Origin of the sequence: Pseudomonas sp. NPDC089554 (genome assembly GCF_050280645.1) — a bacterium.
GTDB lineage: Bacteria > Pseudomonadota > Gammaproteobacteria > Pseudomonadales > Pseudomonadaceae > Aquipseudomonas.
The window spans coordinates 1-44,498 of the sequence record NZ_JBNNVR010000037.1 but is presented as its reverse complement, the minus strand read 5'-3'; the positions used below and the strand labels follow the sequence as shown (position 1 = coordinate 44,498).

Annotated in this window: 30 protein-coding genes and 1 pseudogene; 19 read left to right on the top strand and 12 right to left on the bottom strand. The window is 65.5% G+C overall.

What is annotated here, in order from left to right; all coding sequences use genetic code 11:
• On the bottom strand, positions 1–913 hold a 913-nt coding region (locus ACQKPE_RS13360), incomplete at its 3' end, for a cbb3-type cytochrome c oxidase subunit I (RefSeq protein WP_427666478.1).
• Between the two features lie 49 nt (positions 914–962).
• Here ACQKPE_RS13360 and ACQKPE_RS13355 point away from each other — a divergent pair.
• A complete protein-coding gene (locus tag ACQKPE_RS13355; protein WP_427666477.1) occupies positions 963–1,649 on the top strand; it encodes an alpha/beta family hydrolase in 687 nt (228 codons plus the stop codon).
• Positions 1,650–1,694: 45 nt separating this feature from the next.
• Here the strand turns inward: ACQKPE_RS13355 and ACQKPE_RS13350 are convergent, their stop codons facing one another.
• Both ACQKPE_RS13350 and ACQKPE_RS13345 read right to left on the bottom strand, forming a co-directional pair.
• Positions 1,695–1,979, bottom strand: coding sequence for a pyrimidine/purine nucleoside phosphorylase (locus tag ACQKPE_RS13350; RefSeq protein ID WP_427666475.1), 285 nt, complete (start codon positions 1,977–1,979; stop codon positions 1,695–1,697).
• 71 nt (positions 1,980–2,050) lie between these two features.
• Positions 2,051–2,602 carry an exonuclease domain-containing protein gene (locus ACQKPE_RS13345; protein ID WP_427666473.1) on the bottom strand — a complete coding sequence of 184 codons (552 nt, stop codon included), beginning with the start codon at positions 2,600–2,602 and terminating at the stop codon, positions 2,051–2,053.
• A 177-nt stretch (positions 2,603–2,779) separates the two neighbouring features.
• On the opposite strand from ACQKPE_RS13345, the gene ACQKPE_RS13340 reads away from it, so the two are divergent.
• The gene (locus tag ACQKPE_RS13340) at positions 2,780–3,583 is read left to right on the top strand and encodes a substrate-binding periplasmic protein (protein ID WP_427666471.1); all 804 of its coding nucleotides are present in this window, start codon (positions 2,780–2,782) and stop codon (positions 3,581–3,583) included.
• Positions 3,584–3,647: 64 nt separating this feature from the next.
• Positions 3,648–4,661 (top strand): GNAT family N-acetyltransferase, encoded by a 1,014-nt coding sequence (locus ACQKPE_RS13335; protein ID WP_427666469.1) that lies wholly within the window; start codon positions 3,648–3,650, stop codon positions 4,659–4,661.
• 69 nt (positions 4,662–4,730) lie between these two features.
• On the opposite strand, the gene ACQKPE_RS13330 is transcribed toward ACQKPE_RS13335, so the two are convergent.
• Positions 4,731–5,258: an RNA polymerase factor sigma-70 gene (locus ACQKPE_RS13330; protein ID WP_427666468.1), complete on the bottom strand. Its 528-nt coding sequence runs from the start codon at positions 5,256–5,258 to the stop codon at positions 4,731–4,733.
• Between the two features lie 359 nt (positions 5,259–5,617).
• Here ACQKPE_RS13330 and ACQKPE_RS13325 point away from each other — a divergent pair, with 359 nt between their 5' ends.
• The gene (locus tag ACQKPE_RS13325; protein WP_427666466.1) at positions 5,618–18,568 is read left to right on the top strand and encodes a non-ribosomal peptide synthetase; all 12,951 of its coding nucleotides are present in this window, start codon (positions 5,618–5,620) and stop codon (positions 18,566–18,568) included.
• A 62-nt stretch (positions 18,569–18,630) separates the two neighbouring features.
• Here ACQKPE_RS13325 and dsbG read toward each other — a convergent pair whose 3' ends face one another.
• Genes dsbG through dsbD form a run of 3 tightly spaced genes read right to left on the bottom strand, consistent with a single transcriptional unit; the run spans position 18,631 to position 21,951 of the window.
• A complete protein-coding gene (gene dsbG, locus ACQKPE_RS13320; RefSeq protein ID WP_427666464.1) occupies positions 18,631–19,389 on the bottom strand; it encodes a thiol:disulfide interchange protein DsbG in 759 nt (252 codons plus the stop codon).
• A 1-nt stretch (position 19,390) separates the two neighbouring features.
• On the bottom strand, positions 19,391–20,227 hold the full coding sequence (locus ACQKPE_RS13315) for a prolipoprotein diacylglyceryl transferase family protein (protein ID WP_427666462.1): 837 nt from the start codon (positions 20,225–20,227) through the stop codon (positions 19,391–19,393).
• On the bottom strand, positions 20,227–21,951 hold the full coding sequence (dsbD, locus tag ACQKPE_RS13310) for a protein-disulfide reductase DsbD (protein ID WP_427666461.1): 1,725 nt from the start codon (positions 21,949–21,951) through the stop codon (positions 20,227–20,229). Before dsbD ends, ACQKPE_RS13315 begins: the two co-directional genes overlap by 1 nt.
• A 190-nt stretch (positions 21,952–22,141) precedes the next feature.
• Here dsbD and ACQKPE_RS13305 point away from each other — a divergent pair, with 190 nt between their 5' ends.
• The 4 genes from ACQKPE_RS13305 to ACQKPE_RS13290 all read left to right on the top strand — a co-directional run bounded on the left by ACQKPE_RS13305 (position 22,142) and on the right by ACQKPE_RS13290 (position 27,470).
• Positions 22,142–22,825, top strand: coding sequence for a response regulator (locus ACQKPE_RS13305; protein ID WP_427666460.1), 684 nt, complete (start codon positions 22,142–22,144; stop codon positions 22,823–22,825).
• Entirely contained in the window at positions 22,822–24,138 is a 1,317-nt protein-coding gene (locus ACQKPE_RS13300) for an ATP-binding protein (protein WP_427666458.1), read from the top strand. Before ACQKPE_RS13305 ends, ACQKPE_RS13300 begins: the two co-directional genes overlap by 4 nt.
• A gap of 179 nt (positions 24,139–24,317) precedes the next feature.
• The gene (locus tag ACQKPE_RS13295) at positions 24,318–25,718 is read left to right on the top strand and encodes an aspartate aminotransferase family protein (protein ID WP_427666456.1); all 1,401 of its coding nucleotides are present in this window, start codon (positions 24,318–24,320) and stop codon (positions 25,716–25,718) included.
• Between the two features lie 129 nt (positions 25,719–25,847).
• Positions 25,848–27,470: a twin-arginine translocation signal domain-containing protein gene (locus ACQKPE_RS13290; RefSeq protein ID WP_427666454.1), complete on the top strand. Its 1,623-nt coding sequence runs from the start codon at positions 25,848–25,850 to the stop codon at positions 27,468–27,470.
• A gap of 141 nt (positions 27,471–27,611) precedes the next feature.
• Here ACQKPE_RS13290 and ACQKPE_RS13285 read toward each other — a convergent pair whose 3' ends face one another.
• The 3 genes from ACQKPE_RS13285 to ACQKPE_RS13275 are packed head-to-tail and all read right to left on the bottom strand — an operon-like array spanning position 27,612 to position 32,162.
• Positions 27,612–29,015 carry an efflux transporter outer membrane subunit gene (locus ACQKPE_RS13285; RefSeq protein ID WP_427666453.1) on the bottom strand — a complete coding sequence of 468 codons (1,404 nt, stop codon included), beginning with the start codon at positions 29,013–29,015 and terminating at the stop codon, positions 27,612–27,614.
• A gap of 3 nt (positions 29,016–29,018) precedes the next feature.
• Positions 29,019–30,983, bottom strand: a complete 1,965-nt coding sequence (locus tag ACQKPE_RS13280; protein WP_427666451.1) for a MacB family efflux pump subunit — start codon at positions 30,981–30,983, stop codon at positions 29,019–29,021.
• Positions 30,984–32,162, bottom strand: a complete 1,179-nt coding sequence (locus ACQKPE_RS13275) for an efflux RND transporter periplasmic adaptor subunit (protein WP_427666450.1) — start codon at positions 32,160–32,162, stop codon at positions 30,984–30,986. It abuts the gene before it with no gap.
• Between the two features lie 283 nt (positions 32,163–32,445).
• Here ACQKPE_RS13275 and ACQKPE_RS13270 point away from each other — a divergent pair, with 283 nt between their 5' ends.
• On the top strand, positions 32,446–32,931 hold the full coding sequence (locus ACQKPE_RS13270; protein ID WP_427666448.1) for a histidine kinase: 486 nt from the start codon (positions 32,446–32,448) through the stop codon (positions 32,929–32,931).
• 66 nt (positions 32,932–32,997) lie between these two features.
• On the top strand, positions 32,998–34,308 hold the full coding sequence (locus tag ACQKPE_RS13265; RefSeq protein ID WP_427666447.1) for an MFS transporter: 1,311 nt from the start codon (positions 32,998–33,000) through the stop codon (positions 34,306–34,308).
• A gap of 141 nt (positions 34,309–34,449) precedes the next feature.
• Here the strand turns inward: ACQKPE_RS13265 and ACQKPE_RS13260 are convergent, their stop codons facing one another.
• Entirely contained in the window at positions 34,450–36,114 is a 1,665-nt protein-coding gene (locus tag ACQKPE_RS13260; protein WP_427666445.1) for an electron transfer flavoprotein-ubiquinone oxidoreductase, read from the bottom strand.
• Between the two features lie 531 nt (positions 36,115–36,645).
• Here ACQKPE_RS13260 and ACQKPE_RS13255 point away from each other — a divergent pair.
• The 9 genes from ACQKPE_RS13255 (at position 36,646) to ACQKPE_RS13215 (ending at position 43,715) form a co-directional block, all read left to right on the top strand.
• The gene (locus ACQKPE_RS13255) at positions 36,646–37,395 is read left to right on the top strand and encodes an electron transfer flavoprotein subunit beta/FixA family protein (protein WP_427666443.1); all 750 of its coding nucleotides are present in this window, start codon (positions 36,646–36,648) and stop codon (positions 37,393–37,395) included.
• Complete coding sequence (locus ACQKPE_RS13250; RefSeq protein WP_427666442.1) at positions 37,396–38,325, top strand: electron transfer flavoprotein subunit alpha/FixB family protein; 930 nt, start codon at positions 37,396–37,398, stop codon at positions 38,323–38,325.
• A gap of 92 nt (positions 38,326–38,417) precedes the next feature.
• A complete protein-coding gene (locus tag ACQKPE_RS13245; protein ID WP_427666440.1) occupies positions 38,418–39,239 on the top strand; it encodes a substrate-binding periplasmic protein in 822 nt (273 codons plus the stop codon).
• A gap of 9 nt (positions 39,240–39,248) precedes the next feature.
• Complete coding sequence (locus ACQKPE_RS13240; protein ID WP_427666438.1) at positions 39,249–39,602, top strand: DUF4398 domain-containing protein; 354 nt, start codon at positions 39,249–39,251, stop codon at positions 39,600–39,602.
• Positions 39,599–40,408, top strand: a complete 810-nt coding sequence (locus ACQKPE_RS13235) for an OmpA family protein (protein ID WP_427666436.1) — start codon at positions 39,599–39,601, stop codon at positions 40,406–40,408. The genes ACQKPE_RS13240 and ACQKPE_RS13235 overlap by 4 nt, the downstream gene beginning before the upstream one ends.
• 216 nt (positions 40,409–40,624) lie before the next feature.
• The gene (locus tag ACQKPE_RS13230) at positions 40,625–42,067 is read left to right on the top strand and encodes a PLP-dependent aminotransferase family protein (RefSeq protein ID WP_427666434.1); all 1,443 of its coding nucleotides are present in this window, start codon (positions 40,625–40,627) and stop codon (positions 42,065–42,067) included.
• A gap of 167 nt (positions 42,068–42,234) precedes the next feature.
• Positions 42,235–42,717, top strand: coding sequence for a hypothetical protein (locus tag ACQKPE_RS13225; RefSeq protein WP_427666433.1), 483 nt, complete (start codon positions 42,235–42,237; stop codon positions 42,715–42,717).
• A gap of 105 nt (positions 42,718–42,822) precedes the next feature.
• Positions 42,823–43,077: a YkgJ family cysteine cluster protein gene (locus ACQKPE_RS13220; protein ID WP_427666431.1), complete on the top strand. Its 255-nt coding sequence runs from the start codon at positions 42,823–42,825 to the stop codon at positions 43,075–43,077.
• A 32-nt stretch (positions 43,078–43,109) separates the two neighbouring features.
• On the top strand, positions 43,110–43,715 hold the full coding sequence (locus tag ACQKPE_RS13215; RefSeq protein WP_427666430.1) for an START domain-containing protein: 606 nt from the start codon (positions 43,110–43,112) through the stop codon (positions 43,713–43,715).
• Positions 43,716–43,780: 65 nt separating this feature from the next.
• Here ACQKPE_RS13215 and ACQKPE_RS13210 read toward each other — a convergent pair.
• Positions 43,781–44,400: pseudogene (locus ACQKPE_RS13210) on the bottom strand (citrate/2-methylcitrate synthase); the annotation flags it as partial.
• Positions 44,401–44,498 lie beyond the last annotated feature (98 nt).

Here is a 44,498-nt window from a genome sequence, read left to right as displayed (position 1 = left end):
TGCAGCTGGACAAGAAGGTCGACAACCTGCCGACCGACTCCACTGCCTCGATCATGCCGCCCCAGCTCGGGGCCAGGAGAATCAGCGACATCACCATGCCCAGCGACTGCGCCCAGTCGGGCAGGGCGGTGTAGTGCAAATGGTGCGGGCCTGCCCAGATGTACAGGGTGATCAGCGCCCAGAAGTGCACGATCGACAGCCGATACGAATACACCGGGCGCTCGGCCTGCTTGGGCACGTAGTAGTACATCATCCCCAGGAAGCCTGCGGTGAGGAAGAAGCCCACCGCGTTGTGGCCGTACCACCACTGCACCATGGCGTCGGTGGCACCGGCATACACCGAATAGGACTTGGTCAGGCTGACCGGCATTTCCAGGTTGTTGACGATATGCAGGATCGCCACGGTGAGGATGAACGCGCCGAAGAACCAGTTGCCCACGTAGATGTGCTTGGTGTTGCGCTTCATCAAGGTGCCGAAGAACACCACGGCGTAGGCCACCCAGACGATGGTGATAAGGATGTCGATCGGCCATTCCAGCTCGGCGTATTCCTTGGAGCTGGTGTAGCCCAGCGGCAGGCTGATGGCCGCCAGGAGGATCACCAGTTGCCAACCCCAGAAAGTGAACGCGGCCAGGCGTGGCGCGAAGAGGGTGGTCTGGCAGGTGCGCTGCACCGAATAATAGGAGGTGGCGAACAAGGCGCAGCCGCCGAACGCGAAGATCACCGCATTGGTATGCAGTGGACGCAGGCGGCCGAAGCTGGTCCAGGGTAGGTCGAAGTTCAGTGATGGCCAGACGAGTTGTGCGGCGATGAATACGCCGAGCCCCATCCCGACGATTCCCCACACCACCGTCATGATGGCGAATTGGCGGACCACCTGGTAGTTGTAGGCGGTACTGCTGGTTGTGTTCATGTATGGGTTCCCATCCACGGTTATAGGCAGGCTAAACAGCGAGGCAAGCATGAGTAATGGGCAAGTGGCCGGTATTGACGGGGATCAATGGGCGCAGGTGGGAAATATCCCAGGCTTGCGCGTCGATCCCCCGCGAACCGAGGGGGAGCAGGGCTATCGCGGTGCCCTGATCCTGGCCCACGGCGCCGGCGCGCCGATGGACAGCGCGTTCATGGACGACATCGCGCAAAGGCTGGCAGGCCTTGGGGTAGGGGTGATCCGCTTCGAATTTCCCTACATGGCCGAGCGGCGTCTAAACGGCGGCAAGCGCCCGCCCAACCCGCAGAAGGTGCTGCTCGAGTGCTGGCGCGAGGTGTACCTGCAGGTGCGACCTTTGGTCGCGGGAACCCTGGCCATTGGCGGTAAGTCCATGGGCGGGCGTATGGCCAGCTTGCTGGCCGATGAACTGGGGGCCGATGCCCTGGTGTGCCTGGGGTATCCGTTCTATGCCGTGGGCAAACCGGAAAAACCTCGGGTCGAGCATTTGGCGGGGTTGCGTACGCGCACGCTGATCGTGCAAGGCGAGCGCGATGCCCTGGGCAATCGCGAGGCGGTGGCGGGGTATGCACTGTCGCCAGCGATCGAGCTGTGCTGGCTGGTGGCAGGGGACCATGACCTCAAGCCGCTGAAGGCTTCAGGGTTCAGTCATGCGCAGCATCTACAGGCGGCGGCGCAGCGGGTGGCGGGGTTTCTGTAGAACGATTACCGGCCTCTTCGCAAAGAGGCCGGTAGCGTCAACCGATCAGTCGACGTACTCGCACAGGTAGGCGGTATCGACCTTCACTTGCAGCTGGAACTTGCTGTCGGCCGGTACATTGAACTGGCTGCCCGCCGCGAAGGTTTCCCAGCTGTCGCTGCCTGGCAGCTTCACGGTCAGGGCGCCCGCGACCACGTGCATGATCTCGCGCTTGGCGGTGCCGAACTCGTATTCGCCTGGGGCCATCACGCCGACGGTGGCCGGGCCATTCTCGCCGCTGAAGCCGATCGACTTGACGGTGCCATCGAAGTATTCGTTGACCTTGAACATGGGGCGACTCCTGAACGGGCTGAAAAAAGGCTGGCCAGTATGCCCAAGGCCCCCGCCTTCGTCATCTGCTTTCAGGCGCTGCCCGCCGGCAGGCTCGACGGTAGCAATCGCGCGGTATTGCGGGCATCGATCAGGGCCCGGTGCTGCTGCCCGGTGAACTGTAACCCGGCCAGTTGCAGGGCGCTGTTCAGCCCGGCCGGACGTTGCAGGTGGCGGGCCTTGGCGAAGCGCTGCTTGAGGTTGATGTGCGGCAGCGTCTCCAGCAGGCTGCGCACCTTGTAGTGCTGCCACTCCTGGAGCAATTGCCTGCGGTCGTAGTCGCCCCAGCTGATCCAGGCCTGCAACTGCTCGCGGTGCTGGCCCAGCCATGGCTCGAATTGCGCCCAGACCTCGGTAAAGGTTGCGGCGCTGTCGACATCGTCCTGGTCGATATGCGTGAGTTCGCGGCAGAACGGCGTCAGTTGTGGCCGCCGCCTTGGCCGCACGAAACGCTGGAAGTGGTCTACCTCGTGGCCCTCGCGGGTCACCAGGCTTGCGCCGATTTCAATGATTTCCATTTCCGTGACAGGCCAGCCGCCTTCATCGGTCGTGGCTTCCAGGTCGATCACCAGCCAATGGCCCATACCAGGCTCCCTTGCAAGACACAGTCACGACAAAGGTAGAGGTTAGCGAATACCTGGCCTGGCGACACCCCCTGGCATTTTGCCTTTATTTTGGCATAACCGGCGGTTGTGCCCTGGCGGGAAAACGCCTAGCTTAGGGTGTTCCAGGTCCGTCCCACCCCGTGACGAGTGTTTGTCTTGACTCCACTGCCCGGCCTCAAGGCCTTTTTCTCCCCGATGCTGCTCGCCGCACTGTGGCTGGCTTCCCCCACCCAGGCCGCTGCGGTGCAGGAAGTCAGGATCGGTGCCGCACATTTTCCGCCCTACACCGTGCGCCCCGAGCAAGGCGCCGACAGCGGCCTGCTGCCACAACTGGCCGAGGCGCTGAACCGCGTGCAGGGCGAGTACCGTTTCGTGCTGGTGCCCACCTCGATTCCTAGGCGTTTCGGCGACTTCCAGCAAGGGCGCACCGACATGGCGATCTTCGAGAACCCGCAGTGGGGCTGGCAGCAGATTCCCCACGTGGCGGTGGACATGGGGCTGGAGGACGCCGAGGTGTTCGTCGCCCACCAGCAGCCGGGGCGTGACCAGCGCTATTTCGACGAGCTGCGCGGCAAGCGCCTGGCGCTGTTCAACGGTTACCACTACGCGTTCGCCAACTTCAATGCCGACCCCCGCTACCTGGCCGAAACCTACCGCGCCACGCTGACCTACTCCCATGACAGCAACCTGTTCATGGTCCAGCGCGGCCGCGCCGACATCGCCCTGGTAACGCGTTCGTACTTGAGCGATTTCCTCCAGCGCAACCCGCAGAGCTCCTCGTTGCTGATGGCCTCCGAGCGTGTCGACCAGGTCTACCACCACTACGCGTTGTTGCGTCCCAACGCGCCGATCAGCGGCCAGGCCTTCGCCACGCTGATGCGCAAGTTGCACGACAACGGCGAGCTGCTGCGGATCTTCCAGCCTTACCAGATCACGGTAGATCCACCCGGCGATGACTAAATTCCCAGGGGCCGGCGACGTTTTTCGAAGTGAGCCATTCCTTCAAATTTCGTGAGCCAAGACCATGCCGTTCGACGTCGCTTCACCGCCCAAGGCCCTGCCACGCTGGCCTAACCTCAGCGCCGACGAGGGCGACCGCCGGCTGACCCTGAGCCTGGATGGCCGCCTGCTGATCCAGGTACTCCTGGTGCCGGCGCAGCCGCTTGAAGTGCACCTGGAGCAACTGTGCCCCGAACGCGGCCCGCAAGGCCTGTGGGCGGCGTGCTACTGGTTGCTGTCCCGCGACCCGGCGCTACAGCGCCTGGCCTGGCACCTGCCGCAAGCGCTGGCGCCCAGCCTTGCCAGCGGCTTGTTGCTGGCCGGCGAGCAGCCCGGCGTATACCTGTGCGAGCGCACCTTGTTCTGGCAACTGCCGCAACCCTGGCTGGGCCAGTCGCCCAGCGGCGCCTACCCGCAGCAGATGCAGATCAGCAACGGCAAGCGCCATCCGCGCCGCGCGCCGAAACCGCGGGGCGAGGTCTACCGGCGTTTCGATGCGCGCCTGGGCGCCTGGGTGTCGTTGCGTACCCTGGAGATCGAGCAGGACCTGGCGCGTTTCAACCGTTGGCAGAACAACCCACGGGTATCGCAGTTCTGGCAGGAGGATGGCAGCCTGGAAAAGCACCGTGAGTACCTGAGTACGCTGGAGGCCGACCCGCACACCCTGACCTTGATCGGCTGCTTCGACGATGAGCCGTTCGCCTACTTCGAGGCCTACTGGGCCAAGGAGGATCGCATCGCGCCGTTCTATCCGGCCGATGACTACGACCGTGGCATTCACATGCTGGTGGGGGAGGAGGGGCATCGCGGCGCGCACAAGGTGGCCAGCTGGCTATCGGCGCTGGTGCACTACCTGTTTCTCGACGACCCGCGCACCCAGCGCGTGGTGGCCGAGCCGCGTGCCGACAACGGCAAGATGATTGGCTACATGCAGGACCAGTGTTTCCACTGCGAGAAGGAATTCGATTTCCCGCACAAGCGCGCGGCATTGATGATTCTGGGGCGGGAGCGGTTCTTCGACCGCTGCAAGCTGGTCTGATACGGCGGCAGCCTTCTGGCTGCGGTGCCTTTGCAGGAGCGGCCTTGTGTCGCTCCCACAGGGGGGGCTTCAGGCGTGCTTGCTCGACTTACGGCAATGAACCAACGCATCCCGAATCATGAAATTGACCAAGGTCGGCGACACCCCCAGCTCCTTGGCAATATCCTTCTGCGGCACACCATGCAACCGATACATCTCGAAGGCATAGCGGGTGCGCGGGGGCAGTTCGTTGAGCGCGTCGGCGATGTGCTCAAGGGTGGCGAGGTTGATATGGGTGGCTTCGGGCGAGGCGTTCTGAATCACCACGTTCATGCCTTCCTCTTCACTACCGGAGTACTTCAGCTCCATGGCTTGCTTGCGGTAGTGGTCGATGGCCAGGTTACGGACGATCTGGAACAGATAGCTGAGCTGGGCCTTGAACGACGAGGTGATCTGCGGCGCGGAACTGAGCCGGAAGTAAGCATCCTGCACCACGTCCTCGGCACGCGAACGGCAGCCGGTGATGCGTGCGGCGATCTTCACCAAAATGCTGCGATTGTCGACGAACGCCTGGAGCAAGGGTGAATCGCACTTACTTGTGGATAGTTGTTCCGCCATGGAAATCACCTTGTGTCTGTGAGGAAAGGAGCATTCCAACCTAGGATGCGTCCTGTGCCGTGCGACAAACTATTCAGAATGATAATGATTGTCAAATACGAAAGTGAGTGAGTCTCTATTCGGGTGAGTTCTAAGCCACCTCGGCAGGCGCTTACATGTCGATACGCTTTTTCTTTGAAGCCTTGAGAAATTTCTGTAGGAGGCGGCACCAAGCATGCCGCCCTCCGACCGCCGGAGGTTTCTAATTATTTCCTCCGCCCATCCGTTCCCCTGTGTACATCCGGCCACCGAGCATCGCCCGCCCCTTGCGCGAGGCCAAGCCCCGGCCCGGCTTCACCAGACACTGGCAGGAACACCCCATGACGGACGCCTTCGAACTCCCGCTCACGCTGGTCCAGGCCCTGGCGCAACGCGCCGCAAGCACCCCGGACCAGGTCGCCCTGCGCTTCCTGGCCGACGACCCTCGCGACCAGGCGGTGCTCAGCTACCGCGAGCTGGACCTGCGTGCCCGCACCATCGCCGCCGCCTTGCAGGCGCGCGCCGATTTCGGCGACCGCGCGGTGCTGTTGTTCCCCAGTGGCCCGGACTACGTCGCGGCGTTCTTCGGCTGCCTGTATGCCGGGGTGATCGCCGTGCCGGCCTACCCGCCGGAGTCTTCGCGCCAGCACCACCAGGAGCGCCTGCTGTCGATCATTGACGATGCCGAACCGCGTTTGCTGCTGACAGTAGAAGCGCTTCGTGACAGTTTGCAGGGCCTCGATGCACTGGCCAGCGAGCACGGCCCGCAGTTGCTCGCTGTCGACGGCCTGGCCGCCAGCCTGGCCGAGGCCTGGCGCGCGCCTGCGCTCGAGGGCCAGCATATTGCGTTCCTGCAATACACCTCCGGCTCCACGGCATTGCCCAAGGGCGTGCAGGTCAGCCATGGCAACCTTGTCGCCAATGAACAGCTGATTCGCCAGGGCTTTGGCATCGACCTGAACCCGGATGACGTGATCGTCAGCTGGCTGCCGCTGTACCACGACATGGGCCTGATCGGCGGCCTGCTGCAACCGATCTTCAGCGGCGTGCCCTGCGTGCTGATGTCGCCAAGCTACTTCCTCGCCCGTCCGCTGCGCTGGTTGCAGGCGATCAGCGAATACGGCGGCACCATCAGCGGCGGCCCGGACTTCGCCTACCGGCTGTGCAGCGAACGGGTCAGCGAGGCGGCCCTGGCTGGGCTCGACCTGAGCCGCTGGCGCGTGGCGTATTCCGGTTCCGAGCCGATCCGCCAGGACAGCCTGGCCAGCTTCGCCGAGAAGTTCGCCGCCGCAGGCTTCCAGGCCAGCAGCTTCTTCGCCAGCTACGGCCTGGCCGAGGCCACCTTGTTCGTCAGCGGCAGCCGCCGTGGCCAGGGCATCGGCGCCCTTGAACTGGACGCCGAGGCCTTCGCCGCCAACCGCGCGCAACCCGGCAAGGGCAGCGTACTGATGAGCTGCGGCTACCCACAGCCCGGCCACGCGGTGCGTATCGTCGAGCCGCAGCGCCTGGAGGTGCTGGGCGACAACCGGGTCGGCGAGATTTGGGCCGGTGGCCCGAGCATCGCCCTGGGCTACTGGCGCAACCCCGAGGCCAGCGCCCGCACCTTCGTCGAGCAGGATGGCCAGACCTGGCTGCGCACCGGTGACCTGGGCTTCATGCGCGAGGGCGAGGTGTTCGTCACCGGGCGCCTGAAGGACATGCTTATCGTGCGCGGGCAGAACCTCTACCCGCAGGACCTGGAGAAAACCCTGGAGCGCGAGGTCGACCTGCTGCGCAAGGGCCGGGTGGCGGTGTTCACCGTGGACGACCAGGGCGAGGAAGGCATCGGCGTGGCGGTGGAGATCAGCCGCAACGTGCAAAAGGCCGTGAAGCCGCAGGAGTTGATCAAGACCCTGCGCCAGGTCATCGCCGACGCTTGCCGCCAGGCCCCGGCGGTGGTGCTGTTGCTCAACCCCGGCGCCTTGCCCAAGACCTCCAGCGGCAAGCTGCAACGCTCGGCCTGCCGCCTGCGCATGAACGACGGCAGCCTGGACTGCTACGCACGCTTCCCCGATGCCCAGGCCAAGACCGCCGAGGCTGTCGCCGATGGCTTGCAAGCACGTATCGCGGCGCTCTGGCGCGAGCTGCTCAAGGTCGAGTCGGTGGCCCCGGACGACCACTTCCTGCTGCTGGGTGGCAACTCCATCGCCGCCACCCAGGTGACCGCGCGGCTGTCCGATGAGCTGGGCGTCAGCTTGAGCCTGCGCACATTGTTCGAATCGCCAACGCTTGCCGACTACAGCGCTGCCGTAGCCACTGCCCTGGCCGAAGGCGGCAGCGGCGCGGGCGTCATCACCGGCCTGGAGCGCGGCCACGCACTGCCCCAGTCGCTGGCGCAGAACCGCCTGTGGCTGCTGTGGCAACTGGAGCCGCAGTCGGCGGCCTACAACATTCCTGCTGGCCTGCACCTGCGTGGCGAGCTGGACGAAACCGCGCTCGAGGCCAGCTTCCAGGCCCTGGTGGCACGTCATGAGTTGCTGCGCACGGTGTTCAGCGAAGTCGATGGCCAAGCCATGCAGCAGGTGTTGCCATCCCAGCCCTTCACCCTGCAACGCATCGACGTGGAAGGCCTGGACGTGGCCGAAGTCGGCGCCCGCCGTGAGTACGAGGCGCAAAAACCGTTCGACCTGCGCGAAGGCCCGCTGCTGCGGGTGACCCTGGCGCGCCTGGACGACGAAGAGCATCAGCTGTGGGTGACCCTGCACCATATCGTCGCCGACGGCTGGTCGCTGAACATCCTGCTCGATGAATTCGCGCGCCTCTATGCCGCCCATTGCCAGGGCCAGCAGGCCAACCTGGCGCCGCTGACCCTGGGCTATGCCGACTATGGCGTCTGGCAGCGCCAGTGGCTGGCCGAAGGCGAAGCCACCCGCCAACTCGACTATTGGAAAGCCCAGCTGGGCAATGAACGGCCTGTGCTCGACCTGCACACCGACCAGCCGCGCTCTGCCCAGCACGAAAAACGTGCTGCACGCCTGCACCTGAAGGTGCCGAGCAAGCTGTCCGAGGCCCTGCGCGGCCTTGCCCACGAGCAGCAGGCCAGCCTGTTCATGGTACTGCTGGCCGGCTGGCAAGGCCTGCTGCATCGCTACACAGGCCAGGCCGAGATCCGCGTCGGCGTGCCCAACGCCAACCGCCCGCGCCTGGAAACCCAAGGGCTGGTCGGTTTCTTCATCAACACCCAGGTGCTGCGCGCCGAGCTTCATGGGCGCCTGCCGTTCGACCAACTGCTGGCCCAGGTGCGCAGCGCCACCCTCGGCGCCCAGGCGCACCAGGACCTGCCCTTCGAACAACTGCTCGAAGCGCTGCCCGAGGCCCGCGAGCAGGGCCTGTTCCAAGTCATGTTCAACCACCAGCAGCGCGACTTGTCTGCCCTGCGGCGCCTGCCGGGCCTGCTCGCCGAAGAGCTGCCGTGGCACAGCCGCGAAGCCAAGTTCGACCTGCAACTGCATAGTGAAGAGGACCACCAGGGCCGCCTGAGCCTGGCCTTCGACTACGCCGCCGAGCTGTTCGAGGCAGCAACCGTCAAGCGCCTGGCCAACCACTTGCTGGCACTGCTCGAACAGGTGTGCGCCGCGCCGCAGCTTATGCTGGGTGATGTGCAACTGCTCGACGCCCAAGGCCGTGAGCAGCTGCTGGCCTGGGGCCAGGCCCCTGCACCCGCTGCACCACGGCTGCTGGTCGAGCAACTGAACGAACAGGCCCGCCGCACGCCCGAGCGGACTGCGCTGATGTGGGAAGGCGGCCAGTACGACTACGCCACCCTGCACCAGCAGGCCAACCGACTGGCCCACTACCTGCGTGACAAGGGCGTCGGCCCGGACACCTGCGTGGCCATCGCCGTGGAGCGTTCGCCACAGCTGCTGGTTGGCCTGCTGGCCATTCTCAAGGCCGGTGGCGCCTATGTGCCGCTGGACGTCGACTACCCGGCCGAGCGCCTGGCCTTCATGCTCGCCGATTGCGGCGCCAGCCTGCTGCTCAGCCACAGCACGCTGCTCGAGCGCCTGCCGCAGGTGCCGGGCATCAGCAGCATCGCCCTCGACCAACTGCACCTGGACAGCTGGCCGAGCCAGCCCCCCGGCTTGCACCTCGATGGCGACAACCTGGCCTACGTGATCTACACCTCCGGCTCCACCGGCCAGCCCAAGGGCGTGGGCAACACCCACGCGGCCCTGGCCGAGCGCCTGCAATGGATGCAGGCCAGCTATGCGCTGGAGGCCAGCGATGTGCTGATGCAGAAGGCGCCGATCAGCTTCGACGTGTCGGTGTGGGAGTGCTTCTGGCCGCTGGTCACCGGCTGCCAGCTGGTGCTGGCCGGCCCCGGCGAGCACCGCGACCCCAAGCGTATCGCCGAGCTGGTACAGCAATACCAGGTGACCACGCTGCACTTCGTGCCGCCGCTGTTGCAGGTGTTCGTCGACGAGCCCCTGGCGGCTGGTTGCACCAGCCTGCGCCGCTTGTTCTCTGGCGGCGAGGCGCTGCCGGCCAGCCTGCGTGAGCGCACCTTGCAACTGCTGCCACAGGTTCAACTGCATAACCGCTATGGCCCGACCGAAACCGCCATCAACGTCACCCATTGGCATTGCCGCAGCGAAGACGGCGAGCGCTCGCCGATCGGCCGTCCGCTGGGCAACGTGCTGTGCCGGGTGCTGGATGACGAATTCGAACTGAGCGTGCCTGGCGTACCGGGCGAGCTGTGCCTGGGTGGCGCGGGCCTGGCCCGTGGCTACCTGGGCCGACCAGGGCTGACTGCCGAACGCTTCGTGCCCCAGCCCGATGGCAATGGCCAGCGCCTGTACCGCAGCGGCGACCGCGCACGCTGGCTGGCGCGCGATGAGGCGTTGGAATACCTCGGTCGCCTCGACCAGCAGGTCAAGGTGCGGGGTTTCCGCGTCGAGCCCGAGGAAGTGCAAGCCGCGCTGCTGGCCCAGCCGGGCGTCGAGCAGGCGCTGGTGCTGATTCACAAGGATGCCGTCGGCGCCCAGTTGGTTGGCTACTACAGCGGTGTCGAGCAGACCGACGCGCTGCTGGCAACCCTGGCCGCGCAACTGCCGGCCTACATGGTGCCCGCGCAGTTGATCCACCTGGCGCAGATGCCCCTGGGCCCGAGCGGCAAGGTCGACCGCAAGGCCCTGCCGGCGCCGACCTGGCAACAGCGTGAACACGTCGAGCCGCAGAGCGAACTGCAACGTCAGGTCGCGGCGATCTGGCGCGAGGTGCTGAACCTGCCGCAGGTTGGCTTGAACGATGACTTCTTCGCCCTCGGCGGCCACTCGCTGCTGGCCACCCAGATCGTCTCACGCACCCGCCAGGCCTGCGATGTAGAACTGCCGCTCAAGGCCTTGTTCGAAGCCAGCGAACTGGGCGCCTTCTGCGCTGAGATCGTGCGTCTTCGCGACAGCGGCGAGCGTAACCTGCAAGGCCAGATCGCCCGGGTCGACCGCCGCCAGGCAGTGCCGCTGTCGCACTCCCAGCAGCGTATGTGGGTCCTTTGGCAGATGGAGCCCGGCAGCCCGGCGTATAACGTCGGCGGCATGGCGCGCCTGCAAGGCACGCTGCATGTCGATGCCTTCGAGCGCGCCTTGCAGGCATTGGTAGTACGCCACGAAACCCTGCGCACCACCTTTCCGAGCATCGACGGCGTGCCTTACCAGTGCGTGGCCGACGACAGCCCCGTGCACCTGGCCTGGCACGACTTCAGCCACCACCCCGCCGAAACCCGCCAGCAACGCCTGCAACAGCTGGCCGACGAGCAGGCGCACCAAGCCTTCGACCTGGAGCGCGGCCCGTTGCTGCGTGCTTGCCTGGTCAAGGCCGACGAGCGCGAACACTACTTCGTACTGACCCTGCACCATATCGTCACCGAAGGCTGGGCCATGGACATCTTCGCCCGCGAGCTGGGCGAGCTGTACGAAGCCTTCGTCGATGAGCGCGAGTCGCCGCTGGCGCCGCTGCCGGTGCAGTACCTGGACTACAGCGTATGGCAACGCCAGTGGCTGGAGGGTGGTGAGGGCGCACGCCAGCTGGCCTACTGGAAAGCCCGCCTGGGCGACGAGCACCCGGTGCTGGCCTTGCCCAGCGACCGGCCACGCCCGGCAGTACAGAGCCACCGCGGCGAGCTGTACCGCTTCGACCTCGACCCGGCCCTGGTCAAGCGCGTGCATGCCTTCAACAGCCAGCGCGGCCTGACCCTGTTCATGACCATGACCGCCACCCTGGCCGCCTTGCTGCACCGCTACAGCGGCCAGCGCGACCTGCGTATCGGCGCGCCGGTGGCCAACCGTATCCGCCCGGAAAGCGAAGGGCTGATCGGCGCCTTCCTCAACACCCAGGTGCTGCGCTGCGAGCTGGATGGGCAGATGCGTGGCGCCGAGCTGCTCGAGCAGGTGCGCCAGGCCGCCATCGAAGGCCAGTCGCACCAGGACCTGCCGTTCGACCAGCTGGTCGAGGCCCTGCAACCGCCGCGCTCCAGCGCCTACAACCCGCTGTTCCAGGTGATGTGCAACGTGCAGCGCTGGGCCTTCCAGCAAAGCCGCAGCCTGGCCGGCATGCAGGTGGACTACCTGGTCAACGACGCCAGCGCCACCAAGTTCGACCTGTACCTGGAAGTCACCGACCTCGACGGCCGCCTGGGCTGCTGCCTGACCTACAGCCGCGACCTGTTCGACGAGCCGCGCATCGCGCGCATGGCCGAGCACTGGCAGCAGTTGCTGGTGGGCCTGCTCGACGACCCGCAGCAGCGCCTGTGCGAATTGCCGATGCTCAGCAGCGCCGAGCAGCAGGTGTTGGTCGGCCAGCTGCAGGGTGAGCAGGACTTCGAGCTCGACCAGACCCTGCATGGCCTGTTCGCCGCCCAGGTCGAACGCAGCCCCGAGGCCCTGGCGCTGACCTTCGCCGGCCAGCACCTGAGCTATGCCGAGCTGGACCAACAAGCCAACCGCCTGGCCCGCGCCCTGCGCGAGCGGGGTGTTGGCCCGCAGGTAAGGGTGGGCCTGGCGCTGGAGCGTTCGCTGGAAATGGTGGTGGGCCTTTTGGCCATTCTCAAGGCCGGTGGCGCCTACGTGCCGCTGGACCCGGAATACCCCCTCGACCGCCTGCGCTACATGATCGAGGACAGCCGCCTGGGCCTGCTGATCGGCCAGCGTACGCTGCTCGACACCTTGGGCAAACTGCCAGCGGGCGTGGCCAGTTGGTGCCTGGAGGACGACGCAGCAACGCTGTCGGCCTGCAGCGACGCGCCTCTGGACAACCTCAACCTGCCGCAGCACCCGGCGTACCTGATCTACACCTCCGGCTCCACCGGCAAGCCCAAGGGCGTGGTAGTCAGCCATGGCGAAATAGCCATGCACTGCCAGGCGGTAATCGCCGACTTCGGCATGCGCAGCGATGACTGCGAGCTGCACTTCTATTCGATCAACTTCGACGCTGCCAGCGAACGTCTGCTGACGCCGCTGCTGTGCGGTGCCCGCGTGGTGCTGCGTGGCCAGGGTCAATGGGGCGCGGAAGAAATCTGCCAGCTGGTGCGCGAGCAGCAGGTGAGCATCCTTGGTTTCACCCCCAGCTACGGCAGCCAGTTGGCCCAGTACCTGGCGGGGCGCGGCGAGCAGTTGCCGGTGCGCCTGGTGATTACCGGTGGCGAGGCGCTGACCGGCGAGCACCTGCAACGTATCCGCGAAGCCTTCGCGCCGCAGCAGTTCATCAACGCCTACGGCCCGACCGAAACCGTGGTAATGCCGCTGGCCTGCCTGGCCCCCGAGACGCTGCCCGAGGACGCCGGCAGCGTGCCGATCGGCCGGGTGATCGGCGCCCGCACCGCCTACATCCTCGACGACGACCTGGCGCTGCTGCCCCAGGGCGGTATCGGCGAGCTGTATATCGGCGGCGCTGGCTTGGCCCAGGGTTACCACGACCGCCCAGGGCTGAGCGCCGAGCGCTTCGTCGCCGACCCGTTCAGCCACACCGGTGGCCGCCTGTACCGCACCGGCGACCTGGTGCGCCTGCGTACCGATGGCCTGGTGGAGTACATCGGCCGTGCCGACCAGCAGGTGAAGATTCGCGGTTTCCGCATCGAGCTGGGTGAAATCGAAAGCCGCTTGCAAGAGCATGCCGAAGTCACCGAAGCGGTTGTGGTGGCGCTCGACCTGCCAGGTGGCAAGCAGCTCGTCGGCTACCTGGTGTGTGCCCAGGCAGGCGCCGCTGCCAGCGCCCAGGCGCTGCTGCGCGATGCGGTGAAAGCCCACGCCCGCCAGCACCTGCCGGACTACATGGTGCCGGCGCACCTGGTGCTGCTCGAGCGCCTGCCGCTGATGGGCAACGGCAAGCTCGACCGGCGCGCCTTGCCCGCGCCGGACCTGGAGCAGGCGCGCCAGCATTACCAGGCCCCGACCAACGCGGTGGAAGAACACCTGGCGCAGGTCTGGCGCGAGGTGCTGAACGTTTCGCGCGTCGGCGTGCAGGACAACTTCTTCGAACTGGGTGGCGACTCGATCCTGTCGATCCAGGTGGTTAGCCGCGCGCGTCAGCTGGGCTTGCAGTTCACCCCGCGCGATTTGTTCCAGCACCAGACCATCCAGACCCTGGCAGCAGTCGTGCGCCAGGAGGCCGCGCCAAGCGGCGTCGAGCAGGGTGCTCGCACAGGTAGCGTCGGGCTGACGCCGATCCAGCACTGGTTCTTCGACAGTGACGTGGTGCAACCGCAGCACTGGAACCAGGCCGTGCTGCTGCAACTGCGCCAACCGGTGCAGGCCACCGAACTGGAGCGTGCCCTGGATGCACTGGTACAGCACCACGACAGCCTGCGCCTGCGTTTCACCCAGGTGGCTGGCCGCTGGCAGGGCGACTACGACCAGCCGGGCGCGCAGCCGTTGCTGTGGAGCGCGACGGTCGCCGACCTCGACGATTGCCAGGCGCTGTACACCGATGTGCAGCGCAGCCTCGACCTGGCAGAAGGCCCACTGCTGCGTGGCCTGCTGGTCAGCGACGGCCAGGGTGAGCAGCGCCTGCTGCTGGCGATTCACCACCTGGTAGTCGATGGCGTCTCCTGGCGGGTATTGCTCGAAGACCTGCAAGCGCTGTACCGCGGCGAAAGCCTGGCCGCCAAGACCCACGCCATGGGCGACTGGGCCGCACGCCTGGCCAGCTATGCAGGCAGCGATTCGTTGCGTGACGAGCTGGGCTGGTGGGAAGACCAGTTGGCCAGCGTGCAGCACGAGCTGCCCTGCGACCACCCGCAAGGTGGCAACCTGCACCGCCACGCCCACACCCTGGCCATCGACCTGGATGTGGCGCAGACCCGGCAACTGCTGCAACAGGCGCCAGCGGCCTACCACACCCAGGTCAACGACCTGCTGCTGACCGCGCTGGCCCGCACCCTGGGGCAGTGGAGTGGCCACGGCGATGTGCTGGTGCAACTGGAAGGCCATGGCCGCGAGGAACTGTTCGAAGACATCGACCTGACCCGCAGCGTCGGCTGGTTCACCAATGCCTACCCGCTGCGCCTGAGCCCGGTGGCCGGTGACGACGATGCAGCCCGCGCCGCCTCAATCAAAGGCATCAAGGAGCAACTGCGCCAGGTGCCGCACAAGGGCCTGGGCCATGGCGTGCTGCGCTACCTGGCCGACAGCGCCGGGCGCGAGCGCATGGCTGCGTTGCCCCAGGCACGCATCACCTTCAACTACCTGGGTCAGTTCGACCAACAGTTTGACGCCAAGGCGCTGTTCCAGCCGCTCGATGCACCTACCGGCCTTGCCCATGACCTGGACGCGCCGCTGCCCAACTGGCTCAGTGTCGATGGCCAGGTGTATGGCGGCGCCTTGCAACTGCGTTTCACCTTCAGCACCGATCGCTACGCCGTGGCGACCATCGACGCCCTGGCCGAGGCCTATCGCCGCGAGTTGTTGGCGCTGGTCGAACATTGCCTGGCCGAGGGTAACGGTAGCTTCACGCCCTCGGACTTCCCGCTGGCGCAACTGACCCAGGAGCAGATCGATGCCTTGCCGGTACCCGCCGCGCAGATCGAGGACGTCTACCCGCTGACGCCGATGCAGGAGGGTTTGCTGCTGCACACGCTGCTGGAACCTGGCACCGGCATCTACTACATGCAGGACCGCTACCGCATCAACAGCGCCCTCGACCCACAGCGCTTCACCGCTGCCTGGCAGGCCGTGGTCGCCCGCCACGAGGCCCTGCGCGCCTCGTTCAGTTGGAATGCCGGCGAGGCGATGCTGCAGATCATCCACAAACCGGGCAACACGCCGGTGGACTACCAGGACTGGCGCGAGCTTGACGACACCGCCCAGGAAGCGCGCCTGCAAGCGTTGCACAAGGCCGAGCGCGAGGCCGGTTTCGAGCTGTTGCGCGAGGCGCCGTTCCACCTGCGCCTGGTGCGGGTGGCCGACGAGCGCTACTGGTTCATGATGAGCAACCACCACATCCTGATCGATGCCTGGTGCCGCTCGTTGCTGATGAACGACTTCTTCGAGCTGTACCAGGCCCTGGGCGAAGGCCGCCAGGCGCAACTGCCGGTGCCGCCGCGTTATCGCGACTACATTGGCTGGCTGCAACGCCAGGACCTCAACGAAGCGCGTGGCTGGTGGCAGGCCAACCTGGCCGGTTTCGAGCGCGCCACGGCGATCCCAAGCGATCGTCCGTTGCGCCACGACCACGTAGGCGACGGCATGGTGGTCGGCGATTGCTACACGCGCCTTGAGGTGAGCGATGGCGTTCGCCTGCGAGAGCTGGCGCAAGCTCACCAGCTGACCATCAACACCTTCGCCCAGGCGGCCTGGGCCTTGGTGCTGGCGCGCTACAGCGGCGAGCGCGACGTAGTGTTCGGCGTCACCGTGGCCGGGCGCCCGGTGAGCCTGCCGCAGATGCAGCGCACGGTCGGGCTGTTCATCAACAGCATTGCCCTGCGTGTGCAACTACCCGAGGCGGGGCAGGGCACGAGCGTGCGCCAGTGGTTGCAAGGCTTGCTGGACCGCAACATGCAACTGCGTGAATACGAGTACCTGCCGTTGGTGGCGATCCAGGAGTGCAGTGAACTGCCCAAGGGCCAGGCGCTGTTCGACAGCCTGTTCGTGTTCGAGAACGCCCCGGTGGAAACCGCCGTGCTCGACCATGCCCAGCACCTGAATGCCAGCTCCGACTCGGGCCGTACCCACACCAACTTCCCGCTGACCGCCGTGTGCTACCCGGGCGACGACCTCGGCCTGCACCTGTCGTTCGACCAGCGCTACTTCGACTACCCGACCGTCGAGCGGCTGCTGGCGCAGTTCAAGCGCCTGCTGCTGGCGCTGGTGGAGGGGTTCGAGGGTGACGTGGCCGAGTTGCCCTTGCTGGGCGCCGAGGAACAACGCTTCCTGCTCGAGGACTGCAACCGTACCGAACATGCCTACAGCCTGGAGCAGAGCTACGTGGCGCTGTTCGAAGCACGGGTCGCGGCGCACCCCGAGCGTATCGTCGCCCGCTGCCAGGAGGCGTCGTTCGACTACGCCGGGCTGAATCTCGCGGCCAACCGCCTGGGGCATGCATTGGCGGCGGCGGGGGTGGCGGTCGACCAGCCGGTGGCCTTGCTCGCCGAGCGTGGCTTGCCGCTGCTGGGCATGATCGTCGGCAGCTTCAAGGCAGGTGCGGGCTACCTGCCGCTGGACCCCGGCCTGCCGAGCGCACGCCTGCAACGTATCGTCGAGCTGAGCCGCACGCCGGTACTGGTGTGCAGCGCCGCGACGGCCCAGCAAGGGCGCCAGTTGCTCGACGAGCTCGGCGGCATCGTGCGGCCCAAGCTGCTGGTGTGGGAGGACGTGCAGGCCAGCAACGTGGCCAGCGGTAACCCCGGCATCCACAGTGCGCCGGACAACCTGGCCTACGTGATCTACACCTCGGGCTCCACCGGGCTACCCAAGGGGGTGATGGTCGAGCAGCGCGGCATGCTCAACAACCAGTTGAGCAAGGTGCCGTACCTTACGCTGGACGAGCAGGACGTGATTGCCCAGACCGCCTCGCAGAGCTTCGACATTTCGGTGTGGCAGTTCCTCGCAGCGCCCTTGTTCGGTGCCCGCGTGGAGATCGTGCCGAACGCCATCGCCCATGATCCGCAAGGGTTGCTGGCGCACGTGCAGGCCACCGGCATCACCGTGCTGGAAAGCGTGCCGTCGTTGATCCAGGGCATGCTGGCCAACGATCACCAGGCGCTGGATGGCCTGCGCTGGATGCTGCCGACCGGCGAGGCGATGCCGCCGGAGCTGGCTGCGCAGTGGTTGCAGCGTTACCCCAGGATTGGCCTGGTGAATGCCTACGGCCCGGCGGAGTGCTCGGACGACGTGGCGTTCTTCCGCGTCGATGCCGAGTCGACCCAGGGGAGCTACCTGCCGATCGGCACGCCGACCGACAACAACCGCCTGTACCTGTATGGCGAGGATCAAACTTTGGTGCCGCTGGGCGCGGTGGGTGAGCTGTGCGTGGCAGGCACCGGAGTTGGGCGTGGCTATGTCGGCGACCCGGTGCGTACCGCGCTGGCGTTCATCCCGCACCCCCACGGCGCGCCGGGCGAGCGCCTGTACCGCACCGGCGACCTGGCCCGTCGGCGCCCGGATGGTGTGCTCGAATACGTCGGGCGTATCGACCACCAGGTGAAGATTCGTGGCTACCGCATCGAGTTGGGCGAGATCGAAGCACGCCTGCACGAGCAGCCAGAGCTTCGCGATGCTGCCGTAGGTGTGCAGGAGGGGGTCAATGGCAAGCACCTGGTCGGCTACCTGGTCGCGCACCAGGGCGTGGACACCGCCAGCGACCTGCTCGACCAGCTCAAGCAGCGCCTGCGTGCAGAGCTTCCGGAGTACATGGTGCCGCTGCACTGGGGCTGGTTCGACAAACTGCCGCACAACGCCAACGGCAAGCTCGACCGCAAGGCGCTGCCGGCCATCGAGATCGGTGGCCAGCACAGCCAGGCGTACCTTGCGCCGCGCAATGAGCTGGAACAGACCCTGGCCGGTATCTGGGCCGATGTGCTCAAGGCCGAGCGGGTAGGGGTGCGCGACAACTTCTTCGAACTGGGCGGGCATTCGCTACTGGCCACGCAAATTGCCTCGCGGGTGCAGAAGCGCCTGCAACTGAACGTGCCGCTGCGGGCGATGTTCGAGTGCAGCACGGTGGAGGAGTTGGCGGAGTATGTGCAGGGGTTGCAGGGGAGTGCGTTGGACGAGGAGAAGGTCGACCGGTTGAGTGACCTGATGGCGGAGTTGGAGGGGCTTTGATCTGACGAGGGGCGCGATGCGCCCCTTTCGCGGGCTTGCCCGCGAATAGGGCCTTCAGCCGATCAGCGCTTCCCGAGAATCTTCCCAAGCATCTCTGGCCGCGGTGCCCCTTGCTGGCTCTGCAATTGCCCTTGCTCATCCAGATAGAAGATCGCAGGCGTAGCACCCAGGCCCATTTGCTCCATCAGTGCCTGGTTGGCGTCGAGCTTCTTCTGAACCGCAGCCGGAATGCTCTCCAGTGCTTTCAGCGTACTGGCCTTGCCGGCTTTCTCATGCTGCTCCAGGGCCTTGGCAGGGTCTTTCGCCGCCAGCAGCGCGGCGGACTTGCCTGGGCTGTCCGGGCGGATAATACCGACCATGATGTGGCGCAACTGCACCTTGCCCGCGTCGACCCAGGGCCGCGCCTGCTGCCAGAACATGTTGCAGTACGGGCAGTTGGGGTCGCTGAACACATAGAGGGTGCGGGGCGCGTCGGCCTTGCCGTCGGCGATCCAGGCGGTTTTTTCAAGATTGGCCCAGATCTCTTTGCTCATCGGTGCATACACCAGTTTTTCCAGCGGCTCGGCACTGAGGTCCTGGCCTTGCTCGTCGAACAGGCTGCCGACCAGCACGTGCTTGCCATCGGGCGTCAGGTACAGGGCGATGCCGTTGTTCTGGTATTCGGCGGCGTAGCCGCGCAGGCCATTAGGGGCATCGAAGCTGCCCTTGATCTTCGCACCCTTGGCCTCCAGTTGCTGGACCGCCTTGGGCAGGTCTTCGGCCTGTACCAGCGGCGCGGCCAGCAAGGCCAGGGTCAGGGGCAGCAGGGCATTCAATCGCATGTCAATTTCCTTGTGTTGCGGGGGCGGGCGCAGCGGCCCGTTCGAAAGGTTCCAGGGCTTTGTGCAGGCTGGCCCGCGACAACTCGCCCAGGTGACTGCCGATCAAGCGGCCGTCGGCGTCGTAGAACAGGGTGGTGGGCAGGGCCATGGAGCCGACCTGGCGGGCCAGCTGCCCGGTGCCGTCGAACAGCACGTGGTTCAGGCTCAAGCCGGTGGTGGCGAGGAAGGTGCTGACCATCTCCGGGCTTTCGCCCTGGTTGACGAACAGGAACGTCACATGGGGGTAGGCGTGCTGGGCCTTTTGCAGCACTGGCATTTCGCGCCGGCAGGGCGGGCACCAGGTCGCCCAGATATTGATGACCAGCGGCTTGCCCTGGTAGCTGTGCAAGGCCACGGCTTCGCCGCGGGCGTTGTTCAGGCTCATTTCCGGCAAAGCCGTGCCCTTGCCGTACAGGTGGCTGCCCAGGCTTGCGAGGCCCCAGAACAGCGCACCGCTGAACAATGCCCAGCCCAGCGGCCGACGCAGGCCGGGACGGCGCCAGTCCTGCCAAAGGGCCGCGACGACGATGCCCGCCAGGCCGCTCCAGGGGTGGAAGCCGCCGTCGCGAATGTCGATGACCTGTGCCAGCTCGTCGCGGTACATTGACCAGTACTCGATGACGAAGCCTGCGCGGGCGCACAGCAGGCCGATCAGGAACAGGTTGAACAGTGCCGACTCGGGGCTTTCGCCGCCGCGCCGGGCCACGCGCCAGCCAACCAGGCTGGCGATGCCCAGCGCGGCCAGCAACAGCAGGTGGTTCAGGGCCATGGTCAGTGGCCCCAGGGTCACGGTCAACATCAGCCTTGGCTCCTGGTCTGGGCCCAATGTTGCAGGAAGCCGGCGGCATCGATTTCGCCGGTAATGCGGCGGGCGCGGCGCTCCTCGCCTTCCGGGCCGACCCAGATCAGGCTGGGCGGGCCGGGCACCTGGTAGCGTCGCAGCAGTTCACGGCTGGCCGGGCTGTCGGCGGTGACATCCAGGCGCACCATGTGCACACCGGCCAGGCTGGCTTGCACATCGCCTCGGGCGAACACCTGTTTTTCCATGACCTTGCAGGCTACGCACCAGTCGGCATAGTAGTCGACCAGCACCCACTGGCCACGCGCCTTGGCGGCGTCCAGTTCACGTTGCAGGTCGGTGGGGTTGTTGACGGTGACCACATTGTCATGGGCGCTCGCCTGCGCAGGCGCCGCGCCACCGGTGAACGGTTGCAGCGGCTGCCACAGGTCGTTGCCACCGGCAGCGGCACCGACCAGCAGCAGGCCACCCCACAGGGCGCCGAGCAAGGGCAGGGCGCGCAGTGCCGGCAGGCGCTGCAAGGCCGGCCATGCAGCCCAGGCCAGGGCGATCAGCCAGGCGCCGGACAACGCCAGCAGCAGCGGTTCGGGCATCAGGGTACGCAGGGTGTACAGGGCCATGGCCAGGAACACGAAGCCGAACACACCCTTCACCAGGTTCATCCAGGCGCCGGGACGCGGCAGGTAGCGGTTGCCCACGGTCACCAGCAGCAACAGCGGCAGGCCCATGCCCAGGCCCAGGTTGAACAGCACCAGCCCCCCTTGCAGTACGTCGCCGCTCTGCGCGATGTACAGCAGGGCGCCGGCCAAAGGTGCGGTCATGCACGGCCCCAGCAGCAGGCCGGACAAGACACCGAGCAGCGCCGCGCCATACAGGTTGCCGCCGCGGGCGCCTTGGCCGGCGCGGTCCAGGCGGTCGCGCAGGGCGCTGGGCAGTTGCAGTTCGAAGGCGCCGAACATCGGCAGGGCCAGGATCACGAACAGCACCGCCAAGCTGGCAAGCAGCCACGGTTGTTGCAGCCAGGCTTGCAGGCTGGCGCCCAGCAGCGCGGCAATCACACCCAGGCCGGCATACACCAAGGCCATGCTCAGTACGTAGACTCCCGCCAGCAGCCAGCCGCGCCGGGCGCTGGCGCCATTGCCCAGGACCAACCCGGCGAGAATTGGCAGCATCGGCAGCGAGCATGGGGTGAAGGCCAGCAACAGGCCCAGGCTGAAGAACACCAGCAGGTTCCAGGCCAGGCTGGCTTGTTGCAGGCCGCTGGCGAGGGCCTGGTCGGCAGCCTGTTCGATGGCTTGACCAGCGGCCGTCGGCGCGGCTTGGCCGCCCAGGTCGATCACTGTGGTCTGTGGCGGGTAGCAAAGCCCTGCGTCCGCGCACCCCTGCCAGCCCAGGCGCAGTTGCCCTTTGGCCTCGGCCGGCAGCACCAGCTCGAGCTCGGTACGATAGATGGCGCTGTCACCGAAGAACTCGTCGTGATGGTTCAGCGCAGCAGGCAACTGCGGGTGCTGCTCAGCGGGGATGCCATCGAACTTCAGGCGCTTCTGGTAGAGGTAGTAGCCGTCCTTTATCTGGAAATACAGGCGCATTTCCCCAGACGGCAAGCGGTCGTGGCTCAGCATGAAGGCCTGGTCCACCGGCAGGAAATCCGACTTGGGGGCGAACGGGTTGGCCTGTAGCGGGCCGGCGAGCAGGAATGTCAGTAGAAGCAAGAAGATACGCATGTCTACGCCTTGGTAGTGCAATGATTGCGCCATATTGGGGCAGGTCGATTAACCGGAAATTAACCCTGTCCTACGGATCCTATCCTACGCCGTGCGGCAGCATTGGCCTTGGCTTCGATAGAATGGGTCATAATCCTCGCTTAATCAGCCCATGCTGCACTGGCACGATTCCCCACTGGAGACCCCATCCATGCACGTACTGCTCTGCGAGGACGATGACCTGATCGCCAGCGGCATCTGCGCAGGCCTCACCGCGCAGGGCCTGACCGTGGATCGAGTCGCCACGGCCGGGGCGGCCCAGGCACTGCTCAAGGTCGCGCAGTTCGATGTGATGATCCTCGACCGCGGCCTGCCCGACGAGGACGGCCTGAAACTGTTGCAGCGCCTGCGCCAGCAGGGTGACGCCTTGCCGGTGCTGGTGCTGACCGCCCGCGATGCGGTCACCGATCGGGTCGATGGCTTGCAGGCCGGTGCCGACGACTACCTGCTCAAGCCGTTCGACCTGCGCGAGTTGTCGGCACGCTTGCATACCCTGTTGCGCCGGGCAGCCGGGCGGGCGGTGAACTTCATCGAGCATGGCCCGCTGCACTACGACCCCAGTAGTTGCGAAGCCACCCTGGCGGGTCGCCCGGTGGACCTCTCGCGGCGTGAGCAGGCGCTGCTCCAGGCGCTGCTGCAGAACCCCGGTCGGGTATTGTCCAGTGAACAACTCAAGGATTGCGTGTACGGCTTCAGCGACGAAGTCGAGAGTAACGCTCTGAACGTGCATATCCACCACCTGCGCCGCAAGCTCGGCAACGGCATCGTCGAGACCGTACGCGGCCTGGGCTATCGCCTGGGGCCGGCGCAGGCACCGGAGGAGGTCGCGCCATGAGCCTGCGCGTGCGCCTGTCGCTGATCCTGGGCAGCGCCTTCATCCTGATCTGGGTGCTGGCGGCAGCCTGGATGCTGCGTGACCTGCGCCAGCAGATGATGTTCTCTCTCGACCAGCGCCTGGTGGCCTCGGCGCGCATGGTCGCGGGTCTGGTCGACCAGTTGCCCCAGCCACTCACCGCCAAGGGCCGCGAAGCACATTTCTCGGCCGACCAGTTCAGCGTGCCGGACGGCATGGCCTGCCAGGTCAGCTCGCTGCGTGGCGAGATCCTGGCCAGCAACCACAAGCACGACGGCAGCATGGACGATGAGCACAGCGGTTTCCGCGACCAGACCATCGACGGTGCCTCGTGGCGTACCTTTACCTACAGCCATGGCGATGTGCGCATCACTACTGCCGACCGCCACCAGGAGCGCGAGGCACTGAACCAGTCGATCCTGCTGGCGGCCTCGGCGCCGGTGCTGGTGGCCTTGCTCGGTAGCCTGGGCCTGGTGTGGATCGGCCTGGGCAAGGGCCTGGAGCCGCTCAACCGCATGCGCGATGCCCTGCGCAGGCGGCGCGCCGACAGTGTCGAGCCGTTGCAGGTGGCCGGCATGCCCAGCGAGTTGCAGCCGCTGCTGGAAACCCAGAACCAGCTGTTCCTGCGCATTGCCCAGACCATCGAGCGCGAGCGTCGCCTGACCGACGATGCCGCCCACGAGCTGCGCAGCCCGCTGACGGCGATCAAGACCCATCTTCAAGTGGCGCGCATGACCGATGGCGCGGTGCGCGAACAGGCCTTGGAGCATGCCGAGCAAGGTGCCGATCGCATGCACCGTACCCTTGAGCAGTTGCTGATGCTGGCCAGGGTCGAGGGCAGCCTGTCGTTCGACGATGGTGTGCAGTGCAGCGCCGAGCAGGTGGCCCAGCAGGCGGTGCAGGATGCCGGCGGTGGCGACAACCGGCGCATCGTGCTGCGTTTGCCGCCCGAGGCTACCCAGGTTTACCTGGGTATGCCGGCGCCGCTGGCGGTGGCCGCGCTGCGCAACCTGCTGGACAACGCCTTGCGCCATGGCGGCAACGAGGCGGTCGAGCTGGAGGTGCAGATGGTCGATGGCCAGGTCGGCTTCCTGGTGCGTGACCATGGGCCGGGGATCGCCGAGGAAGACCTCGAGCACCTTACCGAGCGTTTCTGGCGTAACAATCAAAGTGGCGGTTGTGGGCTGGGGCTGGCGATCGTGCAGGCGATCGTCCAGCGCTGCGCCGGCAGCCTGCGCTTCGACAGCCGCAGTGACGGGCTGCGGGTATGGCTGCAGGTGCCGGTACGTCCTTGAGCCCTCTAGCGCCAGTAGCGGCCTCTGCGCGGGTTTACCCGCGAAGAGGCCGACACAAATCTCCCGCCAAGCGCTAAATCCTCGCCTCACTCAAGCGTTTTCCAAGCGATGACTTCCCCGACACACCTCCGGATACAGGGACGTGGCGGGCATTCCTTCCTGCTTGCGAGGATTTTCCGATGTCTAACGTTTCCAGCCTTGCCCAGGCCCGCCCTGCGGCCGAGCCCCAGCCCCTGTACCACTTCGAGGACTCGGCCCTGCTGCTGCGCCAGCAACAGCAAGAGTCCAACGCCCGCAGCTACCCACGGCGCATTCCGCTGGCGCTCAAGCGCGCCCGGGGCCTCTACGTCGAAGACGTCGAGGGGCGCCAGTTCATCGACTGCCTGGCCGGCGCCGGCACTCTGGCCTTGGGCCACAACCACCCGGTGGTGATCGAGGCGATCCAGCGCGTGCTGGCCGACGAGCTGCCGCTGCACACCCTCGACCTGACCACCCCGGTCAAGGACCAGTTCGTTCAGGACTTGTTCGCCGTGCTGCCCGAAGCACTGCGCCGTGAAGCGAAGATCCAGTTCTGCGGCCCGACCGGCACCGACGCGGTGGAAGCGGCGCTGAAGCTTGCCCGCACCGCCACCGGTCGCAGCACCGTCCTGGCATTCCAGGGCGCCTACCACGGCATGACCCAGGGCGCGCTGAGCCTGATGGGCAGCCTGGGGCCGAAAAAGCCCATGGGCGCGCTGCTCAACAGCGGCGTACAGTTCATGCCGTACCCCTACGACTACCGCTGCCCGTTCGGTCTCGGTGGCGAGGCCGGTGTGCGGGCCAACCTGCACTACCTGGAAAACCTGCTGCTCGACCCGGAAGGCGGTGTGCAACTGCCGGCGGCGGTCATCCTTGAAGTCGTCCAGGGCGAGGGCGGTGTGATCCCGGCGGATATCGAGTGGCTGCGCGGTGTGCGCCGCATCACCGAGCAGGCTGGTGTGGCGATGATCGTCGACGAGATCCAGAGCGGCTTCGCCCGCACCGGGCGGATGTTCGCCTTCGAACACGCCGGCATCGTGCCGGATGCCGTGACCCTGTCCAAAGCCATCGGCGGCAGCCTGCCGCTGGCCGTGGTGGTCTATCGCGAATGGATGGACAAATGGACCCCAGGCGCCCATGCCGGCACCTTCCGCGGCAACCAGATGGCCATGGCAGCAGGTTCGGCGGTCATCAACTACCTGGTCGAGCACCGCATCAGCGAGCACGCCGAAGCCATGGGCCAGCGCCTGCGCGGCCACCTGCAACATTTGCAGCGGGACTACCCGCATTTGGGCGACATCCGCGGACGCGGCCTGATGCTGGGCGTGGAGCTGGTCGACCCGAGCGGCAAGCGCGATGCCCTGGGCCACCCGTTGGCGTCCCGGGAGCTGGCGCCGAAGGTGCAGCGCGAATGCCTCAAGCGTGGCCTGATCCTCGAGCTGGGCGGCCGTCATGGCGCCGTGGTGCGTTTCCTGCCGCCGCTGATCATCAGCGCCGAGCAGGTGGACGAAGTGGCCGACCGCTTCGCCCGTGCACTTCAGGCAGCGGTGGCTTCTGCGTAAGGCATGCGGGCTTGCCCGTGACGGGGGCGCGCCGCAAGTGGTGGCCCCGGCCACGGTAAATTTCCCCCGCTGGCTTACGTTCTAGCTGGGATAGAAGCCGCAGCTCGGCTGGAACGGATTAGAGGCGCAATGAGCATTTCCCGACGAGGATTCATCGCAGGCCTGGCTGTAGCGGGGGCGGCAGGCACCGCTGCCTATTACGCGCACAAGGAACTGACCCACGACCCGGAGGACGATATCGTCACCCCGGGCGAGGCCAGCGTGGAGTTGGCCGACTATGCCGGTCAGGTGCTGGCCGACAACCTGCGAGGCGTCTGGGATATCCGTTTCGAGGGCGTGGATGCCGGGCTGGAAGGCTTGCCACTGGAAGGCGTCGAAGTGTTCTTCGACATCGCCACCAAGGGCCGTGGCCTGCGCGGTTTCGTCGATACCGGCGAGCGTTTGCGCAAGGAAGGGCCGGTGGCCTATCGGGTGCTGGGCGACCTAGTCGGGGCGTCTTCGAGCGAGGTGCGCTGGCGCCTGCTGAGCAACAGCGGTGGCCCCGGCTACGAATGCGTGGCCAGCCTCGACGAGGTCTGGGGCAGTTTCGCCAACGCCGGCAGCGGCACCCTGAGTGGCCGCCTGTTGCGCCTGGATCGGCCCTTGACCCTGACCCTGCCCGACAGCCGCTTCGTCGCGGTCAAGCGCCTGTTCCCCGAGGCCCGCGAGCGCCTGCCCTACACCGAGCAGATGCAAGCCTGGGTGCTGAGCCCCGAACACCGATTGTTCCACCAGCTCTGGCACGCGACCCGCGACCAGTGGCACAAGATTCCCGAAGACAAACGCAACGCCTTGCGCGGCCTGGGCTGGCAGCCTGGCCCGCGTGATCGCGAGCGCGATGCTCGAGGCCTGCGCAAGCACCGCAACGGCTCGGGTATCGATTTTTTGTTCATGCACCGACACATGCTCGGTACCGCACGCAGCTTTCAGCCGCTGCCTTCGTGGCCACACTTTCCATTGCCGCAGCCGAGCGTGGAATTCGACCGAGTCGGCTTCGCTCGTTACTACGACAACCACGACGGCTGCTGTGTGCCGCCCAGCTGGCAGGCGCCGGGCGACGAGGCCTACGGTCAGTGGGTATCGGCGATAAAGGCCGGTGAGACCTACAGCAGCAATTTCCAGGTCTGGGAGTCGCAGTACCAGGACCCGGTGTACCTGTCGAAGCTGAGCCTGGGCGCGTTCGGCTCGGAACTGGAGATGAACCTGCACGATTGGCTGCACATGTGCTGGGCTTCGGTGCCTCGCGACCCCTCCAATGGCATTCCGGTGCCGTTCGCCCGCAACCCTGCCGATTTCGCCGCGCGCTGGTTCGGCCCGCAGAACGATTTTCTCGGCGACCCGTTCTCCTCCCATGTACACCCGGTGTTCTGGGGTTTTCATGGCTGGATCGACGACCGCATCGAGGACTGGTATCGCGCCCACGAGCGTCACCACCCAGGCCAGGTACAGCGTCTGGAGGTCAATGGCGTGAAGTGGTTTGCGCCGGGGCCTTGGGTGGAGGTCGACGACCCCTGGCTGGGGCCCGATACCCATGGGTGCAGCACTGTGCCGGGGACACTGCCGGGCAAGACGGTGGAGATGGACGTTGAGGTGATGAAGCTGGCGTTGCGCATCACCTTTGGCGATGAGGACGGTGTCCAGCCCTTGCTCGATCGGGTGCCACGCCGGCCCTGGTATGCGCGGCACCTGTCGTTGAAGAATATCGTTTCCTGATTTGATTGCAGGGCTTCGAATCTGTATTGGCCTCTTCGCGGGTAAACCCGCTCCCACAAGTACAACACTGCCCTTGAGAACAGCGCTGTACCTGTAGGAGCGGGTTTACCCGCGAAGAGGCCCGTGCAGGCGCTACAACTACTATTGCGCAGCCACCTGCCACCCACCCCCCAACGCCTTGTACAACGCCACGCTACCTTGCAACCGCGCCAGGCGCAGCTGCGCCTGCTGATCCAGCGCCTGGTACAGCGTGCGCTGGGTTTCCAGCACGATCAGCAAGGTCTCGGCGCCGGCCGCATAGCGCTGTTCAGCGAGCTCGAAGGCGATGCGCGCCTGGCGCACTTCCTCGTCCTGCCACTGCCGCTGGCGGTCCACGCCGGCGATCGCGTTAAGTGCCTTCTCCACATCGGCAAAGCCCGCCACGATGCTGGTGCGGTAGTTCTCCAGCAGCTCGTCCTGGACCGCCTTGGCCAGGTCGTGACCCGCACGGCGCTGGCCGTTGTCGAAGATCGGCGCGGTGAGCCCGGCGGTAAGGGTGTAGAACGGGCTGTCGAGCAGGTTGGCGAAGGTGCGCGCGCCGCTGCCCAGGTCGGCGCCCAGTACTACTCGTGGCAGCATCGCCGCCCTGGCCACCTGTACGTCGGCGCTGGCTGCGGCCAGGCGGGCCTCGGCGGTGGCGATGTCCGGGCGGCGGCTGAGCAGGTCGCTGGGTACGCCGCTGCCGATCTGCGGCCAGCGCAGGCTATCGATTGACTCATCGACTGCGGACAGTGACTGCACGGGGTCGCCCAGCAGGGTCGCGAGGGTCACGCGGTTGTCTTGCCATTGCTGCTCCAGCAGCGGCAGCTGGCGCTCTTGGGCGGCCACCAGGCTGCGCTGCTGGGCCAGCTCAAGGCGGGTGGCGGCGCCGGACTGCGTGCGGGCCTCCACAAGCCCGAGGACATCCCGGGCATTCTTCAGGTTCAGGCGGGCGATGCGTAGCTGTTCTTCCAGGGCCAGGTTGCGCAGGTAGCTGTCGGCCACCGCGCTGGTGAGGGTCAGCTCTACCGTCTGGCGGTCGAAACGGCTGGCGTCGAGGTTGAGCAGTGCGCTGTCGCGGGCGGCGCGTAGGCCGCCCCAGAAGTCCAGCTCGTAGCTGGCGCTCAGGCGGGTGCCGAACGAGGTACTGGTGCGATCACTGCTGCTGGCGTCGAGCTGGTTGTTGCCGTCACCTCGCAGCAGGCGCTGGCGGCTGCCGTCCAGGCCCAGTTGCAGTTCAGGCAGCAGCGGGGCGCCGGCGATCACGGCATTGGCCTGGGCCTGGCGTACGCGCGCGGTGGCGGCCGCCAGGTCGTGGCTGTTGTCGCGGGCGCGCTGTACCAGGCGGTCCAGTTCGCGGCTGGCGAAACCGCGCCACCAGTCGTGGTCTGGCAAGGGCAGGGCGGGGTCGCCCGGGCCTTGCCAGGCCGCAGGCGGGGTGAGGTCGGCGGCCGGCGGGGGGCTGGCGGAGCAGGCGGCGAGGGCGATGCTCAGGGTCAACAGGCTGATGCGTCTTGGCAATGTCATGGGCTACACGCTGGTAAGGGCTTTGACCGGGTCGAGGCGCGCGGCTTTTCGCGCCGGCATGAAACCGAACACCACGCCTGTGACCACCGCACAGGCGAAGGCGCCGAGGATGGCCGGCAGGGCGAAGGCCACGGCGATGCCGGCCAGCAGCAGGCTGGCACCAATGCCCAGGGCCAGGACGATGCCGGTGACGCCGCCGACCATCGACAGCATCACCGCCTCGGTGAGGAACTGGCGCAGGATGTCGCGCTGGCGCGCGCCGGTAGCCATGCGAATACCGATTTCGCGGGTGCGTTCGCGCACAGTCATGAGCATGATGTTCATCACCCCGATCCCGCCGACCAGCAGCGAAATCGCGGCGATCGCGCCCAGCATCAGCGACAGGCTGTTCTGGGTGCGCGCCTCGGCCTGGATCAGCGCGGCGTCGTTGGTCAGGTCGAAGTCCTTCTTGCCCTGGTGGCGCTTGCGCATGATGTGCTCGATGGCCTTTTCGGTCTCGGCCACGCGGCTGGAGTCGCTGGCGGCGATGATCACGTATTCGGGGTCGTGCTTGCCGAACAGGCGTGTGGAGGCTGCCGAATAGGGCACGACGATGCGCTCGTCGGCGTTCTGGTCGCCGGAGCTTGCGCCCTTGGCGGCAAGGATGCCGATCACCTGGAAGGGCACGTTCTCGATCAGCAGGTACTGGCCGAGTGGGTTGCCGCCCGGCGGCAGCAGTTTTTCCCGCACCTTGGGGCCGATCACCGCCACGGCGGCGCCGGCACGTTCGTCGGCTTCGGTGAAGTTGCTACCTTCTACCACCGGCCAGTTGAGAATCTGCGGGAAGTCGGTGTTGTTGCCGCCCACGTAGAACTGCTGGTTGTTGTTGCCGTGGCGCACCATCAGCTCGCCGCCGATCACCGGCATGATGCGCTGCACCTGCGGCAGCGCGGCGAGGGCGGCGACGTCGTCGAGGCTGACGATGCCACCGGGCTCGCGGGCCGTGGCGTGCTTGCCGCTGAGGTAAAGGATGTTGGAGCCGAAGGCAGCCATTTGCGCCATCACCTGGCGCTTGCTGCCTTCGCCCACGGCCAGCATCACCACCACCGAGGCCACGCCGATGACGATGCCGAGCAGGGTCAGTGCGGTGCGAAAGCGGTTGATCCACATCACTCGCCAGGCCGCCTGCAACGCCTCGACCAGCTCGCCTTTCCAGGCCCCGCGCAGGCTGGCGCCGCGGTCCAGGCGCTGGCGTACTTCGTCGGCCTGAAGGCCCGTTGCCGGCTCGCCAGCAGGCTGCTCGGCGGCCGAGTCGCTGATGATCAGGCCGTCACGCACTTCGACGATGCGCCGGGCGCGCGCGGCCACCTCGCGGTCATGGGTAATCAGGATGATCACATGGCCCTGGCTGGCCAGCTCGTCGAGCAGCGTCATCACCTCGGCACCGCTGTGGCTGTCGAGGGCGCCGGTCGGTTCGTCGGCGAGGATGATATGGCCGCCGTTCATCAGCGCACGGGCAATCGAGACGCGTTGTTGCTGCCCGCCCGACAGCTGGTGTGGGCGGTTGCCGGTGCGGCTGGCCAGGCCCAGGCGCTCGAGCAGGGCGTGGGCGCGGGCGTGGCGTTCGTCGGCAGGGATGCCAGCATAGATGGCCGGCATTTCCACGTTCTCCAGGGCTGAGCCTGAGGGAATCAGGTGGTAGCCCTGGAACACGAAACCGAAGGCTTCGCGGCGCAGCCAGGCCAGCTCGTCGTTGTCCAGCTCGGCCACGTCGCGGCCGGCGAAGCGATAGCTGCCAGAGGAGGGCCGGTCGAGGCAGCCGAGGATGTTCATCAGGGTCGACTTGCCGGAACCTGAAGCACCGACGATGGCGACGAACTCGCCGGGCCGGATGCTCAGGCTGATACCGCGCAGTACCTGGACCTCGGGGGAGTCCACGCCGCCATACACCTTGTGGATGCCGTCCAGCTCGATCAGCGGTGCGTTCATTCAACCTCCACTGGCGCCGGGGGCACCGATCACCAGTTGCTCGCCTTCGCTGAGGCCGTCGAGCACTTGGACCCGCAGCCGGTCGCTGAGGCCGGTGCGCACCTTGCGCTGCTCGATGGTGCCGTCGCGGGTCAGCACCTGGGCCAGGCGCAGGCCGTCGTCGGGGACGTCGTCCAGGGCTGCCAGAGGCGCGGTGAGCACCTGGCTGGCGCTGCCGGCGACGAAGAACACCTGGGTGGTCATCTCGGCCATCAGTGCGCCGTCGGGGTTTTCTACATCCAGCAGCACGGTGTACTGCACCACTTTGCTTTCGCTGCTGCCGCTGCCAGCACTGGCCGGGCTGCCGCCACCCTGGCTGGTCTGGTCCAGCGGCTTGGGTGGGATCGGCAGGATCTGCCGCACGGTGCTGGTCCAGCGGCGCTTGCCGCCGGCCAGGGTGGTGAAGTAGGCGTTCATGCCGGGTTTGACCTGGCCGATGTCGGCCTCGGATACCTGGGCCCAGACCGTCATTGGCGACAGCTTGGCGATGCGCAGGATCAACGGCGTCTGTTGCTGGGCGTTGAGGGTCTGGCCTTCGCGGGCATCCACCGCCACTACGGTGCCGCTCATCGGCGCGTAGATGCGCGTGTATCCCAGCTCCGCCTCGTCGCTGCGCAGGCTGGCCTGGGCCTGGCGGATCTGCGCCTGGTACATGTCGATGCGCGCCTGGGTCACCTTCACTTGGGCCTGGGCCTCCTGCACTTCCTCTTCGCGGGTAGCGCCGGCCTTGCTCAGGTCTTGCTGGCGGCGGTACTGCTGCTGGGCCAGCAGGTACTGGGCGCGCTGCTCGGCGAGCTGCGACTTGAGGTTCTCGATTGAGTAGCGCCCGGCATCGAGCCGCGCCTGCTGGGTGGAGGGGTCGATCTCGACCAGCAGTTGGCCCTGGCGCACTTCGTCGCCAACCTCCACGTGCAGCTTGCGGATCTGCCCCGAAGCTTGGGCGCCGACGTCGACGTAGCGTCGCGGTTGCAAGGTGCCCAGGGCGGTGACGCTGCTTTCGATATCGGCACGCGTCACTTGCACGGTGCTGACCGGCGGGGTGCCGAAGGGCTGGGCCTTCCAGGCCAGCAGGCAAGCCAGGGAAAGCAGGCCCAGGCCGCCGATGAGCAGGCGGCGAGGGGTGTTGGATGTGCGTCTCATACGAACTTCCAGCCAGGTGTGAGGGGCGCGCGTTGCCGAGTCGAGGCACGCACGGGGGCCACAGGTAAACGAAGCCCGGCAGGAGGGATTTAGCACCAGGGTAGTGCAGGGTGAAAACCCCGTGAAACAGGGGTGAAAATTCCCGGTGCTGGCCACTTGATTTCTCACGGTTTCGCGACAACTATCAAGAAAGACCCCCGCCAGGCGTAGCCCCGGCATCGCCTGCATGGGCGCCGTATGGTCAAGGAGCATTCCCCCGATACCTTGCTGCCAGGCCCCGACCATGCCGAACAAGACCCTGCGGATCCTGATCGCCGACGAGCACCCGTACCAGCGGCTACAGCTGGAGAAGATGCTCAACGGCCTGGGCTATTACCGAATCGCTCCGGTGGAAAGCTTCGATGACCTGCAACGCCTGGTGCAATGCGCCTTGCAGCCGTTCCACCTGCTGGTGGGCAATATCGAGCTGGGCAGCCACGCCGGGGTGGACCTGGCGCGGTTCTGCCGGGTCAGTACGCAGATCCAGCATGCCTTGCTGTACCACTCCCATCACCTGAAGGTGCCCAGCGTGCCGCAGACCGAGCGCCAGGCGGTGAGTATCAGCCTGCCGAACGCGCCGGACAGCGAGGCGCTGGAGTCTTTCATGGCGATCATCGATTCGCCGCAGCTGCTCGGGCAATTGCTGCTACCCGCCGCCAACGGGTCGACGGCGGGCTACCCCAGGCGGCGCTTGAACTTCGCGCACACGGTGTTCGGTCGCTCCAACTGACGCTTGCCCGGCACCTGCGCCAGGCATTTGGTATCCTCTGCGCCTTGCTTATTCGCGGAACCTGCCATGACTGCCAACACTACCGCCCGCGCGCCTCGCTTCAGCCGTAGCGACCACCGCACCCTGGGGCTGGCGGCGCTGGGCGGCGCGCTGGAAATCTACGATTTCATCATCTTCGTGTTCTTCGCCCTGACCCTCAGCCAGCTGTTCTTCCCGCCCGAGATGCCGGAGTGGCTGCGCTTGCTGCAAAGCTTCGGCATCTTCGTCACCGGTTACCTGGCGCGCCCACTAGGCGGCATCCTGATGGCGCATTTTGCCGACCACCTGGGGCGCAAGCGGGTGTTCAGCCTGAGCATCCTGATGATGGCCTTGCCGTGCCTGCTGATCGGGGTAATGCCGACCTATGCCGATATCGGCTACGCCGCGCCGTTGCTGCTGCTGGCCCTGCGCATTCTGCAAGGCGCGGCGGTGGGCGGCGAGGTGCCCAGTGCCTGGACCTTCGTCGCCGAACACGCGCCCGCTGGCCGACGCGGCTATGCCTTGGGCTTCTTGCAGGCGGGGCTGACCTTCGGCTACCTGCTCGGCGCCTTGGCGGCCACCTTGCTGGCGCAGGTGTTCACGGCGCAGGAAATCCTCGACTACGCCTGGCGCTACCCCTTCCTGCTGGGCGGGGTATTCGGGGTGGTGGGGGTGTGGCTGCGCCGTTGGCTGAGCGAGACGCCAGTGTTCCTGGCCCTGCGTGAGCGCAACGCGCAACCGGTGGCATTCCCGCTGCGCCAGGTGCTGAGCCGCCATCGCCAGGCGTTGATCCCCGCCGCACTGCTGACCTGCGTGCTGACCTCGGCGGTGGTGGTGCTGGTGGTGATCACCCCGACCGTGATGCAGCAGCGCTTCGGCATCGATGCGGCGCACACCTTCGCGTTGAGCAGCGTGGGTATCGTGTTCCTGAATATCGGCTGCGTGCTGGCGGGGCTGTTGGTCGACCGCATCGGCGCCTGGCGGGCCTTGATGATCTACAGCCTGGTGCTGCCGCTGGGTATCGGCGCGCTGTACGCGAGCCTGGTGGGGCAGTGGGGCTGGACCTGGCTGGCCTATGCCCTGGCCGGGTTGTCGTGTGGCGTGGTGGGGGTGGTGCCGTCGGTGATGGTCGGGCTGTTCCCGGCAGAAATCCGCGTGTCGGGGATTTCCTTCACCTACAACGTTGCCTATGCGCTTTGGGCGAGTACTACGCCGCTGGCACTGATTGCGCTGATGCCCTGGAGCCCGTGGGTGTGCGTGGGGTTCTGCGCGATCATGGGTGTGGTGGGGTGGTTGACGGCGCTGGTGTATGCCGAGTCGGTGCAACTGCGGGTCGAGGAGCGGGCCGTCGGCTGTTGAAGGCAGTGGGGCCGCTTTGCGGCCCTTTCCGACCGGTTCGGTGTCCTGACAAGGCCGCTCCCACGAGCGTTGTGTCATCCCGCTGCATGAAAAAGCCCCCAGGCCTTGCGGCCTTGGGGGCTTTTTCGTACAGCGCCGAAGTTACATGTTGGGGTAGTTCGGCCCGCCAGCGCCTTCAGGGGTGACCCAGGTGATGTTCTGGGACGGGTCCTTGATGTCGCAGGTCTTGCAATGCACGCAGTTCTGCGCGTTGATCTGGAAGCGCTTGTTGCCGTCTTCCTGGGTGACCACCTCGTACACGCCCGCCGGGCAGTAGCGCTGGGCCGGCTCGTCGTAGAGCGGCAGGTTGGTGGCGATCGGCACGTTCGGGTCGGTCAGTTTCAGGTGGCAGGGTTGTTCCTCTTCATGGTTGGTGCTGGAGAGGAATACCGAGCTGAGCTTGTCGAAGCTGAGCTTGCCGTCCGGTTTCGGGTAGTCGATTTTCTTCGAGTCTGCCGCAAGCTTCAGGCAGGCGTAGTCCGGCTTGGTGTCGTGCAGGGTGAACGGCAGCTTGCCGGCGAACCAGTTCTGGTCGATGTAGTTGAACGCGCCGCCCAGCAGCGGGCCGAACTTGTGCAGGGCCGGGCCGAAGTTACGGCTGGCGAACAGCTCTTCATGCAGCCAGCTGGCCTTGAAGGCGCTGACATAACCATTGAGCAGGTCGCCACCCTCGCTGCCGGCGAGCAATGCATCGGCCACGGCTTCGGCGGCGAGCATGCCGGATTTCATCGCGGTGTGGCTGCCCTTGATCTTGGAGAAGTTCAGGGTGCCCAGGTCGCAGCCGATCAGCGCGCCACCGTTGAAGACCATCTTCGGCAGCGAGTTCAGGCCGCCTTTGCAGATGGCGCGGGCGCCGTAGCTGATGCGCTTGCCGCCTTCGAGGTATTTGGCCATCACCGGGTGGTGCTTCAGGCGCTGGAATTCGTCGAACGGCGACAGGTAAGGGTTGGCGTAGGACAAATCGACGATCAGCCCGACCACCACCTGGTTGTTTTCCAGGTGATAGAGGAACGAGCCGCCGGTGTTCTCGGCGCTGACCACATCCAGCGGCCAGCCGGCGGTGTGCACCACAAGGCCTTGCTCGTGCTTGGCCGGGTCGATTTCCCAGATTTCCTTCAGGCCAATACCGTAGTGCTGCACGTCGGACTCATTGTCGAGGTCGAAGCGCTTGATCAGTTGCTTGCCGATGTGGCCGCGGCAGCCTTCGGCGAACAGGGTGTACTTGGCACGCAGTTCCATGCCAGGGGTGTACAGGCCGTCTTTCGGGTTGCCTTCGCGGTCGACACCCAGATCGCCGGTGACGATACCGCGCACCACGCCGTTTTCATCGAACAGCGCTTCCTGGGCGGCGAAGCCTGGGTAGATCTCCACGCCCAGGTTCTCGGCCTGCTGGGCCAGCCAGCGGCACAGGTTGCCCAGGGAAATGATGTAGTTGCCCTGGTTGTGCATGGTCTTGGGCACGAACAGGTCAGGAACCTTGGTGGCGCTGCCGGCATCCTTGAGCACGTAGATGTCGTCGCGCTTGACCTCGGTGTTCAGCGGCGCGCCGAGTTCTTTCCAGTCGGGGAACAGCTCGTTCAGGGCGCGTGGCTCGAACACCGCGCCGGAGAGAATATGGGCGCCGACCTCGGAGCCTTTCTCGACCACGCAGACGCTGATCTCGTTACCGGCTTCGGCGGCCTTCTGCTTCAGGCGGCAGGCGGCGGACAGGCCCGCCGGGCCTGCGCCGACGATGACCACGTCGAATTCCATGTATTCGCGTTCCACAGGTTCTCTCCTACTCAAGGCTCACGCTTTTGCTGATCTTATGGGTGCTGGTTGCACGTACGCGGCTGTAGCGCTGCCGGGGACGAACTACACCGTTTTATCTTGGCCGCGCATTATATCTACACTAGGTGGCGGGTCCAATACAAACGTTTGTTTGAATTTGCCGCAGCCCAGTAAACTCGCAGGAGGGGGGCCAAAGGCTGGCCGATTTGCTGTATTGACCGGATTGGGTGTTACGGTCAAGATACGAGCGGTTTTACGTTCGCCGTAGGCAGACCGTCGGGCGCAGGTGCACCCCTAAAGACCAGGCGTAGAGCAGGTATTTCAAGCCATCGGGCTTTTTGTAGTGGAGTCTACACGCCACCACAGGAAATGACCCGTGGGTTTTGCCCGCGCAGTCGTAGCAAGACTGATCGGTCACTGAAAATTTTCCTCGCCTCGCATCGTTTTTAGAGGTGTCCTTGTACCCACGCGCATTCGCCGGGCCTGCCCCAGGCGACATTCTTTTCACCGGAGAGTAACGAGGAATCCATGAAGGTTCTTGTAGCTGTCAAACGAGTGGTCGACTACAACGTCAAGGTTCGCGTCAAGGCGGACAACTCCGGCGTCGACCTTGCAAACGTCAAGATGTCCATGAACCCCTTCTGCGAAATCGCCGTGGAAGAGGCCGTGCGCCTGAAAGAGAAAGGCGTCGCCACTGAAATCATCGCTGTTGCCGTCGGCCCGACCGCCGCTCAGGAGCAACTGCGCACCGCACTGGCACTGGGTGCCGACCGCGCCATTCTGGTCGAGAGCAGCGACGAGCTGAACTCCCTGGCCGTGGCCAAGGCGCTGAAGGCCATTGTCGACAAGGAGCAGCCGCAACTGGTGATCCTCGGCAAGCAGGCCATCGACAGCGACAACAACCAGACCGGCCAGATGCTGGCCGCGCTGACCGGCTACGCCCAGGGCACCTTCGCCTCCAAGGTCGAAGTGGCTGGCGACAAGCTGAATGTCACCCGCGAGATCGATGGCGGCCTGCAGACCGTCGCACTGAACCTGCCGGCGATCGTCACCACCGACCTGCGCCTGAACGAGCCGCGCTATGCGTCGCTGCCGAACATCATGAAGGCCAAGAAGAAGCCGCTGGAGACCGTGACGCCAGATGCGCTGGGCGTTTCCATCGCCTCCACCACCAAGACCCTGAAAGTCGAAGCGCCGGCTGCCCGCAGCGCCGGTATCAAGGTCAAGTCGGTGGCCGAACTGGTCGAGAAGCTGAAGAACGAAGCGAAGGTAATCTAAATGACTATCCTGGTTGTCGCTGAACACGAAGCCGGCGCCGTTGCCCCGGCTACCCTGAACACTGTCGCCGCTGCTGCCAAGATTGGCGGCGATATCCACGTGCTGGTCGCGGGCCAAGGCGTTGGTGGCGTTGCCGAAGCCGCTGCGAAAATCGCCGGCGTCGCCAAGGTGCTGGTGGCCGATAACGCTGCCTACGCCCACGCCCTGCCGGAAAACGTAGCGCCCCTGATCGTCGAGCTGGCCAAGGGCTACAGCCACGTGCTGGCCCCGGCTACCACCAATGGCAAGAACATCCTGCCGCGCGTTGCTGCGCTGCTGGACGTCGACCAGATCTCCGAGATCATCGCTGTTGAGTCCGCCGACACCTTCAAGCGCCCGATCTACGCCGGTAACGCCATTGCCACCGTGCAATCGAGCGCTGCGGTCAAGGTCATCACCGTGCGTACCACCGGCTTCGACGCCGTGGCCGCAGAAGGCGGTTCGGCTGCCGTTGAAGCGGTCGCTGCTGCCCACGATGCCGGCAAGTCGGCGTTCGTTGGCGAAGAGTTGGCCAAGTCCGACCGCCCAGAACTGACCGCTGCCAAGATCGTCGTCTCCGGCGGCCGTGGCATGGGCAACGGTGACAACTTCAAGCACCTGTACACCCTGGCCGACAAGCTCGGCGCCGCTGTAGGTGCCTCGCGCGCTGCGGTCGACGCAGGCTTCGTGCCCAACGACATGCAGGTCGGCCAGACCGGCAAGATCGTCGCGCCACAGCTGTACATCGCTGTCGGTATCTCTGGCGCGATCCAGCACCTGGCAGGCATGAAGGACTCCAAGGTGATCGTCGCGATCAACAAGGACGAAGAGGCGCCTATCTTGCAGGTGGCCGACTACGGCCTGGTCGCCGACCTGTTCGAAGCGGTTCCAGAGCTGGAAAAGCTGGTCTGAACCGACTGCTTCACTTATAAAGAAGCCCGGCCCCTGTGAAGGGGTCGGGCTTTTTTATGCGTCAACCCGTTGTATGGACCAAGGAGTGAACCATGGAATTTCGCGCAAGGCTCAGGGCCGTGGCCTGGTCGATGGCCCTGCTGTCGCCAGTCGCGATGGCTGCTGGCAAATGCGAAAAGCTGGTGGCCACCGGCAGCCCGGATGCGCCGCCGTATTCCTGGCAAGACCCGCAAGACCCCAAGCACCTGATCGGCGCCAACGTCGACCTGCTGCGCCAGGCTGCCCAGGAGCTGGGCCTGAAGCTCGAGGTATTGCATGTCGGTCGCCGCGACCAGGCCTTGGAAGAAGTGCGCAGCGGGCGCATGGACCTGCTGCTCGACACCCCTTTGCAGACCACCCAATTGACTGCCCTGGACTACATCCATCCGCCCTTGCAGCTCAACGAGTACCTGGTCTGGACCCGTCACGACTCGCTTGTGGACTTCGATGGCCCGGCAGACCTGGCCCGCTACCAGGGCAGCGTCTCGGAAAAGGCGCGGCTGACCCCGGCCTTCGAAGCGTTCGCCAAGTCCCAGCTGAAACTGGTGCCGGCACAGAACCTGACCCAGGCCTTCCAGAAGCTGGTATTGGGCCAGGTCGACTACGTGCTGGCCGGGCGCTACTCGGGAATGGCCATGGCGCAGACCCTCGGTGTAGGCAAAGACCTCGTCACCCGGGGCCTGCCGGTCGATCGCCCCGGCTTGTACCTGGCGCTTTCGCACAACTCGGCCTGCAACGATGCCTGGTTACGTGGGCAATTGGCGAAAAAACTGACAGAATTGCCGACCTCCGGAGCGTCCGAGGCCGTGTTGCAACGCAATGTCGAGCGCTGGAAGGCGCAGATGCAGGCGCCTGCGGACGCCCCCAAACAGTAGGAAGAGTGCGTGAGAATCCAACCCCTGATCCTTGTCCTGGCCGTGCTTGGCCTGGCGGGCTGCGCCAACGACCCGGCGCCCCATGAGCAGATGCGACTGTCCGAGCAGGCCCTGGAGCAGGCCAAGGCGGTCGGCGCCACCGACCAGGTGCCTGAGATGAAGCTGGCTGAAGACAAGTTCGCCCGTGCCAAGTCCAACCTGGCCACCGAGGACTACCGCGATGCGCGCATGCGCGCCGAGCAGGCCGAGCTGGATGCGCGGCTGGCCGAAGCGCGGGTGCTGACCGAGAAGAGCGAAGAGCAGCTTGATCTGTTGGAGTCGCGGGTCAAGCGCCTGCGCAAGCAGCTGGAGGCGCAGCCATGATGCGTAGTAAGTCGATGGCGGCCCTGGCGTTGCTGGCGCTGGTCGGGTTGCAAGGGTGCGTCAGTCAGCGCAGCGAGTCGTCGCTGGATGAGGCTAATGCTGCGTTCCAGAAGGTCAAGGACAACTCCGAGGTGCTGCGCAGCGCGCCGCGCGATGTGATCCGTGCCGGTGAGTCCCTGGGGCGTGCCGAGCGGCTGTCGGGCTACCTGGGCAGTGGCGCGGATGTGCGGCACTACGCCTACCTGAGCCAGCGCTACAGCGAAATCGCCGGCGAGCACGCCAAGCTGGCCGCGAACCAGGCGCGCCTGACCAAGCTGGAGATGGAGCGCCAGCGCCTGCAACTGGCACTGCGCGAGGCCAAGCTCGCCAGCGTGCAGCAGCAGGGCAAGTGGGTCGAGTCGCAGATTGCCGCCCTGGCCTCCGAGCAGACTGACCGTGGCCTGGTGATGACCTTGGGTGATGTGCTGTTCGACACCGGCCAGGCCGACCTCAAGAACTCGGCGAGCCGCACCGTGCTCAAGCTGGTGCAGTTCCTCCAGCTCAACCCCCGTCGCGTGGTGCGCATCGAGGGCTACACCGACAGCACCGGTAACCCGCAGGACAACCTGCGCTTGTCCCGTGACCGTGCCCAATCGGTGGCCGACATGCTGGTCGACCTCGGCATCAACGACAAACGCATCCAGGTCGAAGGTTATGGCGACCAGTACCCGCTCGAGGCCAATGCCTCCGAGCGGGGCAGGGCGCAGAACCGTCGAGTGGAAATCGTGTTCTCCGACGAGAAAGGCAAGCTCGCGGCGCCACGCTAGGTCACTGCGGCGACCGACAAGGCCGCTCCCTCGGGTATCTCTGGATGCCTGGCGGAGCGGCCTTGTGCTGTCTGCGGTGTGGCTTTGTTCACAGAGGTGCTATCACGCGACTGTAATGTCGACTATTCTCGAATCTGTCCCAGTACACTTGGTAACTGTTACGGTATTCTGTCTCGATCGACAAGAACAAAGACCCCTCGTGTTTCGAGAATCGCCATGACCAACCTGCTGTTGTACCAGCGCATTGCCCAGCAACTGGCCGATGACATCCGTCAGGGTGTCTACCAGCCAGGCGAGCGCGTGCCCTCCGTGCGCAAGATGAGCGCCCAGCTCAATGTCAGCCATGCCACGGTGTTGCAGGCCTACGCCAACCTCGAAGACCAAGGCCTGATTCGCGCGCGCCCGCAGTCGGGCTACTACGTGCACCAAACCCCGGCGCTGACCGCGCAAACGCCGGATATCGCGCGGGTCGAGCGCCCTGGCCTGGTCACTCGGGCGAGCATCATCCAACAGGTGCTGACCGAGGCCCGCCGCGACGGCGTTTTCCCCTTCGGCGCTGCGGTGCCGCACGTCGACTACCTGCCGGTGCGAGCCTTGCACCAACAAATCTCCAAGGTCACCCGTTTCCACAGCCCGCGGGCCTTCAGCTACATGTTCAGCCCGGGTTTCGAGCCGCTGCGCAGGCAGATCGCCATTCGCATGCGCGATGCTGGCGTGCTGGTCGACACCCGTGAAGTGGTGGTGACCCATGGTTGCGTCGATGCGTTGCAGATGGCCTTGCGCGTGCTGACCCGGCCGGGCGACCTGATCGCCGCCGAATCGCCGGCCTACTATGGCTTGCTGCAATTGGCCGACCTGCTGGGCTTGAAGGTCATCGAGATTCCCAGCGACCCGTCCACCGGCATCAGCCTCGAGGCGTTGCAGCTGGCGGCCAACCAATGGTCGATCAAGGCCTTGGTGTTGACGCCGCGGCTGAGCAACCCGCTGGGCGGCACCATGCCCGAGGAGCGCCAGAAGCAACTGCTGCGCCTGGCCTCGGATTTCGATATCCAGGTGGTCGAGGACGACGTCTATGGCGAGCTGATGTTCGAACAAGGGCGAACCAAGGCGCTCAAGGCCTTCGACCGGTTGGACCGGGTGATCTACTGTTCGAGTTTCTCCAAGACCTTGTCGCCGGGTGTGCGGGTCGGCTGGCTGATTGCGGGGCGTTACCAGGAAGAGATCCAGCGTCTGCAGACCTTCACCACCCATTCGGCGTGCAGTGTCACGCAAATGGCCGTGGCGGCTTACCTGGAGAACGGCGGCTACGACCGCCACCTGCGTTACATTCGTCAGGAGTACCGCAAGAACCTCAGCGCTTATCAGTTGGCGGTGCAGCAGCACTTCCCCGAGGGTACGCAGATGACGCGACCCAGTGGCGGCTTCATTCTATGGATCAGTTTGCCGGGGCGGGTCAATACCCAGGAACTGCACGTGCGTGCGCTGGAGCAGGGCATCAGCATTGCGCCGGGGCTGATCTTCAGCAATACCGAGCAGTTCAACCATTGCATCCGCTTGAATTGCGGCATTCCATGGAGCCGAGAGGCTGAGCGTGCAGTGATGACCTTGGGGTTGCTGGCGCACCAATTGTGCCGCGAGTCTGCCAGTCCATTGTTCTAGGTTTTTTTGGAATCAGCTGTCGCTCGGCGAGTGGGCGCTTATGGGCAGTGTGCGCCTGCCTTGCGTGGGTGGAATCGTAGTGCGTACATTTTTCATACAAAAGCTAGGCTTGTCAGATGCCGGGGAAAGAGGGAGCATGCGCGTTTTATGGCCTGATCTCGGTACCTATGAACCTGTTGCGTCCCGTTGCCTTGGTGCTCTGCATGGCGTTGTCCTGGTTGCCAGGTGGCGTGGTGCAGGCTGCGCAGCCGCAGCCCAAGGCCGAGGTTGTTCAGGGCAAGACGGTCAAGCCTGCCGTCAAGGCGCCAGTAAAGGCCGCGGCGAAACCTGCGGCCAAGCCTAAGCCCAAGCCCCAATCCAAGACCAAACCCGCCGCCAAAAACCGGGCGAGCAGCAAGCCGCTGCCTTCGCCCAAGGTCGACCTGAGCCTGCCTGCCGACATGGTCAGTAACCTCAAGCCGGATGTCGGCGATACGCCTGTGGGGCGCAAGCCATTGTTACCTGCCATGTTCCCGCAGAATCCTGTGTCCGATGACAGCCCCTTCCAGCTCAACGGGCGCCTTATCAGCAACGAAATGCAGTTGCAGATGCGCAACGACAGTCGTCGTGATGTCGATGGTGCGGCAATCGATTTTGAATTTCGCAACTGACTGTTCGGTCATTGTTCCTTTCCTGGTAACGGTAATTTCAAACGCCTGTTTGAGCGGTTAGTATCCAGGGTGTTCGTCACGTTTTCTTCATGAGGTCCTGTTGTCATGAATTGCCGCGAGGGCTGCGGTGCCTGCTGCATTGCCCCATCCATCAGCTCACCGATTCCCGGCATGCCCCAGGGCAAGCCTGCCGGTGAGCGTTGCCTGCACCTTTCCGTGGAAAACCTTTGCGCTCTGTTCGGCAAGCCCGAGCGGCCAAGTGTATGCGGTGGGTTCAAGGCTGATCCGGATGTCTGTGGCCAAGACCGCGATGACGCCATCCGTATCATCGGTTGGCTGGAGCGCATGACGGCGGCGTGACGGGCTGGGTCTTCGATAAAAGGAACAAGACGATGAGATCGATCAAGCGAATTGCACTGCTATGTGGCCTGGGTGTCGCGCTGGCGCCGACGGCCTGGGCCGAGAACTGGCAGGTGGCCAAGGACGAGGAGGGCATCCAGGTGTCCTTGAGTGAAGTGCCGGGCTCCAAGTACAAGGCCTACCGCGGTGTGACGGTGATAAAGGCGCCGTTGGCCAGGGTCAAGGCGTTGCAGGAGGATGTGGTGGGTGCCTGCAAATGGATACACGAGTGCAAATCGCAGAAGCTGCTCAAGCACGAGGGCGACCAGAGCTGGACCTACACCCAGTTCAATACGCCCTGGCCGGTTACGCCAAGGGATTCGGTCCTGCATGTGACCACGGTCGAAGAGGCTGATGGCAGCCTGCTGCGAAAGCTGGAGGAGGCGCCCAAATACCTGCCGGAGGCCGAGGGTTACGTGCGTGTGTCCAGGGTGCAGGGCTTCTGGAAACTGGTACCCAAGGGTGATAGTACCGAGGTGACTTACCAGGTGCACACCGAGCCAGGCGGTAGTGTGCCGTCGCTGATAGCGAACAAGTTCGTGGTGGATGCGCCGTTCAATACCTTGAAAGCCTTGCGAACGCTGGCTGAAAAGCCCTGAGGCTGAGTACTGCAAACGAAAAAGGCCGCCCGAGGGCGGCCTTTTTCATGCGTTCGGCGCGAGGCTTACTTGCGGTCTTTCAGGTCGGCGATGTCGCGTTGCGCTTCGCCGGTGTACAGCTGGCGCGGGCGGCCGATCTTGTACGGGCCGGAGAGCATTTCCTTCCAGTGCGAGATCCAGCCCACAGTACGTGCCAGGGCGAAGATCACGGTGAACATGCTGGTTGGAATGCCGATCGCCTTGAGGATGATACCCGAGTAGAAGTCTACGTTCGGGTACAGCGAGCGCTCGATGAAGTACGGATCGGTGAGGGCGATCTCTTCCAGGCGCATGGCCAGTTCCAGCTGCGGGTCGTTCTTGATGCCCAGCTCGCTGAGCACTTCGTCGCAGGTCTGCTTCATCACGGTGGCGCGCGGGTCGCGGTTCTTGTACACGCGGTGACCGAAGCCCATGAGCTTGAACGGGTCGTTCTTGTCCTTGGCCTTGGCGATGAACTTGTCGATGTTCGAGACATCGCCGATTTCATCGAGCATGGTCAGGACGGCCTCGTTCGCACCACCGTGGGCAGGGCCCCACAGTGCGGCGATACCGGCGGCGATACAGGCGAACGGGTTGGCACTGAGGAGCCCGCCAGGCGCACGGTGGAGGTGGAAGCGTTCTGCTCGTGGTCGGCGTGGAGGATGAAGCTGGCAGCCCTCGCCCAAGGTGCCGGCCAGTACCAGCACCGGCACGCCATGGCGCTTGGCGACCCGCGCCACACCCAGCGGTGTCTTGCCGCGCAGG

Bases quoted from the DNA above. Each gene is read 5' to 3' on its own strand.
- ACQKPE_RS13355 (WP_427666477.1), top strand. From the start codon at position 963: ATGAGTAATGGGCAAGTGGCCGGTATTGACGGGGATCAATGGGCGCAG.
- ACQKPE_RS13350 (WP_427666475.1), bottom strand. From the start codon at position 1,979: ATGTTCAAGGTCAACGAATACTTCGATGGCACCGTCAAGTCGATCGGC.
- ACQKPE_RS13345 (WP_427666473.1), bottom strand. From the start codon at position 2,602: ATGGGCCATTGGCTGGTGATCGACCTGGAAGCCACGACCGATGAAGGC.
- ACQKPE_RS13335 (WP_427666469.1), top strand. From the start codon at position 3,648: ATGCCGTTCGACGTCGCTTCACCGCCCAAGGCCCTGCCACGCTGGCCT.
- ACQKPE_RS13330 (WP_427666468.1), bottom strand. From the start codon at position 5,258: ATGGCGGAACAACTATCCACAAGTAAGTGCGATTCACCCTTGCTCCAG.
- ACQKPE_RS13325 (WP_427666466.1), top strand. From the start codon at position 5,618: ATGACGGACGCCTTCGAACTCCCGCTCACGCTGGTCCAGGCCCTGGCG.
- dsbG (WP_427666464.1), bottom strand. From the start codon at position 19,389: ATGCGATTGAATGCCCTGCTGCCCCTGACCCTGGCCTTGCTGGCCGCG.
- ACQKPE_RS13315 (WP_427666462.1), bottom strand. From the start codon at position 20,227: ATGTTGACCGTGACCCTGGGGCCACTGACCATGGCCCTGAACCACCTG.
- dsbD (WP_427666461.1), bottom strand. From the start codon at position 21,951: ATGCGTATCTTCTTGCTTCTACTGACATTCCTGCTCGCCGGCCCGCTA.
- ACQKPE_RS13305 (WP_427666460.1), top strand. From the start codon at position 22,142: ATGCACGTACTGCTCTGCGAGGACGATGACCTGATCGCCAGCGGCATC.
- ACQKPE_RS13300 (WP_427666458.1), top strand. From the start codon at position 22,822: ATGAGCCTGCGCGTGCGCCTGTCGCTGATCCTGGGCAGCGCCTTCATC.
- ACQKPE_RS13295 (WP_427666456.1), top strand. From the start codon at position 24,318: ATGTCTAACGTTTCCAGCCTTGCCCAGGCCCGCCCTGCGGCCGAGCCC.
- ACQKPE_RS13290 (WP_427666454.1), top strand. From the start codon at position 25,848: ATGAGCATTTCCCGACGAGGATTCATCGCAGGCCTGGCTGTAGCGGGG.
- ACQKPE_RS13285 (WP_427666453.1), bottom strand. From the start codon at position 29,015: ATGACATTGCCAAGACGCATCAGCCTGTTGACCCTGAGCATCGCCCTC.
- ACQKPE_RS13280 (WP_427666451.1), bottom strand. From the start codon at position 30,983: ATGAACGCACCGCTGATCGAGCTGGACGGCATCCACAAGGTGTATGGC.
- ACQKPE_RS13275 (WP_427666450.1), bottom strand. From the start codon at position 32,162: ATGAGACGCACATCCAACACCCCTCGCCGCCTGCTCATCGGCGGCCTG.
- ACQKPE_RS13270 (WP_427666448.1), top strand. From the start codon at position 32,446: ATGCCGAACAAGACCCTGCGGATCCTGATCGCCGACGAGCACCCGTAC.
- ACQKPE_RS13265 (WP_427666447.1), top strand. From the start codon at position 32,998: ATGACTGCCAACACTACCGCCCGCGCGCCTCGCTTCAGCCGTAGCGAC.
- ACQKPE_RS13255 (WP_427666443.1), top strand. From the start codon at position 36,646: ATGAAGGTTCTTGTAGCTGTCAAACGAGTGGTCGACTACAACGTCAAG.
- ACQKPE_RS13250 (WP_427666442.1), top strand. From the start codon at position 37,396: ATGACTATCCTGGTTGTCGCTGAACACGAAGCCGGCGCCGTTGCCCCG.
- ACQKPE_RS13245 (WP_427666440.1), top strand. From the start codon at position 38,418: ATGGAATTTCGCGCAAGGCTCAGGGCCGTGGCCTGGTCGATGGCCCTG.
- ACQKPE_RS13235 (WP_427666436.1), top strand. From the start codon at position 39,599: ATGATGCGTAGTAAGTCGATGGCGGCCCTGGCGTTGCTGGCGCTGGTC.
- ACQKPE_RS13230 (WP_427666434.1), top strand. From the start codon at position 40,625: ATGACCAACCTGCTGTTGTACCAGCGCATTGCCCAGCAACTGGCCGAT.
- ACQKPE_RS13225 (WP_427666433.1), top strand. From the start codon at position 42,235: ATGAACCTGTTGCGTCCCGTTGCCTTGGTGCTCTGCATGGCGTTGTCC.
- ACQKPE_RS13220 (WP_427666431.1), top strand. From the start codon at position 42,823: ATGAATTGCCGCGAGGGCTGCGGTGCCTGCTGCATTGCCCCATCCATC.
- ACQKPE_RS13215 (WP_427666430.1), top strand. From the start codon at position 43,110: ATGAGATCGATCAAGCGAATTGCACTGCTATGTGGCCTGGGTGTCGCG.